The 57,671-nt window shown below is 66.6% G+C and carries 54 protein-coding genes (2 of these 54 running past the window's edge); 15 read left to right on the forward strand and 39 right to left on the reverse strand.

Annotation, left to right across the window (positions count from 1 at the left end):
- Positions 1–380, reverse strand: the 5' portion of a protein-coding gene (locus tag EXE63_RS02360) for a helix-turn-helix domain-containing protein (protein ID WP_234904148.1). The gene continues 67 nt to the left of window position 1, outside the view; only the first 380 of its 447 coding nucleotides appear in the window; its start codon is at positions 378–380; its stop codon lies off the left edge, out of view.
- Positions 381–596: 216 nt separating this feature from the next.
- On the opposite strand from EXE63_RS02360, the gene EXE63_RS02365 reads away from it, so the two are divergent.
- Positions 597–2,660, forward strand: coding sequence for a hypothetical protein (locus EXE63_RS02365; protein WP_209999715.1), 2,064 nt, complete (start codon positions 597–599; stop codon positions 2,658–2,660).
- Between the two features lie 123 nt (positions 2,661–2,783).
- Here the strand turns inward: EXE63_RS02365 and EXE63_RS02370 are convergent, their stop codons facing one another.
- The 5 genes from EXE63_RS02370 to EXE63_RS02390 all read right to left on the reverse strand — a co-directional run bounded on the left by EXE63_RS02370 (position 2,784) and on the right by EXE63_RS02390 (position 6,625).
- A complete protein-coding gene (locus EXE63_RS02370; protein ID WP_168140608.1) occupies positions 2,784–3,302 on the reverse strand; it encodes a hypothetical protein in 519 nt (172 codons plus the stop codon).
- A 265-nt stretch (positions 3,303–3,567) separates the two neighbouring features.
- The gene (locus EXE63_RS02375) at positions 3,568–4,959 is read right to left on the reverse strand and encodes an IS1182 family transposase (RefSeq protein WP_436277479.1); all 1,392 of its coding nucleotides are present in this window, start codon (positions 4,957–4,959) and stop codon (positions 3,568–3,570) included.
- A 154-nt stretch (positions 4,960–5,113) separates the two neighbouring features.
- Positions 5,114–5,662: a hypothetical protein gene (locus EXE63_RS02380; protein ID WP_168140610.1), complete on the reverse strand. Its 549-nt coding sequence runs from the start codon at positions 5,660–5,662 to the stop codon at positions 5,114–5,116.
- Entirely contained in the window at positions 5,659–5,925 is a 267-nt protein-coding gene (locus EXE63_RS02385; protein WP_234904150.1) for a type II toxin-antitoxin system RelB family anti-toxin, read from the reverse strand. Before EXE63_RS02385 ends, EXE63_RS02380 begins: the two co-directional genes overlap by 4 nt.
- A gap of 433 nt (positions 5,926–6,358) precedes the next feature.
- Positions 6,359–6,625, reverse strand: coding sequence for a hypothetical protein (locus EXE63_RS02390; protein WP_168140612.1), 267 nt, complete (start codon positions 6,623–6,625; stop codon positions 6,359–6,361).
- A 148-nt stretch (positions 6,626–6,773) separates the two neighbouring features.
- On the opposite strand from EXE63_RS02390, the gene EXE63_RS02395 reads away from it, so the two are divergent.
- From EXE63_RS02395 to EXE63_RS02435, 9 genes are all read left to right on the forward strand, one after another.
- Positions 6,774–7,307 carry a hypothetical protein gene (locus EXE63_RS02395; RefSeq protein WP_168140613.1) on the forward strand — a complete coding sequence of 178 codons (534 nt, stop codon included), beginning with the start codon at positions 6,774–6,776 and terminating at the stop codon, positions 7,305–7,307.
- A 55-nt stretch (positions 7,308–7,362) separates the two neighbouring features.
- Positions 7,363–7,740, forward strand: coding sequence for a hypothetical protein (locus tag EXE63_RS02400; protein ID WP_168140614.1), 378 nt, complete (start codon positions 7,363–7,365; stop codon positions 7,738–7,740).
- 59 nt (positions 7,741–7,799) lie between these two features.
- Positions 7,800–8,417 (forward strand): hypothetical protein, encoded by a 618-nt coding sequence (locus EXE63_RS02405; protein WP_168140615.1) that lies wholly within the window; start codon positions 7,800–7,802, stop codon positions 8,415–8,417.
- Between the two features lie 205 nt (positions 8,418–8,622).
- Positions 8,623–10,578 carry a DNA cytosine methyltransferase gene (locus EXE63_RS02410; RefSeq protein ID WP_168140616.1) on the forward strand — a complete coding sequence of 652 codons (1,956 nt, stop codon included), beginning with the start codon at positions 8,623–8,625 and terminating at the stop codon, positions 10,576–10,578.
- Positions 10,579–10,654: 76 nt separating this feature from the next.
- Complete coding sequence (locus tag EXE63_RS02415; RefSeq protein WP_168140617.1) at positions 10,655–11,392, forward strand: hypothetical protein; 738 nt, start codon at positions 10,655–10,657, stop codon at positions 11,390–11,392.
- Positions 11,393–12,060: 668 nt separating this feature from the next.
- Positions 12,061–12,300 (forward strand): redoxin NrdH, encoded by a 240-nt coding sequence (locus EXE63_RS02420; protein WP_168140618.1) that lies wholly within the window; start codon positions 12,061–12,063, stop codon positions 12,298–12,300.
- A gap of 262 nt (positions 12,301–12,562) precedes the next feature.
- On the forward strand, positions 12,563–12,937 hold the full coding sequence (locus EXE63_RS02425) for a hypothetical protein (RefSeq protein WP_168140619.1): 375 nt from the start codon (positions 12,563–12,565) through the stop codon (positions 12,935–12,937).
- A gap of 205 nt (positions 12,938–13,142) precedes the next feature.
- Positions 13,143–13,571, forward strand: a complete 429-nt coding sequence (locus EXE63_RS02430) for a hypothetical protein (RefSeq protein ID WP_168140620.1) — start codon at positions 13,143–13,145, stop codon at positions 13,569–13,571.
- Positions 13,568–13,927: a hypothetical protein gene (locus EXE63_RS02435; protein ID WP_168140621.1), complete on the forward strand. Its 360-nt coding sequence runs from the start codon at positions 13,568–13,570 to the stop codon at positions 13,925–13,927. Before EXE63_RS02430 ends, EXE63_RS02435 begins: the two co-directional genes overlap by 4 nt.
- Before the next feature lie 58 nt (positions 13,928–13,985).
- Here the strand turns inward: EXE63_RS02435 and EXE63_RS02440 are convergent, their stop codons facing one another.
- From EXE63_RS02440 to EXE63_RS02450, 3 genes are all read right to left on the reverse strand, one after another.
- Positions 13,986–14,294 carry a DUF7161 family protein gene (locus EXE63_RS02440; RefSeq protein ID WP_168140622.1) on the reverse strand — a complete coding sequence of 103 codons (309 nt, stop codon included), beginning with the start codon at positions 14,292–14,294 and terminating at the stop codon, positions 13,986–13,988.
- 16 nt (positions 14,295–14,310) lie between these two features.
- A complete protein-coding gene (locus tag EXE63_RS02445; protein WP_168140623.1) occupies positions 14,311–14,814 on the reverse strand; it encodes a hypothetical protein in 504 nt (167 codons plus the stop codon).
- 84 nt (positions 14,815–14,898) lie between these two features.
- Positions 14,899–15,357 (reverse strand): hypothetical protein, encoded by a 459-nt coding sequence (locus EXE63_RS02450; RefSeq protein WP_168140624.1) that lies wholly within the window; start codon positions 15,355–15,357, stop codon positions 14,899–14,901.
- A 378-nt stretch (positions 15,358–15,735) separates the two neighbouring features.
- On the opposite strand from EXE63_RS02450, the gene mobF reads away from it, so the two are divergent.
- Entirely contained in the window at positions 15,736–21,696 is a 5,961-nt protein-coding gene (mobF, locus tag EXE63_RS02455) for a MobF family relaxase (protein WP_168140625.1), read from the forward strand.
- A gap of 182 nt (positions 21,697–21,878) precedes the next feature.
- On the opposite strand, the gene EXE63_RS02460 is transcribed toward mobF, so the two are convergent.
- A complete protein-coding gene (locus EXE63_RS02460) occupies positions 21,879–22,928 on the reverse strand; it encodes a tetratricopeptide repeat protein (protein ID WP_168140626.1) in 1,050 nt (349 codons plus the stop codon).
- Positions 22,925–23,392 carry a hypothetical protein gene (locus tag EXE63_RS02465; RefSeq protein WP_168140627.1) on the reverse strand — a complete coding sequence of 156 codons (468 nt, stop codon included), beginning with the start codon at positions 23,390–23,392 and terminating at the stop codon, positions 22,925–22,927. The genes EXE63_RS02460 and EXE63_RS02465 overlap by 4 nt, the downstream gene beginning before the upstream one ends.
- 146 nt (positions 23,393–23,538) lie before the next feature.
- Between EXE63_RS02465 and EXE63_RS02470 the strand changes: the two genes are divergently transcribed.
- Positions 23,539–23,874, forward strand: a complete 336-nt coding sequence (locus EXE63_RS02470; protein WP_168140628.1) for a DUF732 domain-containing protein — start codon at positions 23,539–23,541, stop codon at positions 23,872–23,874.
- 135 nt (positions 23,875–24,009) lie between these two features.
- Here the strand turns inward: EXE63_RS02470 and EXE63_RS02475 are convergent, their stop codons facing one another.
- Positions 24,010–24,936, reverse strand: coding sequence for a DUF4262 domain-containing protein (locus EXE63_RS02475; RefSeq protein ID WP_168140629.1), 927 nt, complete (start codon positions 24,934–24,936; stop codon positions 24,010–24,012).
- A 753-nt stretch (positions 24,937–25,689) separates the two neighbouring features.
- On the opposite strand from EXE63_RS02475, the gene EXE63_RS02480 reads away from it, so the two are divergent.
- The gene (locus EXE63_RS02480; protein WP_168140630.1) at positions 25,690–26,679 is read left to right on the forward strand and encodes an IS481 family transposase; all 990 of its coding nucleotides are present in this window, start codon (positions 25,690–25,692) and stop codon (positions 26,677–26,679) included.
- Here the strand turns inward: EXE63_RS02480 and EXE63_RS02485 are convergent.
- From EXE63_RS02485 to EXE63_RS02535, 11 genes are all read right to left on the reverse strand, one after another.
- On the reverse strand, positions 26,676–28,196 hold the full coding sequence (locus tag EXE63_RS02485; protein WP_168140631.1) for a PPE domain-containing protein: 1,521 nt from the start codon (positions 28,194–28,196) through the stop codon (positions 26,676–26,678). The two genes, EXE63_RS02480 and EXE63_RS02485, sit on opposite strands and share 4 nt — an antisense overlap.
- 142 nt (positions 28,197–28,338) lie before the next feature.
- Complete coding sequence (locus EXE63_RS02490; RefSeq protein WP_168140632.1) at positions 28,339–29,163, reverse strand: DUF2637 domain-containing protein; 825 nt, start codon at positions 29,161–29,163, stop codon at positions 28,339–28,341.
- A gap of 68 nt (positions 29,164–29,231) precedes the next feature.
- Positions 29,232–29,681 carry a hypothetical protein gene (locus EXE63_RS02495; protein ID WP_168140633.1) on the reverse strand — a complete coding sequence of 150 codons (450 nt, stop codon included), beginning with the start codon at positions 29,679–29,681 and terminating at the stop codon, positions 29,232–29,234.
- Positions 29,678–30,484: a hypothetical protein gene (locus tag EXE63_RS02500; RefSeq protein ID WP_168140634.1), complete on the reverse strand. Its 807-nt coding sequence runs from the start codon at positions 30,482–30,484 to the stop codon at positions 29,678–29,680. Before EXE63_RS02500 ends, EXE63_RS02495 begins: the two co-directional genes overlap by 4 nt.
- Before the next feature lie 2 nt (positions 30,485–30,486).
- Positions 30,487–31,284, reverse strand: coding sequence for a DUF4326 domain-containing protein (locus tag EXE63_RS02505; protein ID WP_168140635.1), 798 nt, complete (start codon positions 31,282–31,284; stop codon positions 30,487–30,489).
- Positions 31,285–31,332: 48 nt separating this feature from the next.
- Positions 31,333–33,339, reverse strand: coding sequence for a hypothetical protein (locus EXE63_RS02510; protein ID WP_168140636.1), 2,007 nt, complete (start codon positions 33,337–33,339; stop codon positions 31,333–31,335).
- Entirely contained in the window at positions 33,336–36,152 is a 2,817-nt protein-coding gene (locus EXE63_RS02515) for an ATP-binding protein (protein WP_168140637.1), read from the reverse strand. Before EXE63_RS02515 ends, EXE63_RS02510 begins: the two co-directional genes overlap by 4 nt.
- 45 nt (positions 36,153–36,197) lie before the next feature.
- Positions 36,198–36,473, reverse strand: coding sequence for a hypothetical protein (locus tag EXE63_RS02520; protein WP_168140638.1), 276 nt, complete (start codon positions 36,471–36,473; stop codon positions 36,198–36,200).
- Between the two features lie 40 nt (positions 36,474–36,513).
- Positions 36,514–37,479, reverse strand: a complete 966-nt coding sequence (locus tag EXE63_RS02525) for a conjugal transfer protein (RefSeq protein WP_168140639.1) — start codon at positions 37,477–37,479, stop codon at positions 36,514–36,516.
- On the reverse strand, positions 37,476–38,168 hold the full coding sequence (locus EXE63_RS02530; RefSeq protein WP_168140640.1) for a hypothetical protein: 693 nt from the start codon (positions 38,166–38,168) through the stop codon (positions 37,476–37,478). Before EXE63_RS02530 ends, EXE63_RS02525 begins: the two co-directional genes overlap by 4 nt.
- 5 nt (positions 38,169–38,173) lie before the next feature.
- Positions 38,174–39,175, reverse strand: coding sequence for a hypothetical protein (locus EXE63_RS02535; RefSeq protein WP_168140641.1), 1,002 nt, complete (start codon positions 39,173–39,175; stop codon positions 38,174–38,176).
- A 469-nt stretch (positions 39,176–39,644) separates the two neighbouring features.
- On the opposite strand from EXE63_RS02535, the gene EXE63_RS02540 reads away from it, so the two are divergent.
- Positions 39,645–40,439 carry a hypothetical protein gene (locus EXE63_RS02540; RefSeq protein WP_168140642.1) on the forward strand — a complete coding sequence of 265 codons (795 nt, stop codon included), beginning with the start codon at positions 39,645–39,647 and terminating at the stop codon, positions 40,437–40,439.
- A gap of 40 nt (positions 40,440–40,479) precedes the next feature.
- Here EXE63_RS02540 and EXE63_RS02545 read toward each other — a convergent pair whose 3' ends face one another.
- From EXE63_RS02545 to EXE63_RS02565, 5 genes are all read right to left on the reverse strand, one after another.
- The gene (locus tag EXE63_RS02545) at positions 40,480–40,767 is read right to left on the reverse strand and encodes a hypothetical protein (protein ID WP_168140643.1); all 288 of its coding nucleotides are present in this window, start codon (positions 40,765–40,767) and stop codon (positions 40,480–40,482) included.
- 483 nt (positions 40,768–41,250) lie between these two features.
- Positions 41,251–42,438 carry a DUF1173 family protein gene (locus tag EXE63_RS02550; RefSeq protein ID WP_168140644.1) on the reverse strand — a complete coding sequence of 396 codons (1,188 nt, stop codon included), beginning with the start codon at positions 42,436–42,438 and terminating at the stop codon, positions 41,251–41,253.
- Positions 42,439–42,454: 16 nt separating this feature from the next.
- A complete protein-coding gene (locus tag EXE63_RS02555; RefSeq protein ID WP_234904151.1) occupies positions 42,455–43,891 on the reverse strand; it encodes a type IV secretory system conjugative DNA transfer family protein in 1,437 nt (478 codons plus the stop codon).
- Between the two features lie 88 nt (positions 43,892–43,979).
- Positions 43,980–44,798: a hypothetical protein gene (locus EXE63_RS02560; protein WP_168140646.1), complete on the reverse strand. Its 819-nt coding sequence runs from the start codon at positions 44,796–44,798 to the stop codon at positions 43,980–43,982.
- Positions 44,799–44,843: 45 nt separating this feature from the next.
- The gene (locus tag EXE63_RS02565; RefSeq protein ID WP_168140647.1) at positions 44,844–45,323 is read right to left on the reverse strand and encodes a hypothetical protein; all 480 of its coding nucleotides are present in this window, start codon (positions 45,321–45,323) and stop codon (positions 44,844–44,846) included.
- Between the two features lie 309 nt (positions 45,324–45,632).
- Here EXE63_RS02565 and EXE63_RS02570 point away from each other — a divergent pair, with 309 nt between their 5' ends.
- On the forward strand, positions 45,633–46,010 hold the full coding sequence (locus EXE63_RS02570; protein ID WP_168140648.1) for a hypothetical protein: 378 nt from the start codon (positions 45,633–45,635) through the stop codon (positions 46,008–46,010).
- A gap of 64 nt (positions 46,011–46,074) precedes the next feature.
- On the opposite strand, the gene EXE63_RS02575 is transcribed toward EXE63_RS02570, so the two are convergent.
- From EXE63_RS02575 to EXE63_RS02620, 11 genes are all read right to left on the reverse strand, one after another.
- Positions 46,075–46,632: an Imm61 family immunity protein gene (locus tag EXE63_RS02575; RefSeq protein ID WP_234904152.1), complete on the reverse strand. Its 558-nt coding sequence runs from the start codon at positions 46,630–46,632 to the stop codon at positions 46,075–46,077.
- A gap of 73 nt (positions 46,633–46,705) precedes the next feature.
- Entirely contained in the window at positions 46,706–46,945 is a 240-nt protein-coding gene (locus tag EXE63_RS32760) for a hypothetical protein (protein WP_234904153.1), read from the reverse strand.
- Positions 46,945–48,744 carry an AAA family ATPase gene (locus EXE63_RS02580; protein WP_366515276.1) on the reverse strand — a complete coding sequence of 600 codons (1,800 nt, stop codon included), beginning with the start codon at positions 48,742–48,744 and terminating at the stop codon, positions 46,945–46,947. Before EXE63_RS02580 ends, EXE63_RS32760 begins: the two co-directional genes overlap by 1 nt.
- Positions 48,741–50,438 carry a type VII secretion protein EccE gene (gene eccE / locus EXE63_RS02585; RefSeq protein WP_168140651.1) on the reverse strand — a complete coding sequence of 566 codons (1,698 nt, stop codon included), beginning with the start codon at positions 50,436–50,438 and terminating at the stop codon, positions 48,741–48,743. Before eccE ends, EXE63_RS02580 begins: the two co-directional genes overlap by 4 nt.
- Entirely contained in the window at positions 50,435–51,877 is a 1,443-nt protein-coding gene (mycP, locus tag EXE63_RS02590) for a type VII secretion-associated serine protease mycosin (RefSeq protein ID WP_168140652.1), read from the reverse strand. The genes eccE and mycP overlap by 4 nt, the downstream gene beginning before the upstream one ends.
- Positions 51,874–53,388 (reverse strand): type VII secretion integral membrane protein EccD, encoded by a 1,515-nt coding sequence (gene eccD / locus EXE63_RS02595; protein ID WP_168140653.1) that lies wholly within the window; start codon positions 53,386–53,388, stop codon positions 51,874–51,876. Before eccD ends, mycP begins: the two co-directional genes overlap by 4 nt.
- Positions 53,385–54,464: a MinD/ParA family ATP-binding protein gene (locus EXE63_RS02600; protein ID WP_234904154.1), complete on the reverse strand. Its 1,080-nt coding sequence runs from the start codon at positions 54,462–54,464 to the stop codon at positions 53,385–53,387. The genes eccD and EXE63_RS02600 overlap by 4 nt, the downstream gene beginning before the upstream one ends.
- Positions 54,465–55,199: 735 nt before the next feature.
- Positions 55,200–56,090: an ESX secretion-associated protein EspG gene (locus tag EXE63_RS02605; protein ID WP_168140654.1), complete on the reverse strand. Its 891-nt coding sequence runs from the start codon at positions 56,088–56,090 to the stop codon at positions 55,200–55,202.
- A 137-nt stretch (positions 56,091–56,227) separates the two neighbouring features.
- Positions 56,228–56,518 carry a WXG100 family type VII secretion target gene (locus EXE63_RS02610; RefSeq protein ID WP_168140655.1) on the reverse strand — a complete coding sequence of 97 codons (291 nt, stop codon included), beginning with the start codon at positions 56,516–56,518 and terminating at the stop codon, positions 56,228–56,230.
- A 48-nt stretch (positions 56,519–56,566) separates the two neighbouring features.
- Positions 56,567–56,878, reverse strand: coding sequence for a WXG100 family type VII secretion target (locus tag EXE63_RS02615; protein WP_168140656.1), 312 nt, complete (start codon positions 56,876–56,878; stop codon positions 56,567–56,569).
- Between the two features lie 85 nt (positions 56,879–56,963).
- On the reverse strand, positions 56,964–57,671 hold the 3' portion of the coding sequence (locus EXE63_RS02620; RefSeq protein WP_168140657.1) for a PPE family protein. The gene runs 510 nt beyond the window's last position; 708 of the gene's 1,218 nt are visible here — the last part of the coding sequence; its start codon lies beyond the right edge, outside the window — the gene reads right to left on this strand; its stop codon occupies positions 56,964–56,966.

The raw sequence follows: 57,671 nt of genomic DNA on the forward strand, positions 1-57,671 counted from the left end.
ACGTCGAGGGCGGCTGCGAGCGCGGCGGCGTTGGCGTCCGAGAGCGGGTATTCGCCGCGCTCTATGCGCTGGAGGATTGCGGTGGCGATGTGGACGTTGGCGGCAAGTTGGGGCTGGGTGAGTCCGCTCATGACGCGCCAGTCTCCGGGGTAGCGCTGAGCCGGGGCGATCAGGACGACGGCGTCGATTGGAGCTTTCAACACGGCCATGACCGTGGCGAGGATGTCGACTTGCGGTGTGCGGGTTCCGGCTTCCCAGTGGTGGATGGTGCTCAGTGAGGCGCCCGAGAGTCGAGCGAGGTCGCTGACGCTGATTCCCCTGCTGTGACGCAGTGCGGTGAAGGCGTGTCGGTCAAAGCCGTTCAGGACGCGGCGGGTCATGCGGCGACCGTGCGGATGGTTCTCATTGGGAAACAGAGTCATGCCCCCACGACCGTAATGTGTATTGAGAGACCTTTAGCGCCGTTGTATAGCGGAGTATCATATCGTAGACTTTCGCAGGTCGAAGGTGCTGGCCGGGGGGCTTGCACTGGCGTTTCGACGCTTTCCGTTTCGCAATCCTCACCCCCCTCCGCCCGTGTGCCCTTGGAGGCTCTTATGGACCTGTCCGCCCGCTCCTACTTCACCGCTGGCATCGCGTTGACCGCTGCCACCGCCATTGCCCTGACTCCCGTTGTCGTTTCGCCCGGCAACGGTCACCATGTCCCGGTGCCGTACGTGTCGGTCGCGGAAATCCAGCTCGCGGCCGCGATCAACCCGGCCGACGTGGTCGCCCTGGTGGGCAATCTCAACGCCGCCATGGGCTCGGTCACCTCCACCGTGTCGTCCCTGGTCGACGGTTCCGGCCAGACCCTGGCGGAGGCGTTGAATTCCGCGTCTGGGCTGAACAACTCACTGTGGGACGGCCTGATTCGCGCGGCCGGGGCCAGCCCCACACTCGCATCGGTGATGATCGCGCTCAAGGCGGCCTCTGCTGGTGGGCTGTCGCAGCTCGCGGGGTCGGTCGCCGCTTCCGGAGACACCATCGCCTTGTCCAGCGGGCAAGTGGCCGGCGTGCTGACCTCCACCGTCACCGGGTCCTTGGGTTCGGCCTTGCAGGCGGTCACCAGCATCGTCAACGATCCGCTGTCCGCGGCGAGCTATCTGGGGCTGCTGACGACACCGTTCGGCATCGCCGGTATGGCCCTGGAGGGAGGCATCAGCGCGGCGGCAGCTCTGGGCACCGGTGGCGTCGAGGTGGCCAGCACGTTGGTCACCGGCGTGACCGCGCAGATCGGCAACGCTCTGGCGCTGGTGAACGGTGTTCTCGACGCCGGCAAGTCGCTGACCGACATCGCCCTGATCGACGGGACGCTGACCGCGGTCCAGGGCATCGTGTCCGCGCCCGTCAGTGCCGCCCTGGCGGGTGTCAACGGCATCACCGGTGCCGTCGCCAAGGTCGCGAAGTTCTCGCTGGGCGCGGTGGCTGGGGGCGCCAACGGGGTGGTGTCGACGTGGCTGGGCGACGCCTCGTCCACCGGTGCCTTGGCGAAGGCTCTCGTGGCGATCGGTTCGGCGCCGCTGAGCCCGGCGAGCTACACCGAGGCGATCGGGGTTCTCGTCGGTGCTGGCTTCTCGACGGTGAAGACGGTGACGGGCACGGTCAGCTCGTTCGCGTCGCTGCCGTTCCGGGTCGGCGCGGACCTCACCAACACCGGCGCCGCGGTGATCACCTCGTTCACCTACGGGTTGGCGGACGTGGCCAGCGGCCTGCTGCACGCGGCCGGTATGTCGCCGCTGATTTCGGGTCTGCCTCGAGTGTTGGCCACCGCGGTGTCCGGAGCGGTGAAGGTGGCCGCATTCACCACCGCGGCTGCGCTGAACACGATCGCGACAGCGATCGACTTCGGTCAGGCCGTCGGCGGGATCTTCGACGCTCGGACGTCGGTACTGTCCGCGGCCGCGGCGAGCCCGGCGGCGCTTCCGACAGCAGGGCCGGGCACCGCATTGGTCAGCACCTCAACCGACGTCGGTGACGCCGAGGTCACAGCCAAGGCGGCAGCATCACCCGGCGCTACTAAGCACGCCAGCCCCACCGAGGAGGCCGTCGCGACCACCGCGACCACGTCAGCGTCAGTCGACGCCGAGCCCGTCTCCACCGCCGCCGAGCCCGCCGCCGAAGCGACGTCGCCCGAGCGGACACCCAGCACCGCCGGAGCGACCGACGTCGGTGACGAGCTGCCCGCCCTGGCCGTGAAGAACAGCGAGACCGGCAAGGCCGACGAACAGACGACTCGATCACCCGCCGGTAGCGGGGCCGCCACGTCCAAGGTCGACGACAAGGCCGCGACCGGGAAGGCCGGTGGCAGCGGCGAGGCGTCCGACACGGCCACCGACGCACCTGCCAAGGGCGCTACTGCGCCCAAGGTGGACAGGGAGGCGACCACCACGGGCACGGGGCGTCACGCGGCGAGCGGCACGCGTTCAGACGGCAACACCACCGACGGATCGGGTTCCGCGTCGTACGGTCGACACGCCTCCGGCGCGACGGCATCGGAGTCGTCGACCGCCGGCGGACGGCATCGCAGCGGCGCCACGGCATCGTCGGGGGAGAATGCACCGTCCGGGTCGACGGGCGGATCCGCGTCACAGTCGACCGGTGGGCAACGCGCGGCGGCCTAGCTGTGGCTTCGTGTTGTTGGCCTCGACGGTTAGTCGTCGCTCGCCACGATCAACGCCACCCGCCCCGTATCGCTGTTGATCGCTGATGGCGGTATGACGTTCTCGCCCATAGCCTTCAACTCGTCAGTCGTCACTGGCCACCACCAGCGCGAGCTCACCAACGGCGCGGTCGACGATGACGAATTCGTGAAAGCCGTCGCTGCCGACGATCTCGCCCCAGTCGTGCTGAGCGGTCGCACGAATGTCGGGCAGTTGGTAGATCGCCGTGGCCCGCCGGAGGCGGCTGTTGACCTCGCGGTTCACGGCCTCGCGATCGGCGTCATGCCAGCGCACATAGAACTCAGCCCAGTTGCGGATCAGTGCCTCCGCCGCCGCCGAGTCGGCGACGGTGAAGGTCTGCGGGGTGATCGCGCGCAACCAGTACGGACCGTGCTTGTCGACTACGTCCCAGGGGCCGGCGTAGCTGTCGAGGTACTGCCCGTGGGCGATCATGGCCGCCAATGCGCTCTGATCGTCGACTGCGGCGCCCAGCGTGAACACCTTGACGCTCACCCATTGCCGCGTCACCGGCGGATTGATGAAGATTTCGCCCTGGTACACCAACTGTCCCGCCGACGATGGCGTCACGGTCATCTCCCCCATAGCTGGCACCTTCCGTTATCGCTGATGTCGGGCACCGCGGCTGCTGTTCGCGCGAACAAGGCACGCCAGATGGCATCACGGCGTGACCCATGCGATGAGGTGTCACAGCTAGGAGCGTGGGTCGGTAAGGCTTCGAGCGGGTGTGTGGCGTCGAGTCTGGGTAGAGATGGTATTGCGGGGTCTGCGGCGTTCTGAGTGGATGTTCGGTGTAGACGTGCCCCGATGAGTCGTGTGTCGGCAACTGGGGCGGCCAGCGGATGCCCCGTTAGGCTGGCAGGGCGGTGAGTCCGGTAATTCCGATGTGGCCGTGCAATTTTCGCAGGTTGTGGCAGGCAGCCAGAAGTAGCCATTCCCCGCGGGCTTGGTCCAACCCGCGCAGCAGTAGCGCTTTGGCGTTCTGCAGGGTCGACATTTGACCGAACACCGGTTCGACGATCGCTTTGCGGCGGGCATAGACCGCGTGGCCTTTCTTCGTGGTGAGCTTGCGGGCCATCCGCTGCTTGCCGGTTGCGTTGTTGGGGATCCGCCCGCGCGGCGGTGCCGGGGTCGGTTCGTCGCGGCGGCGGCGGCCGGTGGCGATGAAGAACTCGGTGCCGTGGGTGGCGGTGAATTGCGTTGCCTTATCGAGGTTGTCCGCGGAGCAGTAGCCGGCATCGGCGAGCATCTGGCCGGGGACCTGCCCGGTGTTGGTGAGGGTCTGTTCGGTCATCGAGATCAAGTTCATGACGTCGGAGGCGTTGGTGCCCAACTCGGTGGCCACGATCACCTGATGGTCGGAGTCGACCACGGCCTGGGCGTTATAGCACTGGTGGAACGCCCCATCGCCGGTGAGCATGATCTTCGACTCAGGGTCGGTGAAGTTGCGTTGCGACTTGGGTTTCGGTGTCGCCTCCTCGGCGGCGGCGGTCCCTTTCTCGGCGGCGGTGTCGTCGTCATCGCCGCGCTCGCGGGCTTTGGCCTCGGCGTGTTCACGCGCCGCTTGGGCGGCTTCGGCTTCCAGTGCGGCCTTGGCTTCCCGAATCGCCGCCAGCCGGGTTTCACGGCGCCGTAGTTCCTCGGGTAGTTCATCACCGCGGCGGTTCTTGCCGAACTTCTTATCTTCGGCAGTGTCGATACGTTCGGCCTCAGCCAACAACGCCGAGACCTCCCCGGCGAGGACCTTTTCCTTCTCGGTCATCCGGGCGTAACTCATCGCTTTACGTTTAGAGGCATTGGCCCGGACTTTCGTTCCGTCGAGGGCGACTCGGCCCAGGCTGACCATGCCCGCGGCCTGGCATAACGCCAACGCTTGGACGAACAAGTGCCCCAACGCGGAGAGGTGGCGTTTACGGAACCGGGCGATCGCCCGGTAATCCGGGGCCGATCCGGCGGCCAGCCAGCGAAATGCCACCACATCAACACAGGCCGCCTCCAGCTTGCGCGAGGAGCGGACCCCGGTGGTGTAGCCGTAGAGCAGGATCCGCACCATCAACCGCGGGTCATACGGCGGCCCGCCACGGACCTCGGTATAGACGCCATGGATCCGGGACAGGTCCAGATGCTCATCAACAAGCTCGGCGACGAACCGGGCCAGATGCTCAGCCGGTAGCCAATCATCGAGCGAGGGCGGAAACAACAGGTCCTGATCCGGGGCGAACACCCGAAACGTCTTATCCACCGGCGCCTTTGACGCCACGGAATGCGGTTCAACCCTGTCCGAAGGGTCTACCTCGAACAAACCATCCGGATCGAGATCATCAGGCATACCCCATCATCGCTGATACACCACCATCAACCAGACATCCCGCCAGGCGTGTTACTGACCCACGCTCCTAGTCGTCGGTGGCCATCACCAAAGTCACCGTGCCGCCCAGGCGGTCGAGCGCCACAAATTCATGGAACCCGGTCGCCGACCCGATGCCCAACCGCCACTCGGTCTCAAAAGCCTCCTGCGGCAACGCCACCAACTGATAGAGGCTGGTCGCCGCCCTCATCCGTGGGTACACCTCGCGATCCATCCCCTGACCAGACACCTCGGGCAACGGGGCAGCGTATTCGGCCCACCTACGCACCAACGTCTCCGCATCGGTGGGGGCGACGGCGACGAAACTATCCGTGGTGATCGCCGAGGCCTGATACGGGCCGTGAATGGTGGTGTCGCCGTCTCCGGTACCGACGAAACTGCCGCGGTAGTGCGGATTCTGGATCAACATTGCCAACACATCGCCGTCGGAGGTCCCGTCATCACCGGCGGGCAGCAGGAAATGCCGCAACACCACGAACTGGTAGGTCGCATTGGCGAACACGACCACGGTCTCACCCGTGTAGACCAACTCATCCCCCGCCGTCGCCGCGGATGAGGCGCTGTTCGGGCTGCTCATGGCAGCGCTTCGAGGCCACCGTCCGGCTGTTCCTCGCTCAGGAGGCCCTTGGTGAGGGCTGATGGCGTCGTGCCCAGCGCGTCGGCCAGTCGCGACAGCACCACAACGGTCAAGTTCTTGTGGCCGTTTTCGAGCTGGTTGATGTAGGTGCGGTGCACGCCGCTGCGCTCACCAAGGGTGGTCTGAGCCAGGCCGAGCTTCTCCCGCCGTGCCTTGATGTTCGCGCCCAAGCGCGCCTGAATCGCGTTCTCGTCGATCGTCACCGTGCAGCCCCGCTCTCTCCCATACGCATGTTGCGCATAGTCTACAAGGCGGCATCGGTCAGAAGAGTCCATCTCCGGTCGCCTCCTGCCACCGCTGCTCAAATCCACTGCGCTGCTTGGACTCCGCGTCAGCCCACGCGGCAACGAAAAGACGATCCGCGCCTCGGCGCCCACGGCCTCGCAGAACGTGTCGCAGGATGCCATCGCCGCCGCGTGCCGGGACGCCAGGCTGACTGGTGAGGAGCTCGGCAGCCCCCCGCGGGGTGGTCACCAGGCCGACCCCGGGTACGCGACGCCGCGAACGCTCTCGACCAATGGTTCTGTTTTTCTTTGGTTATCCATGTGACTGTCCGATCCATGAAATGTGTTGTTACCAAGCGCTACTCGGGGACAACGACACCGATCTATGTCGATGCCCCTGGTTGGTGACCGGTCAGGACCACACGGTGATGCTGAGGTCGGCGCCGTCCTGGCGCTGCGACTGCACCTCAACCTCTTCGCCGTTGGTGGTGGTGACGGTGACATCGTTGAGGCCGGGGAACGGCACCGTGATCGTGTGGGGCTCGTAAGTGGCGTACTTCGTCACCTCGTCTACGCCCTGATCTTCGGTGTGCGCGTCCGCAGCGGCCATAGCTTCGGCCTCGGTGAGGAACACCCTGCTACCGAACTCGTCGGCGGCGTCGTCATCGACGTACGTCATTGTCCATATCACGATATCTATTGTGTCTCTTCTCTTCTGATGAGGTTTGCGTGGGCATTGCAGGCGAACCGCGGAACCTTGAGTGTTGCCTATAGTCTACACGGGCATGTAGACTATAGACAACATTCAAGCGAGGCAGGAGAATCCGTTGAGCGACCTCACCACCGACCAGCGCTGGCTGCTCTACTTCATGGGCGGCTGGTCGATTCGCGATTGCCTGATCGGGACCGCCGGGACCGATCACCTGATGCAGTCCATGAGCGGCGCGTGCGGCCACACCAGCCCTGACGGAGGGCCCGAGTGGATGACGGGCTGGGACACCCGCAACGGCAAGATCAGCTCCCCCGGTCGCGGAGAGGCCCGCGTCGTCGTCACCAAGGCTCAGATCAACGCCTACGCCCGCAGCCTGCGAGAGAGCGTCCGAGACGAACTCGTCGCCCTGCGCGCCGAGGCCAGAGCCGAATCCGACCGCACCACGGGCTGGTGCCGCTGCCCCTGGGCAGAGACCGCCCCGAATGCCCACAGCGGCCCGTGTCAGCGCTACCACCCCACCGACGAGGAGGAGAGCGCCCACTACGCCACCGTGTGGCGCATCGACGAGGCCCTGGACGAGGCACTCAGCCGTGCGCTGAACGTGCACGCCGCCGAGGCCGGACAACTGGCCCTCTTCGACGCACTCTGACCGACCGCCCCGACCGCCGAACCCTCACATCCCCTACTAGGCAAAGGAACTCGCCATGACCACCACCTACGTCGCCAGCGTGTCACCATTCACCACCGCAGCCGGCGACGACAGCCGCCCCCTCGCACGAGTGCGCTACGTCAACGACAGCTCCATCTACGTGAAGGTCACCGACGTCAGCCACGACGCCCTGCCCTCGGTGACCGGGTATCCCGTCGAATTCTGGCTGCGCATCGACCACCTCGCCCGCCAAACCCATACCTACCTCGCCGAGCTGTTCGCCACCAGAAAGGCCGTCCCGGTCACCGAGTTCCAGGAACTGCCCGCCTGGGTCGTGGCACGCATCCACGCCTCCAGCGAGGTCGCCCGGCTCGGACCCGTCGAGACGACCTACCTCCAGCTACGCATCACCGACCTGCTCCGCTTCGGCTGACCCGCCCAGCGCTCGACGCGTACGTATCCACCTCCCCCACCTCGAAAGGAACTCTCCCCGTGACACTCTCCGCATTCCAGGCCGCTGCCCGCGAACACCTCGCCAACCCACCCGGCACCTGGACGGTGCACCGCGTCGCCGCGCGCGCCTGGCAAGTACGCACCCGCGACGGCGCAGTCATCGACCGATGCGCCACAAAGACCGCCGCCGAGCAGAGCCGCCAGGACGGACCCTACGTCCGGCTCTGGCAGGAACGCACCGACTGGTACCTCGGCCGCAGCACCAACCCCCGCGACCGGCCGCTGACCGCCGAGGAACGCGCCGTCGTCGACCAGATCCTGCACCCCGCCGACACCGTCTTGGGAGATGTGCGCGCCGTGCGCTTCTGCGACCGCGACGACCACGACCACCAGGTCTGGATCGCCACCCACACACCCGAGGGCCGCTGGGCGATCGAGAGCCTGCCGTGGTGGACATTCGCCACAGACGAGTTGGAATTCCTCGACGCCGACGACCCCGAGACCAACGCGGTGATGCTCGACGGACTCCTCGAGGCCTGCCAGCGCTGGGAGCGTGACCTGGCCGACGACCTCGCCGGCCCCGACACCACCCAGGACGCCGCCGTCACGGTAATCGGGATCATCCGCCGCCTGGCCACCACACTCACAGCCCACTAAGCCCAGACCCCCGGTCGGGGTTGCGCTCGGCGAAAGCTGCTGCGCGACCCCGGCTTTGGCGTGCCACCAATCTTCCGATACGTGTAGACGATAGTCTACATTGGGTGTAGACTATAAGTAACACAGTCGGACGCGAACACACCGAAAAAGGGGACACGCCAATGCCTTTCACCACCCACGTCGACAGCCACGCGACGGTGACACGATGACCGCCACCGCCGAACACCGCCCCGCTGTCCGCAAGCGCCGCTTCGCCCACGACGACCTCATCGCCGTCGACCTGTTCTCCGGCTTCGGTGGCCTGACCAAGGGAATCGAAAATGCCGGATTCACCACGATCATGGCGGCCAACCACAACCGCTACAAGATCGAAGTTCACGAGGCCAACCACCCCGATGCCGAGCACTGGATCGCCGACCTGGTCGACGCCGAGTCCTCGGACTACCACTCAGCCAGAGACCTCCCGCCTGCCGATTTCCTGGGAGCGGGAGTCAGCTGCGTGAACCACTCCCAAGCCAACACCAAAAAGGCCTACGAACAAGGTCTCTCGCTGTTTGACCTGGAAGACCCCGACTTCGACGCCAGCGTCACCCGCTCTGAACGCGACCGTGCCACCGCCAACTGCGTGCTGCACTACGCCGCCCAACACCACCCGCGCCTGATCCTCATCGAGTGCACCACCGAACTCACCTCCTGGGGCCCGGCCATCCCCGGCAAGCGCAAAGTCGGCGACGGGTCCACCTACCGCTGGTGGCTCAAGCAATTCGACCTCCTGGGCTACAAGCACCGCGTGCTCTACCTCAACTCGATGTTCTTCGGCGTCCCCCAGTCCCGCGACCGGCTCTACATCGCGTTCTGGGACCGCCGACTGCCCACCCCCGACCTCGACCACCGCCCACCCACTTGGTGCGACCACTGCGACGGCATCGTCGAGGCCGTCTGGACCTGGCGCACCGGTGTTCCTCCGACTGGGTCGGTCCGCTACGGCAAGCAGTACGAGTACCGCTGCCCGTCCTGCCGCCACACCGTCGTCCCGCGCACCACGCCGTCGCTGTCCGCGCTGGACCTCTCCGATCTGGGCACCCGCATCGGAGACCGAATCAAGCCCCTGGCCCCGGCTACGATGGCGCGCGCCGAACGGTGCCGCCAGCGCTTCGCCGATTTCCCCGCCGTGCTAATGCCGGTCAAGTCGGTCTACGGCTCCGAACGGCACCCCTGGCAGCCGATGGCCACCCAGACCAGTCAGCAGGAGACCGCGCTGCTGTCCACTGGCGCATTGATGGTCGCGGCCGGAAACACCTACGAGCGTCCCGGATCAGACTGCCGCAGCCGCGATCTGAGCCAGCCGCTCTGGGCGCAGACCGCCACCAACACCACCGGCATGCTCACCCCGCCGATCGCCCTCACCGGGCAGACGATCGCCGCGCACCGCCACAACGGCGACGGCAAGCACCTCACCCTGCCGATGGACACGGTGACCAGCACCCACGAAAAGGCCGTCCTGCTCGCCGTGGCCAACTACCAGGGCAGCCCCCGCAGCGGCGCCGAGCCGCTTCCCACCCAGGTCGGATCAGAGACCATGGGCATCGTCTCCAGCGGAGTGATCCCCTTCCGGCGCAACACCGTACCCACGTCCCACGCCGAGGCCATGCCCACCGTGACCGCCGAACAGATCCCCGGCGTGCTCACCGCCGCCGGAATGATCAAGAACAACGGTGCCATCGACGAGGCCAAGTACCGCAGCTACCCGGTCGACAAGCCGCTGGGAACCGTCGTCGGATCAGCCGTGACCCAAGGAGTCCTCTTCTCGGGTTGGTACAAGCAAAACGGCAGCACCGGAACCGAAACCGCCCCACACCCCCTGAGTGAGCCGCTGGGCACCCTCACCGCCAAGGACACCACCGCGGTGCTGTCCGCCCACTGGCGCGCTGCGCTGGCCGACCTGTCCCTGGACGACTGCTACTTCCGCATGATGAAACCGGCCGAGATCGGCCGGGGGTGCGGGTTTGACGTCGACTTCGCCGGTCACAACGGGACATTCATCGTCTGGGGCAGCGCACGCAACCAGGTCGACGGATACGGCAACGCCGTCTCGCCCGCCGTCGGCGAATGGATCGGACTCCGACTGCGCGCCGCCCTGCACCGCGACCTCGCGGCCTGACCCGCCCGGCGGGTGGGCTGGCCACACCAGCCCACCCGCCCCCACCCCCGCCAAACCTCACGCAAGGAACCCCGACATGACTCACACCCGGCCCACCCCCGCCGGTAGCGCGTTCGCTCCCCTGCACGTCACCCGCAGCGCGACGACATTCCAGACCTGGTGGTCGGCCGTGACCGTGGGCACCGACGCCACCGACATCGCCGACGGCATCCTCGCGTTGCGCACTCCGCACACCAGCGACGTCGAATCCAGCCTGCACTGGCTCATGCTCGCCGTCTTCCAAGGCCCGGTTCCCGTCACCTGGCTTGAGGTCGACGGGCTACACCCCACCGCCCAGGTGTCCCACGTCGTCCTGGACGCCGACGTGGCCCACGACAGCGACGGGGACGTCGTCGGTGTCGACGTCGTGCTGTCCCTGCACGTGAGCGCAGCAGACGGCTCAGTCGTTGCGACCACACCGTCGGCCTACGTCCAGTCGCCGGCCACGGTGTTCGCGACCACCAGCACCCAGCCTGCCGATGCCCTCGCCGAGATCATCGACACCGCCCTGGACCTCGTCAACGACACCATCACCGCCGCAGACCACTTCGCCGCACTCGCACGCGCACCACGTACGGAACCCACCCACGCTGCTGCGCTCGAGGAGCCTGACGAGCCTGAGGAGCCCGAGATCGAGCACTGCCGCGACTGCGGGCGCGTCACTCGAATTGACGACGACCCCGTCGACACCGACGCCGCCGACGGATGGAACGGCTACTGCGGCGGCTGCGCAGACCGCCGCGAAGACCAGGACCGCGACGACACCGACGCTTGAGGCCCCGCACGCCGAGTGTCGGCCGAACTATCAGATTTGCGGTGAAGGGTCGGAGACGTTCCAGGAATGCAGGCTTATCGGGAGCGCAATTGCCTTTGGGCGAGTTAGCGAAGGCGTCAGAGAAAATCCATTTGGTGTTGTCTGGTTTCATTTTAACGGGTACGCGAGGCGGGCACGACTAACGTGAATTATCGAATCGAAATAATCACTCGTCTGCCGCACGCTTCCCGGCTCCGCGCACCCGTGCCGTGCGCTGTCGAGGTCCCCGTTCCCATCCTGGCGCCGGCCTCCTGCGAAGCATCCCGCCGGTCGGAGATCTGAACGCCACGCTATGCCCTGCGACTAGGAGAATAGTCCGTCTTGCAGTCTGGACCGCGGCCTCCGGGAATGTTCGATCGTGGGCTGCAAGTGTCATCCCGCAGCGCCGATCGGAAGCCGTCACCGCACGTCGCCCTCACCATTTTAAAAGACGGCATGGAAGACGGAAATGCACTCCACGGGCATTCGTCTAAACGCCGACTCGATCGGCTGCTAAATGACAAAAAAACACGCGGGTCGAGTGTCTAAAATAACCATAAGAATAGACGTAGAATTGCCCCCAATTGCCGCGTCATGCATTACAATTGAAGTAGACAAACACCAATTGCTACAGCCATTCGGAGGCGATTATGAGCACCAATGTCACCGTGTACACCAAGCCCGCCTGCGTTCAGTGCAACGCGACCTACAAGGCGCTCGACAAGCAAGGCATCGCCTACAACGTCGTGGATATCACCGCCACCCCCGAAGCCCGTGACTACGTGATGGCCCTCGGCTACCTCCAGGCTCCCGTCGTGGTGGCCGGCGACGATCACTGGGCAGGATTCCGGCCCGACCGGATCAAGACCCTCGCGAATCAAGCGGCCTGAAAGGACGTCCAGAAATGAGCTACAGCGCAGTCATCACCGACCCACGCGAAGCGGACGCGATGCCGATGTGGGAGTCATTCGGGCACACGGACGTCGCTGACGCCCTTCAAGCCGCACACACGCACATCCACGCCACGCAACCCGGTGACCGGACTGTCGACGAAGGACGGGGCGTCTACGCAGTCTGGAGCGGCCCTGTGCCCTCGACGCGAGTCGCCACCCTCGTCATCACGCCAACTGACGATCACCACCAGGTGTCGTCATGAGATCACGGCTGTTCGGGCAGACCCGCCAACTGCCCGACCTCGCCCCATCGCAAAGCGACGCACACCCCAACACCATGGCGAGCGCCGTGGCGTCGCGGGAGCTTGACGGTGAGTGGGACTACCCGCGCAGCGCCCTCCAGCCCGGCGACTGCACGCCCGGGAAGCTCTACCGCGTGAAGTTCGTAGACGACGACTGGGATTTCACGATCCCAGGCGACTCGCCGGATCAGCCGGTGCCCGAACACCAAGCCCGACGTGAGTCAACGCCGTTCGGAAGCGAGTGGTTCGTGGTCGGGGTCAACCGGTGGACGTATCGCGACGACGACCTTGTGATCCTCGGCGACGACGACACCCCAGCGGCACGTCCATGACGTCTACCGCCACCATCGAGCACCCAGCGACCGCCACCACGACCGACACCGGCCGGGTCTGCGAAGCTGAACGCGATCGACTCGACGCCGGTGCGTCCGTGTGTTTGGAAGTGCGACCCGGGACCCTGGGTTTCCAACTCTGCTGGCGCGAGGACCGCCACCACGGCGCCCACAAATCTCAGGACGGCCACACCTGGAGCGACCAGTGACCGCCTCCGCCCGTCCCCACACCGTCGATCTCGAGCCGTTCCGCGTCGACCCCGACGCGTTCGACGACTGGCTCGACCTCAGAGCCGACACGATCGACAGTGAGCTCCCCACACCCACAACGCTTCCTGGCCCGGCCGCTGCGCTCAGCTCGCTCGTCGAGGAAGCGATCTTCCTCGGTCCGATCACCGGCGACGATCGCGTCGAGCTCGACATCATCGCCGCCGACGACCCCCCAGCGCCCGGCTATGTACTCATCGTGCGCCCGCGCGGCGAACCGACATCGCCAGGCCTGACCAACGGTTGGACAGATCTGACCTATCCCACGCCCAGCGACGATCCGCGCGCCGTCGCCTGGAGGTACCTGACGACAATCTGCGAGCAGGCCAACACGCTACTCACCGACACCGGAAAGGTTCTCCGATGAACTTCAACCGCCCGTACACCTTCGAGCTGGCCCGCCAATTCCTCATTGCCCAACATGAGGACCCCGCCGCCCAACACCTCGATGTCGTCGTCCTCACCGAAGAGGACCATGCCGCCATCGCCGGGCACTACGCCAACGCCGAACGCAACGGAGTCGACCGCGCCACCTTGGACCGGGCAGCCCACACCCTGCTGCGCCTGGCGCCCGCCGACGTCGACGAGTGGATCAGGCAGGAATACATCGTCGACGGCTGGCTGCACGGCTACCTCGCCCTGACCGCCGATCCCGCCGACCCCAGCCTGACCACCTGGCAGCTCGGCCAACTCGCCTACGCGCACTATCTCAACGCCTCGTAACCCGACCCGTCTCTGCGACAAACACTCTCGTCTCGATCAGCCAGGTCATCGGGGACTGTCATGGCTGCTGTTCGTCGTAGAGGGCAAGTTGATCGACCCGGATGTAGGCAATGGTGTGCGGATCGCCGACGGGATGTACACGCACGGTCAGGTTGGGGCTCACTGTGTCGCGGACGGAGATGACGTCGGTGATCCCGGAGGGAAGTTGGTCTTGAGAATCGCCGGCGTCGTCGGTGGGCTCATCGGTGAGTAGGCGGAGCATGCGGCCCTTCAATCCGGTCATCTCAACTTCCAGCGGATGCCAGCTGTCCATCACGAACTCCTGATCTCCCCGCGCAGCAGCTGTTCTCAACTGACTGCTGTCCACCGTGTGAGGCTCATGGTCACCACAACGTCGGCTGCACCGACCCCAGCAATGCAGCGGCGACCAGGTCCGCATCCCAGCCATTGACAACCGCGGCGCGAATCGCGCGTGAGCGTTCCGCCCGTGCCGCCGCGCCCGCACCGCGTGCCAGGATGGCTCGCCGGCCACCGCCGCGCCGCATCAGCGCCATCCGCCTCATGTTGTCGCGCAGATCCCCGCCCACCAGATGCGTCCCGAGGCCCCGTACGACCTCCTCTGCTGTCGTTACGCGAACGCAAATGGGATCGTCGCATGAGTGGAGTGAATACACGTCTGGTTCGAGCACAGACCCTTTGAGCGACAACGCAAGCGCGTAGCGCGACGTCCGCACCACACGGCGCACACCGTCGCGGGTAACACGAAAGACGCCGTATCCGTCGTCGCTGAGACCACCGGACCACACGAAGCAGTCGCTGTCGAGCGGGCCCATCACCACACGCTGTTGGAACCGCAGAATCTCGGCGGCATGCTCGACCGGATCCACTCGAAGCGGTAGCGGTCGCGAACCCCCGTGGGTGCGCCCGCTACCGGTGATCCTACTGACGCCCAACATAATCCGCTGCGCGCTCTAGTGGGCGCCCATCGCAGCATCCTGCGGTGCGTTGTCAGCACCCTCGGGTACCGCGCGGTTGGGCAACGGCACCACCTCGGCATCTGGCCCGTCCGCACCCGAGGCCTCGTCGGTCTGATCATCGGAGGCGAACTTCATCAGTTCGCGCAACCTGCTGACGCTCAGGCCGGTGCTGCTGCTGATGCTCGCCATCGTCTCACCGCGCAAACGCATTGCGTGCAAAGCCTTCCCGGCGGCACTGCGGTGCCCGAGCCGCTTGCGCTCAGCCTCTTCCTTCAACTTTTCCACGCGCCCCGCCAGCCAGGCGTCGACCTCGTCGACCTGCGCCATCCGCACCGTAAATTCGGTCAGATCAGTGAGATTCGCGCGCTCACGCTTCTCGCGTGCAACCGCCGCGTCCTGCTGCGCCTCCAACAGACGCTTACGGGCCAACTTGCGACTCGTCGTCTTCTCCATGGTGCCCAATCGTAGGGGCGACAGGGGACACTTCCGCCGGATCTCGCAACCACCACCGACCGACTACGAATTCAACAGTCGGCCGGCCGCGATCCTCTCTCCGATTTCAGTGCTCATCCCTTCACGTCAACCGTTTGCTGTTGACCACTTTTCTCACATCTCCCCCTGCCCCCTCGTCCTCACCATCTGCTTCCAGCTTTCCTCACCCATCCCGCCTCACATGCCCTCTACCTGCACCCTCTGTTTTCAGCCCCTCGCCGCACCACACACCTCTTGCACTAAGGTCACGAAACGGTAACGGCCCGTTCGGCGGTAGCCGGATACGAGATTCCCCAGAAGTGTCGAGAGGCCCCCTTACCGTTTGATTGTGATGCGGTCATGATGGGCATTCACAAGCTCACAGCGGGTGACGGGTACCTCTACCTGATCCGCCAAACCGCCGCGCACGACGCCGAACAACGGGGCCGCTCCTCGTTGGGCGACTACTACTCGGAAAAGGGTGAGTCCCCGGGCCGATGGATGGGCCGAGGGCTGCCCGGTTTGTCCGACCCGCCGTCGCGCACCTGGGTCACCGACGTCGAAGAAGCCATGTGGCGCATCGACTCTGGTTCGGCGGTCATCGAGGACCAGATGAAGGCCATCTACGGCCTGGGCTTGCACCCCAACGCCGGCAAGATCGCGGAGCATCTGATCGCGAATATGGGCACCCCCAAGGCGGCGGCCAAAGAGGCTGTGAGCCTTGGCCGTCCGTTCGTCATCAACGACGCTTCCACTGAACTACAACGCCGTCTCGCGGTGGCCTACCGGGACCACAACCTCAGTGAGAGCCTGTCGTGGAACGCCCCGATCGACGACACGCTGCGCGCCAAGATGCGCACGACCATCGCCCGCGAACTGTTCGCCGAGACCTATGACCGTCCGCCGCTGGATGACCGGGAACTGACCGGTTTCATCGCCACCCAGACCCGCGACCAGACCACCTCCACCGCCGGATACGACTTCACGTTCAGCCCCGTCAAGAGCTTCTCGGTGCTGTGGGCACTGGCCCCCAAAGACTTGGCGAAAACCCTGGAAGACATCCACGATCAGGCCGTCGCCGACACGCTGGACTACATCGAAAACAACATGGCGTTCACCCGCATGGGCGCCCAAGGAGTGGCCCAACTCGACGTAGACGGAGTCATCGCGGCGGGCTTCACTCACCGCGACAGCCGCGCCGGGGACCCCGATCTTCACACCCACCTCGCGGTGAGCAACAAGGTGCGCGCCCGCGGGCACGACGGCATTTACCGCTGGCTTGCTCTCGACGGCCGGCCACTGTTCAAGGGCACCGTCGCGGCCTCGGAGTTCTACAACTCCCGCATCGAAGCGCTGTCCGTCGAACGCGCCGGGCTGCACTTCGCCGAGACACCGCCCGCCGAACGGGGCAAGCGTCCGGTCCGCGAGATCGTCGGAGTGCCCACCGAATTGAACGAGGGTTTCTCCTCGCGGCGGGTGATGATCAAGGCGCGCTACACCGAGTTGGCCAAGTCATTTCAAGCCGACCACGGCCGCGAACCGACGACCGTTGAAGCCATCGCCTTGCATCAGCGCGCCACCCTGGACACCCGAACCGCCAAGCACGAACCGCGCTCCTTGGCCGAGCAACGCCAGCAGTGGCGCACCCAAGCCGTCGAGATCTTGGGCAGCCCCCAAGCCCTGTCGCACATGCTCGTCGATGTTCGCGCACCACGGCGGCGCGACGTCGCCGACATCACCGACGAATGGATCGCCGAACAGGCGGCGACGGTCGTGGAGACCGTCTCCGAGGCCCGGTCGAGCTGGCAGCGCAACCACGTCTACGCCGAAGCCCTGCGCGCGGTGCGGGCGGCGGGCTGGGCCACCGAGCACGACGTCGTCGAGGCGATTACCGCCGCCGCACTCGGTGACCCGAACAGCGTCGGGCACGCGCGGGTCACCGACACCGACCTCGCCGAACCGGCCGCGCTGCGCCGCCGTGACGGCGCCAGTGTCTACAGCACCCACGGTACCCAATTGTTCACCAGCCAGGCCATCCTCTCGGCGGAGAAGCGGGTGTTGCACGCGGCCGGGCAGACCGACGGCCGCCGCCTGGACGGCGACCTGGTCGAGATGGCGCTGCTGGCCGAAAAGGCCGAACGCGGACGGACGTTGAACACCGGTCAAGAGACCCTGGTCCGCGAAATTGCGACCTCCGGGGCACGGTTCCAGCTTGCGTTGGCGCCCGCCGGAACGGGCAAGACCACCGCCATGTCCGTGCTGGCGCGGGCGTGGGAGGAGTCCGGGGGCAGCGTGCTGGGCCTGTCCCCCAGCGCCAACGCCGCCCAGGTGCTTCGCGACGACATCAAGGCCACCACCGACACCATCGACAAGTTCATTTGGCTGCGCCGCAACCCCGACGCCACCGACGATCCGGCCCGCACGTGGTTCGACAAGATCGACGAAAACACCCTCATCATCATCGACGAAGTAGGCAAAGCAGGCACCCTGCAGATCGACGAGGCGATCACCATCGCCTTGGCGCGCGGTGCCCGTATTGCGGGAATCGGCGACGACCAACAGCTGGCGTCCATCTCTGCCGGCGGCATCTTGCGCGACATCGAAAGAACCTACGGCGCCCTGAATTTGACCGAGGTCGTGCGGTTCAAGTCCCGCGCCGAAGCCCAAGCCGGGTTGGCGCTGCGGGAGGGCGATCCGTCCGGGCTGGCGTTCTACGCCGACGCCGGGCGCATCCATGTCGGATCCGGGGACACCATCATCGACGCGGCCTACAGCCGGTGGGCGGCCGACACCGCGGCGGGCCACGACTCGGCGATGCTGGCGCCGACCAACGAGATCGTCGCGCAGCTCAACGAACGCGCCCGCGCGGATCGTCTCGACGCCCTGGCCGCCGACCCCAACCACACCTCCACCGCGGCGGCGATGCGCGAAACCACCCTGGCCGACGGGCTGCGCGCATCAGCCGGTGACATCGTCGCCACCCGCCGCAACAAACGCGCTCTGCGGCTGGCCGGGGGCCGCGACTTCGTCCGCAACGGCCAACGCTGGCGCGTCGACACCGTCAGAAACGACGGCTCGCTGGCAGTCTCGCGCACCGACACCGGACAGAAAGCCACCCTGCCCGCGTGGTACGTCAACGCCTACACCGCCTTGGGCTACGCCTCCACCATCGACGCCTCCCAGGGCATGACCATCGGATCGCGCACCAGCACCGGAACGTGCCACGTCATCGGCTCGGAAAGCCTCACCCGCCAACAGCTCTACGTCGCGATGACCCGCGCCACCGACGAAAGCCACGTCTACCTCGAAACCGCCGAAACCGACGCCCACAACGTCCTCACCCCCAGAGCCACCCACCCCAACACCGCCATCGACGTCCTCGAACGCGTCCTGGCCCATGACGGCGCTCAAGTGTCGGCCACCACCGAAGCCGATACCGCCGTCGACCCGTTCACCCGCCTGGGCATGGCCGCGCGCATGTACACCCATTCGGTGGGGGCGCTGGCAGAAAACGCCCTCGGCCCCGACCGCATGGCCGCCATCGACGCCACCGCGGACCAGACCTACACCGGACTTACCCGCATGCCCGCCTGGCCCGTGCTGCGGATGCACCTGGCCACCATCGCCGTGTCCGGGGACAACCCCATCACCTGCCTACGCGACGCCGTCGCCCAACGCGAGCTCACCACCGCCGCGGATCCGGCCGCCGTCCTGGACTGGCGGCTGGACAGCACCAGTGCGCATTCCGCCCGGACCGGACCGCTGCGCTGGCTGCCCGACCTGCCGACCGGACTTCTCGACGACGACACCGACCACGCGGCCTACCTGCACGCCCGCCACGACCTGGTCACCTCCCTCGCCGGCGCGATCCGCGAGACCGCAATCCACTGGGACGCCAGCACCGCCCCGCCGTGGGCGCGCCCACTGCTGGACGCCAGCCCGCAGCTGCGCGCCGAAATCGCGGTGTTCCGCGCCGCACACGACGTGTCGCCGGCCGACACCCGCCTCACCGGCCCGGACCAGTACGCGGTCCGCGATCGCAGCATCCAGAAGATGTTGGAAGACACCGCCGCCCAGGCAATCGGTGTCACCACGCCAAACACCGCCCGCTTCGACGGCCTCGTCGACGCGGTCGACCCCCGGGTCCGCCGCGACCCCTACTGGCCCCAGCTGGCCGCCCATCTGGCCCACGTTGCCCGTACCGACGTCAACCTGCCGCAGTTGCTTGGTGACGTCGCCGCCGAGGGGCCACTGCCCGATCTGATGCCCGGCGCCGCGTTGTGGTGGCGCCTGGCCGGGCGTCTGCAACCCGCCGTCCTGGAAGCAACCAACCAACATCTGCGACCGGGATGGCTGTCCGATCTGACCGCCGAGTTCGGCAGTGCCGTCGCCGAAACGATTGCCGCAGATCCCGCGTTCGCTCGTCTGGTCGCCGCGATCGACAACGCCGACCCCACCCGCTGGCAGCCCCGCGAGCTGCTCCAGGTCGCCCACGAACATCTGCGCGACGTCGACCCCGACGAGGACCACGGCGTCGCGATCCGACCCGACGAATACGCCCGCCTGCTCACCTATTCGGTGGATCTGTTCACCGGCGATCACCCGTACGACCACGACGACATCCCCATCCCGGACGAGGCGCCGCTCACCGCCGAAGAGCACGAACAACTGCTTCTGCACTACCCCGACCCCGAGCACTTCACCGGCGAGGACCAGGACCATCTGCATGTCGTCGGCCTGTCCGACGACGCCCTGTTGGCCAAACTGGGGCTGGGATACGGCGGCAACCTCATCGAGCCGACGGAGCTCTACGACGAGCTCCCGCCGGACCCCTACGACCTCTCCCTCGACACCGACGACCGGTTGGCGTTCGAGGATCTCCTGATCGAGCGTCCCCTTCCGCGACCCGTCGCCGACGTGGTGGCCGACGTCGTCGCGTTGCGCGGCCAGTATCACGCCGCCGCCGAAGCGGTCCGCCGCCAGCGTGCCCTGGTGATGGCCGATCAGGGGCCGGCCGTGCGCGCCGCCGATGCCGAACTGCTGGCGCTGCGCGCCCGCGCCGAACAGGACCGCCCCCACCTGCTGGCCGTCCAGAACGTCATGGCGCGGTGGGCCGAAGCCGAGGAACACTACGACGCCCTCACCGCATACGTGCAACACGAGCGCGATCGGCTCACCGAACTTCACAACGACCCCAGCGCAGACGAACTCGACGTCAGCAGCGCCCGCGCTGCACTCAAGCTCGCCCTGATGGCACTACCGGACACCACCCCAGCCGCCCAGTTCCACGCCGAACTCACCGACGCCCTGACCCGCCGGGCGGAAGCCGCGGGCGGCACCGACCGCATCGTCACCGCCGACGACGTCGACGCCGCCCGCGGTCGAGCACAAGACGAGGACATCGCCGCGCTCAACGCCGCCCGCGCCGACCGGGACCGCCTCGCCGCGGCGCTCGAGCGCGCCGAAACCGCCACCGCCATCGCGTTCGCCGAAGCCGAGACCCGCAGCGCGGAGCACATTCGCGAGAACATCGCGGCGCTGCGCACCGAAATCGACATGCTCAGTGCCGCCGGTGACTACAAGATCGAGCGCGGATTCACTGTTCCGTCCGAACTGGCCACCACCCTGTCTGAGCAGACCATCCGCGGCTTGAATGCCATGGCGCGCAGCGGATTCACCGTCACCGCCGTGCACGCCGGTGACGCCGACGCGGCGCTCGACGCCCTGCGCGTGCTGCACGAAGCGGCCCTGGCCAGTGAACGCCGGATCTTGTGGTGCAGCACCGATGCCGACCGCGCAGCCCGCATCGCCGGACCCGACTCGGCCGACACCGCCCACACCGTCACCGACCTGCATCGATTGATCGCGACCCAGCAAGAGGAGCTGGACGGACAGACCACCATCGTCGTCGACCGCGCGAGTCACGCTGCTCCGGAGGTCCTGGCCGACCTGGCTGAACACGCCGCCGACACCGGCGCCCGCCTGCTTCTCGTTGACGGCGATGACCGCGGGTGGCCGCCGGCACCGTCTGCACCCCTGCTGGGACTGCTCCACCAGGATCTGCCGTGGTCGGTGACCTTGACCGTCGACATGGCGACCCCGGCACGACGGGCGGCCCAGCCCGACCGCGACGCGATCCTCGATCAGGCCGACCGCTGCGACCCGACACTGCTCGACACCGAGGTCACCGACGCCCTCCAGCGGCGCCGGCAGTTGCGTCAACAGCACACCAGCGGCCACCGGGTACACAGCCAGCTGTGGGACCGCATCGACGCATCTGAACACGACAGCGACCGAGCCAATGAGAGCCGCGAACTCTAGATCGCTCAGCCGCGACGATGGGGGTTGCGGCGATGGCGCGGACGCGTCGTCGCTGTGCAGAATTTCCGCAGGGACGAATCGGTCGCCCGCCAACCTCTCGAGAAATCGGGCAACCCCACCTCGGCGATGCGAGCGGTCAGCTGTGTCGAGGTCGGCTCAACGTCGAGTATGACGTTCTGCTGTCACCGCGGATCGGGAGGCCGTCGTTCCCGGGTGACGGTGGCCACCACCAGGACGACGGGCACGGCAAGGATCAACAGCAACGCCAGGATCGTCGGAAGCAGCATGGCCCCAAGTAGTGCGGTTTGAGCGCCCACGACCACGCCGACATAGAGCATCAGGGAACGAAGGGCGAGCAACTTCCGTTGCCGCATAATGGTTTTGCGGGTCTGGCGTGGCAGTCGGTGATGCCTCAGCCGCGTGTGGGTGAGCAGCAGGTGAGCCGCTCCCAGCCCCGCCACCGTTCGCGCGAAGGTCGTGGAGTGGCCGTCGGTGTGCTGCACCCGCGCGGCGACCACGGCGATGGCGACGACCAGGACCACCCAGCTCGACTTGCGCAGGACGCTGGTCAGGACGACACCGACGTTGTAGCGGACCAACTCGGCTTCCTCGGGTTCCAGCCGTCCCACGTCGAGGAAGCCGTAAATGGCCCGCCAGTTCTGGCGCCGTACCGCGAAGACGGTAGCCAGACCGTGCAGGGCTCCGGCGTGATCGGGCTGCACCCGCAGCGCGTCCCGATACCCGGCCACCGCCTGGTCGCTCTCGATGTCGAAGTTGGCGAGCAGCACGCCGGCGCGCAGCACCATCGTGTCCACGTCGTGCGGATCGAGCCGCAGCGCCTCCTCCACGGCCGTCAGCGCCTCGTCGAGGCGGCCTGCGGCGCGCAGAAGTTCGGCATGCCAGTGGTGCGCCGACGAGCTGTGCGGGCGCAGGGTGACCGCCTCCCGCGTCACCTCCAGCCCCTCGCCGATACGGTGTTGACCGTGCAGGGCTCGGGCGTAGGTGAGCATCGCACCCTCGTCCTGCGGCGCGATCGACAGCGCAGCACGCGCGGTCTGCTCGGCGGCGGCGAACTTGCCTTGGTTGACCTCGCTTAGGCCGAGGGCGGCGAGGAGGCGCGGGTGATGCGGGTCGGTAGACAGGGCGGACCTGAGCACCTCCTCGGCGCGCTGGTACCTGTTGGCCTCCATGTACGCCCAGGCCAGCGGCACCGCGGCATCGGCTTCGGTCATCGCGGGGTGGTCGCCTGCGGCGCATCCTCGCTGCGGTCGCGTTCCTTGCTTTCCTGCTCGTCACGGAGGCGGGCGGCCGCGGACATGGTGAACAGCCGCCCACCGACCTTGAGGTAACCAGTGCGCACGAATGCGTCACCGACGCTCGCCAACGCGACCAGTGCCACCGCCCATACGCTGAGCTCCCACCCCCGCGGGAACATCGCCACACCGCACAGGGCCGCGACGCCGCCATAGCCCGTCCAGTAGAACCGCCGCTGGATCCGCAGCGTGCGGAAGCAGAGGGCGCCCACGAGGCAGCCGAACCACCACAGGCCGGCTGCGACGAGGAGCGCCGTCGACCATGTAGGCATAGGCGGCAATGTGTTCGAGGCCTCGCTGGCCGCCAGGACGTCCATCACCGCTCCATTGTCCCAGCGCTGGTTGGCGGTGGGATGCACCAAAAAGCTGACACTGCAACACATGCCCCAAGGCTGGGCGTCACGGGATCCCCGGTGGCCGCGTGGGCGAGGCGGCCGAATTGGTGCGCTGGCAGGGTCGGGATCGGCTTTACGGTGGTGAGAGAGGTCAGAGCACACCGGTGCCTTGACGCGAGACAGGAGACACACCCATGGGTGCATTCGGCGGAAAGACCATTCGAGCATTGGCCGTCACTCTCGGTGCCGGAGCGCTGCTGTCGACGGCGGTGGGCACCGCCTCGGCGTGGCCGATCCCGATCACCGGTCAACAGCAGAGTTTCATCAATCAAGCGCGTGGCGCCGGGTTCCCTGGCGACGACGATCAGGTCTTGACCGCCGGACTTCAGGCGTGCCGCCTGCTGTACACGGGGCAGGGCACCCAGGGCGCGGCCGGATCGCTGGCCGGCCAGTACGGGACGTCGCCGGAGCAGGCCGCGTCATTGGTCAACGCCGCGCACGGGATCATGTGCACCCAAGCACCCGGCTGATTGCAGCTCAGCGGCATGTCGCGCGCTGTGCCTCCCATGACAGCCGAACGACTACCGCGCGGGCCCATGGTGATCTCCGGCGCACCGCGCAACCTGGTTGACGCCCTTCGTCTTTCAGATCGCGGTCGCTCGCGCTTACTGGGGCTCAGTCCCGCCAAGGTCCAGGGCAACCCGACCGGCGTGGTGCAACCGCTCGCCGAGTGCACCGTCCGATTCGGCTGGTGATCTCTGATCCCACGCCACGAACGCTTTGGCCAACGCGTACACGACATCTGGGGGAATCACGTCGCCGCGTCCGCGCTCCATGTCGTAGATCCAGTTCAGCGTCGAGCCCACGCTGCGAGCCAGACGTGCCAACGCGGTGGCGGTGGCGTCGGGCTGTAGTGGCCGCGCCTCCCAGCTCGCCATGGAGTCGGCCAAGTCCCGGCGCAGACCGGAGGGGATGACCCCGCGGACCTCGGCGGTGAGCCACACGCTGGGTGGATGTTCGTGCACCGGGAGCCACAGCAGCGGTTGTCGATCGGCGAGCGCTTCGTCGAAGCCCGGTTCACCGGGGTAGCGGCCTTCGGCGTCCGGCCACACCACTTGCAGGAAGTCCACTTGATTTCCGGCGTTGAACTCCAGCGAGATTCCGAATTGTGACCCCAGCCAGCTGGGGTGCACTTGGGCCAGCATCAGCCAGTAGCCACCCACGGCCACACCGGGCATGTTCAGCACCCCGGAGAACCGGTCGTCGTGTTCGGCCTGCCGCCCCAGCGCCACCGTGCGGTCGGCGACGGTGTTGAGGGTGTGGGTCATGACTTCGTGGCCACCGATGCCGTAGATCGCCAGCTCGGGTTGCCGGTAGGAGTGCCACATTCCGGAGGTGAAACCGTAGGGCGGCGCCAGCCCGTCGGGTTGGGAGGCGCCCACGGTGGTGCACTGGTGGCCGTACCGCTCGACGGTGGCGACGGTCCGACGCTTCCGCGGCTCGACGGTGTCGGTTGCCCCGCCGGCGCAGATCAGACAGCGGCACCCGCCGCGGTCATGCGGTGTCGTGGTTTCGGAACGTTCGTCGCCCACCGGTCTACCCCGCCATCGGTGCACTAGCTCTGCCGCAACGGTCTTGGCGCCATCGGCCCGACGTTACCGTCACCCCGCGGCGATCTGACCGGGTGGAGGAGCCGGGCAATTGACGCGACCGACGGTGCTGCTGAAGGTTTCTCACACTCCGTGGCGGTACGGCGGGAGCATCTAGCTACTCCCGCCGGGACGTCGGTGCTACCCAGCCCGGGGGTGGTGTCACACAGAACTGCTCAGGTGAAAGCCAGAGCTGCATCACCAATTCCGACTGGCTGTTTGCACTCGCCACGGGTACGTCGACCAAGGCCAGCCAGCCGCCATCGAAATCGACGCAGCCACGCCACCTGCCTACCAGGCATCCACGGTTCTAACCTCGCGGCCGAACCGCGGACCCACATGGGGACACCGGTCATCGGCCGCCCAAGGTCCGGGAACACCTTCTCGATGTGAACCCAAACCGGCCTGTCGACGCGGCGCAAGGTGGGGTACTGCTCACCGTCCGACCACCGCACAAAAGGATCGCACATGTGTTCGAACTATAGCCGCTCAACCGGGTGGTGACTATGACGAGTGGTGGCCGCCCGTCGGTCTCCGTGGTGGCCGTCGCCGAAGGATCAGCTCGTGGCCCGAGTGCGTCGCGCTAGATGTATTGACCACGGACGTTGGTAACGGCGTGGTGAGGTGACAAGACGAAGACCTCCGAGTGAAGTGCGAACTGTCTAGGAAACGCACCAACTCACTGCGGAGGTCTTCGTGGTTCACCGTAATGCCCCTTTGTCTGAAACCGGTCGTCTGCGGCTGGCTCGTTGCATCGTCGATGACGGTTGGTCGCTGCGCCGCGCGGCCGAACGCTTCCAGGTGTCGGTCCCTACTGCGGTCCGCTGGCGAGATCGCTACCTCGAGCTGGGCCAGGCCGGGATGGCCGACCGCAGCTCACGGCCGCATCAGAGCCCGAACCGCACCCCGACACGGACCGAGCGGCGCATCATCGGCGTGCGCGTCACCCGCCGGTGGGGGCCGGCCCGGATCGCCTACCTGCTGGGATTGAACGTCTCCACGGTGCACAACGTGCTGCGCCGCTACGGCATCGCCAGGCTGCGCTGGCTCGACCGGGCCACCGGCCGCGTCGTGCGCCGGATGGAATCAGCGGCATGCGGCGATCTGGTGCACGTCGATGTCAAGAAGCTGGGCAGGATCCCCGCCGGCGGCGGCTGGCGCATGCTCGGACGCACGAAGGGTCGGCGCAATTCTCAGGCGGACAAGACTGGGACGACCAACAAGTACCGTCAGCCATTGCGGGGCTATCACTTCCTGCATACAGCCCTCGACGCGCACTCGCGGTTGGTCTACTCCGAGATGCTGGCCGACGAACGCAAGGACACCGCCGCAGAGTTCTGGAAACGGGCCAACACCTGGTTCCTCAAACAAGGTATCACCGTGCGAAAAGTGTTGACCGACAACGGATCATGCTATCGGTCACACACCTTCCGTGAGGCGCTCGGCGACGGCATCGAGCATCGCCGCACCAGGCCGTATCGGCCGCAGACCAATGGCAAGGTCGAGCGTTTTCACCGGACCCTCGCCGATGAGTGGGCCTACGCCCGGCTCTACGCCAGCGACGAACAACGCTGCCAGGAGTACCCCCGCTGGCTGCACACCTACAATCACCACCGCGGTCACACAGCACTCGGCGGTCAACCACCAGCCAGCCGTGTAACTAACCTCTCAGGTCAATACAGCTAGATCGGCGCTCGTCCCCCGCCGCCGCCGCCCATCGCACCGCCGGGCGTGATCACCGGAGGTGACCAGTTGCCGTGATAATCCTGGCTCCACCCCGGGGGCGCGATCTGTTCGGCCTCTGTCACGGGGTCGTCATCCCACCCGTCGCCCAGACTCGTGGCGAAACCCGTCGACTGAGTGAAGCCGGCGGGTACGGTCTGCCCGTAATTGGGCGGGGTGGGGTCACGGGGATCCGGAATCAGATCCTCGCGAGGCATCCAAATGCCCGATCCCGGTAGATATTCCTCGGAGCCGTATGGTCCCAGCGCGCCGGGGGCTTTGATCTGGGCGTCGGAAAGCGTGGTGTCGGGCACCCACGCGCCGCTGCCCGGGACGAGCTCGACGTAGCGATGTTCGCCGCCGCTACGGTCGTAGAACGGTGCAGGCCCCAGGTCGCCCGGATTCAGGATTTTCAGACCAGGCAGTTCATCGGGCCGCACGAAGTTCCCTGAGCGCGGCCCGATTTCGACCCAACCGGGACCGTCGGGCGGTTGCGCCGGTCCCAGTCCACCTGGGCCGCGAACGATCGGGTAGTGCCGCTTGTCGCCTGGCTTCCACCCCGCACTTTGAACCTCACCGTCGCCGTCTCCACCCCCGGCGATCGGTGGTGCGGTCTTGATCGTGTCCCCCATCGCTGAGAGCGTGCTGCTGCTGACCGAGCAGTGATAGTCCGCGGCGGCGGCGGTGGCCTCGGCCTGTTTGCGTGCCAAGTTCTCCGTCTTCTGCTGTACCTCAACGGCATTGACTCCGCCAGAGGCTTGGAAGCGCCGCATTGCCTGTGCGAGATCTTGGCGGGCCTGGGTGAATTCCTGCGGACTTGGCGTGCTCTGCTTTGCGGTCTCGAAGTTCTGCGCCACCGAGCGCGCATGGTTCGCCAGCGTGTCCGCCTGCTCGCTCATGTGAGACAACCACTCGCCGTGTCGGCGAGTGTTCGCGCCGGCCCGCTGCTTGCTGTCCTCCCAATTGGCGTCGATCTCGTCACCGGCCTGGGTGGTGGATGCTGCCGTTTGACGCAGAAGGGCCGCCGACCGCTCCCATTGCTCGGCGAAGGAGTGCAAGCTCGACGATCCAGGACCGCCGTAGAGGGCGTGCGAATGCGCCTCGCCCGGCAGCGGAGCCAATGCCGCCGGAACCGTCGGGATGGACGGGACGCTCGGTGCCGGAATGCTCGGAAGCGGCGCGGGCGCGGAGACTGAGCTCGGACCCGTGCTGCTACTGATCCCTGCGGCGTTGGCCTCATCCTGGCCGCTGAGAGTGGCCGCGGTGCCCGAGAGGGCAAGGGCGCCGACTTCACGTACCGCCGAACCGTGCGTCAACAGTGCCGCCAGGGCGGCGGACGCACCGTTGAGCTGGGAGACCGCCGAGACAGAGGTCATGTCGACCCCCGGCGGTTCAGCGACTGCGGGGGCGTGAGGCTGTGCATCGCCGGACAGTCGTCCGGCCGCTGTGATCAGCGCGGCGGCATCGAAAGTGATGGCCATCGGTTACCGCTCCAAACTGGCTCGTCATTGTGGGGCGAGCCCACCAGTGGACCCGCCCTTTGATATCTGATGATAAACGCCGCGTGGGTGGTGTCGGCGCACCAAAATTGTTAGCTGTGGGCTGTCGCCCACGCGCTGTTCTCTAGGAGACTTTGGCCAACGGTTCATCTCGCAGAACTTGTGCGCTCGCGTCGATGATCTTGCCGACCGTGTGGTGGCGTAGAGCCAGACGGCGACCGATATCCCGATTCGGCAGGTTGTGCTCGTAGCTCATCCGCAGAACCTCTGAGACCTGTGCGGGCTCAATGTCTTTGACGGTGATGATGCCCAGCACTTTGTCCGCGAGGTCTGTGTAGGGCAACGCCGCGGACCCGGTGTCGGTGCGGTCGTGGCCCGCTGCGACGGTCGGGGTGGGGGCCTCGTCGCGAGTAGGCAGGTCCGGTCCGGTGGTCGCCGTGTGCGACGACGCGGGCACGGACACCTCCTGCGGGTGCACCGCGTGCTGAGGTGTGACGATGACGCGTTGATCAGCAATCCTCCGGGGGCGGCTCCTGCCCAGGAGGATCGTGAGGCCGTGGATGCTGAGTACGGCCGCGATCGGGGCGACAGCCCCGACGACGGCGCGCAGTGTCCAGTGCAGTTCTTGGTCAGGCGGTAGGACCGCATGTAGGTCGTTTCCGCCGATGCTGACCAGTAGCCCGCCGATGAGAACGGCCCAGAAGAACCGTCGTGCGCTGGGATCGGACCTGCAGACCACGGCGCCGAGGGTCGCCAGGATGATGGCTCCGTCCACCGAGCACGGCCACAGCCAGGCGTTCTCGGGCGGGACGTGGGACCGTACCGCGATGTCGGCCAACGTCGTAAAGCTCAAGCGGATACTGGCCGCGCCGATCGACACGGCGAGTACCACGGCGGCCGCCCGAATGGCTAGCTCCTCCCACGGGTGCCGCTGGATGGTCTCTTCCATCGCGATCTTGTCCTCTCGCAGAATCGTGGGTGGTGGCGTCGGTGGGGCTGGCGCTGCCGTGGGTCGGCTTAGCACGCCACCCTTTCTGTGGTGCTGGCGTCGGGTTCCTCATCGGGACGCTCATCGGCGTGGTCGTCGTCGTCGAGGATGACCGCATCGACGGCTGAGGCGGTCAGACCGGGCGGTTCGACAAGCGTCCAGCACACCCGTTTGCGGCCGTCTCGGATTGTCCTGCGGAGGAGGCCGTGGCCTTCCAGGCTGCGTAGGTGCCGGTAGACACCGGTGTAGCCGTGGGTCGTGCGGCGGTACGCGACGAGGTGCCAGTCAACGTGGCATTCAACGATCCTGATTCCCGGACCGAGCCGCTTGAGGTGACACAGCTGCGCGCAAGGAACGTGGCTTCGTTCAACCTTCCAGGGCATCCGTTGTGCCAGTTCGGCTGTGGACAACGGGATGGAACTGCGACGAAGTTCTTCCAGCAGGGTTTCGCGCAGCGAGATGGTGTCGGCTGTGGTCACCGCCGCCGCCCTCTCCGCGCCATCACCGTCACCCCGCCGGGCTCAGCTGACCGCGGGTCGCGGCCGGGGCGACGCCGGCGCTCATAGAGCGCCGACCGGAGGGGGATCAATTGCGCCAATCCCTCGGCGACACGTCCCTGCCGTCCCCCAATCTTGCGGAGGAAAGACCCTGTGCCCGGAACATCGTCGGGCACCAGTGCCGCCAGCGCGACGGTCAGCGCTTGCAGTTCATAGCGCGGCATCTCCTGAAATCGGCGCCAGACGGCCACCGGGGACGACTCTCCGTGCACGTCCTCAACCACCGCCATCGCGTGGGCGAACACTTTCTCGCACTGTGCGATTCGGTAGTCCCTGCTGGAGAACGACACCGGAAGCGCGGCGACGTTGAGCAGATACCGAATCTCGGCGGCAGGAGCCGAGTCGATCTCATCGAGCAGCAGGGCCGCCCGGATGACTGCCCGGTCGGTCCAGCGGTCCTGTGCGCTATTGGACCGCGCAGCGGTCCAACCGTCCCGGGCGAATTCGTCGGGGAACGCGCGCAGCAGCCGGTTCACGGTACTGGCGCCGACGTCGAAGAAGGCGGCGACGTCGGCGATCGACGGCGCTCCGGCCAGGAACGACACCTGCCCTTCGCGAAGCTCGTCGAGGACGTCAACCCGGGCCACCAGCTTGTCTCGCCGTTCACTCTCGCGCTTCTGAGCTTTCTGCTCCGCCTTGGCCCGCAGCACTTGCGCTTCGCGCTCTTGTGCTTCGCGGTCGGCGTTGTCGCGGTCGTAGAGGTCGTGATCGAGCAGGGCAGTCATCGCTAGTGCCCTCCTTTCTTGGTGGTGGGGGTGAGCAGGCTTCGTCGGACCAGAACTGACCAGGACGTGGGTCGCAAGCCGATGAAGCCGCGGCCCCAGGTGGGGTTGGCGAGTCTCTGCGGATGAGTGAAAACCCAGTGGTAGACGGGGATTTCAGCGCGGACCTTGGGTTGGCCCCACGGTCGGCAGCATCCGCGTGAACGGTGCACGTCGGTCAGGACCGCCGCGCCCAGCCACCCTTGCTGGCGGGTGTGCCACCGTGCGTCCATGCCGGCGCGGCTGGCTGCGGCGACCCCGGCGTCGTCGATGCGGGTGCCGCCGTAGATCAGCACTGGTCCGCGGTAGTCGGTGGACCACGTTCGGTTCTCGATCGTCTTGCCGCTCAGTGTTTCTGGAACCAGCAGCAGTGAGGCCCACGGCCGTCGCAGGGTGAGGCCCATTGCGCGTCCGGTCGCCGCGTACAGCGAATCTGGCGGGTTGGCCAGGTCCAGCAGAACGTCGCGATGACACCCGACATCACCCAGCGCGCAGGTGCAGGACAGGTCCTGCCCACGTAGGGCGGCGACGGCGGCGAGTTGGTCAGGTTGGCCAGCGAGGGTGGCCGCATAGCGCACCGTCAACCCGAGGCGCTGATCGTCGCTCATCGCCGGGTCCTCATGCGGGTTGGCGAACATCGTTCCGGCCGCGACCGACACCGTCCCGCGCGGCGCGGGCATGCCCGCGCGATGCACGCGCGGTTGCGGATCGCCCGCGGCGGGTGTCCAGAGTTCGGTGTGCTGGTCAGAGACGGCCAGTGTCATGGTGGGAGTCCTCCTCGTAATGGGACAAGACGGGCGTGGTGTGCGTTGCTACGGGTTGGGCGTGGAGCGCCCAGGCGGTGGTGGTCGGTGACCGCCGTCTGGATCCGTCCTCGAGGTTCGCGTCGTCGGTGCGTTGTCGTGCCCACTGCGGTCGCGGTACGGGTACGCGCTGGCGGTGTCGTCCCGCGGTGGGGGCGCCCCACCCTGTGATCGGCCGGGGGCGTTCTGACCACCCGTGTCGTGGTGGTGGCTGCGGGAACCGCCGTTGTGGTGGGCCAGTGATGCGGCGGCCGCCACGGGGATCGCGACCTCGGGGGCCACGACCTCGGCAGCGCCGCGCCCGGCGGCCCGTCCCGCGGCGGTACGCCCGGCTGCCTCACCTCCGCTGGATGCGCCCGTGGTGGACCGACCAGCTGGGCCGAGGCCGCCGCCGCCGCTTCCCGGACCGCCCCCGGGGCGCGACGTGGTTGGGGCGGTGCCGAAGCGCGAGTCCGGACCGTGGCGTCCGGGCCCGGTGGTCGGCGGATGTGCTTTGCGGCCTGGAGGCTGCGCGCCGGGGCCGCCGTGCTCCCCTTGCCCCTGTCCCGATGCGGACTGCTTGCGGTCCTTGAGCCGCCCGCGCCAGGTGTTGACGACCCGTCCGCTGTACTCGACCTCGTTGACGGTTCGGGCGGTTCCGGTGACGGCGCGGTATCCGCCACGGGCCGCCCGAACGGGGCCGGGGATGCCGTGGTCGCCGAATGCCCGCAGCAATGCGAAGCGGAAGGCCAGCGAGCCCACGACCGCCAGGAGCACCATCACCAGCACCTTGGCCAGCGGCGAGGTCATTCCGATGGTGCCGGGCAGCGTTCCGCGGGTGACGCTGGCCATGACCAGCACCAGGATGCCCAGCCCGGCGGTAGCGGCCATCATCTCAAAGCCGTGCAAGAGCATCCGCCCGGCGGCTTTCTTCGCGAATTGTCTCGGCGGACCGGGGAATGCGGCGATGGCCACGGCCGGGACGACGATGAACAGATTCCAGAAGGCCTTGAAACCAACCCGGAACGCTTCGATCCCCATGTAGTCCAGCGCCCAAAGAATGACTAGCACAAGGCAATTGATGACGAAGAAAAGCCCGGCGGTGGTGGCGTCGAGGTGCAGGGCATGGGCGTAGGCGCTCGGTGCGCACGCCTTCACGGCTTGAGCGGCGCCGATGCCGCGGAGGAGGGCGTCGTTGTAGGTGCCCGCGCACCCGGGGATGTCGTCGATGAGTTGGCCGAAATTGACCAGTTGCACCATGTCGCGGACCAGCACGTCGACCATCCAGGAGGTCAGGGTGTCCAGTTGGTTGCTGGTGCCCCCGGCGGCGACAGGCCCGTTGTGGACGACGCCTTGGGCCAGGGAGAAGCCCAGTGACCGACCGATGCCGAGCAGGCCGTTGTCGCTGATCAGTTCGCCGGCGGGGTCTTGGAGCAGCAGCCAGAACAGCAGCATGGCGACGAACGCGCCCAAGATGATGCCGATTCCCGTGCTGAAACCGGTGGTGAGGCAGAGGATCCCACCGGCCACGATGGAGATCAGAAGGCCACCCTCGAAGAGGTGCATTCGCTCGACCATCGCCTTCAAGGTGTCGACGATCGGTGCGGCGATCGCACCGAGCCAGGCCAGCCACAGCACCCCGAGTGCGAACTTGATCAGCCAGATGCCGACCGAGCACACGCAGATCAGAAACGCTGTCTCCCAGGCGAGCAACATGTTGAGCTGGGCGTAGGTCAGCGACGTGTTCAGCGAGGACATGATGGCTGGCGCCCAAGTGGTCGGGTCGACGCCGAACTCCGGCCCGTTGACGCCGATCATCTCCATCAGCGGTGGAACCGACACGAAGTGCTGGCCGATGGGAACGCCGTAGCTGTCGTGCAGGCCGGTGAACGACCAGGCGGCGCCCAGGGTGTCGGCGGTGGCCGTAGGGGCGGTCGCCACCGCCAGAAGGGAACCGCCCCAGATGGCTTGCACCATGAACCAGACGCGGCGGACCCGGGGCCGTGTGTAGAGCCAGGCGGCCAACAGTTCACTCATGCTGCCCACTCCTGCCCCTGGACTTCCATGTCGCGGGTGTCGAAGGCCGCCATCAGGTTTGGCTGAACCGGTGGCAGCATGTCCACCAGCCCGACCCGTCCGAGATCATCGAAGAGATAGGCCAGCCCGCGACCGGGCTGCACTTGCGTGTGCAGCACTTGGGGGTATTCGTCGGGGTCGATGCCCAGCCGCTTGAACGTCGACTTCGCGTAGTCGAGGTCGGTCGGCTTGAACGGCGTGACCACCCGCATCGGCAGGTTCTGGATGCCGATTCCGTCGAAATGTTCGAGGTACTGGGAGATTCCGAGCAGGCCGTAGCGTTCCTTGCGGCCCTGATTGCCCATCCGCTCGGCGTCCTTGCGGCCGACCGGAGACGCGAAGTACTCGCGGGCTTCCTCGGTCACCAGGAACCCGAACGCGCCCGGTCGACGAGATGGCCCGGTGTAGGACAGCCGCGTCAAGGAGGCGATCATGCCGTAGATCGCCAAGCCTGCACGTGCGCGCGGCGACTGGCGCTTGTAGAGGTGGACCTCGTCGGTCTCGGAGGTCGTCGGCAACTCCTGACCGGCCATCTGCCAGATCACCGCGTCCTTCTCCGCGATCGGCGGCACCGGCAGCGATTCGTCGAACATCGCACGCAGGTAATCCTTTTCGGAGAAATAGATCAGACTGTCGGCCAGCTCCTCGTACTCGGCATAGGCCAACCGGTCCAGGCTCTTGAAGTATCGGACCAACCCACCGAGGGACTCAGCCACCCGGTCATCCGGGCGAAGGAGCCGCCCTAGTTGACGAGCAGGCGCCGACACGGCGTCCATGCCCATCATCGGCAACAGGTGATCGAGGGTGTGCTCGACAGCGTGTTCGCGGGGGAAGATCCGCAGGCCGTCCAGCGACCAGCAGCTGGTGTAGGGGTTGATGGTCATGACGCGGTCGCCGTGGTGCGCCAGCGCCGGAATCCACTCCCCCAGCGTGCCGGGGTCGATGATGGACACTTGATGGCCACGCTTGATCAGCCCGTCGGTGACGCGCTTGCAGGACAGCGACTTTCCGCCGCCAGGTGGGCCGATCCACAACATGCCTGGGGCGCCGCGGCGTTCCTTGAAGCCTTCGAAGTCCAGCAGGACCGGGCGTGGCCGTTTGGTGGCCAGGTTGTCCGCGAACAGGATGCCGTTGTCGTGGCCGAGCGGGGAGCCGACCAGCGGTGCGTACCGGGCCCACTGCTCAGTGGTGGTCGGCTGCTTGAACTGGCTCCGTGGAGCGTTGCCTTCACTTCCTGGCTGTCCGAGTTGCCATAGTGAGGCCTGCGCGCCGTGACGCGCGGACAACACGGTGCCCAGTTCCTCGGCGAAGTGAGTCTTGAGCTGCTGTACGGCGTCGCTGAGGTCGGCGGCAGTGGCGGCGCCGACGGCCAGCACGGTCGTCGCATGCACGCCGCGCTCGAGTTGGCTGGAGTTGAGTTCGTTCTCGTACTCCTCGCCGGCGGCGTAACGCCGCGCCAGGTCCATGTCGCGCGTGCCCGACATCTGGAAGGACTGGTCATCGAGGTTGCGCTGTGCGCGGTCCACGGTGCTCAGTTCCTGCTCGCGGGTGGTGATGCTGACGTGCTGGTACCAGTCGACGTCGGCGCTGATGTCGACGTCGTAGGCCGCTTGCAGGATCTCCGCACCCGGGAAGCGCAGGCCGCCGCGGGGCAGCTCGGCGACGGCGAGCATGCTCTGGTGGCTCTCTCCGGATGGTCCGCGCAGCACCAGCAGCGGGGCGAAGGACGGGAACACCCGCCGCCACCAGGAGCGGTGCTGCTTGCGCCGTTGTTGGTCGCCTTCGTCGAATTCGACCGGCGTCATCCACTCAAAGTCTTTGCTGGACAGGCGGCGTGGCCCGCCAGGATCGTGCGGAAACGGCCGGTTGAGTGCGCCCAGCGTCCAGCGTCGTTCGTAGAGCCACATGATCTGCTGCGGGGTGGCCGGGCGCGGGGCGAAGCCCGCCGGGATCTTCTGCTGAATTTGCGCGACGACATCGCGCAACGCTTCGAGGCTGTCCGGGGCATCTTCGTCACGTCCGATGACCGTGCTGGCGAGTTTGGCCACGGACCCGGCCGCCGATCGGCCCGCCATCCCGGCGTCTACGGGAACCCGTACACCGAACACTTGCTCATAGAAGGGGGTTTCGGCGAGGAAGCCCTCCCACTCGCGCACCTCGCGGATCCACCGCGGCTGATTTTCGCGGCCGGCGAGCATGCGCTGCTGCAACCGCCTCGGGTCGATTCGCGGTGACATTCCCCAGAACGTGATCCCCGACGGCAGCTGGCGGACCAACGGCCGGTGGTCGGCGGCAATGGCGCGCCGCGCGGCGAATCGCTGCATGCCGCTGGGCTGCTCAGCAAGGATGAAGTCGGCGTAGACGCCGCCCTTGGTGAACACCAGGTTGTCGATGACGGCTTTGGGGGGTGACTTCCAGGGGTCGCGCTTGCCCGACACCGCGGCGCGGGACTGGGTGCCGATGAAGCAGTTCAACGCCCACAACATGCGGTACCGGGGTGAGGGACGCGAGATGGGGATCTGGCGGGCCGCGTAGGTCGCGAAGGCGGTGAACATCAACCCGAAGACGCAGATCCAGCGGGCGTAGCCGTCGTCGAACCAGATGTACATTCCGCCGCCGGTGAGGGTCAGGCCAACGAGGAATGCGGCACCGTCCCATGGGCCCCACGGTCCGAGCCACAGCCTGGTGTGTTCGTCCAGGTACCCCAACCGTTTCGGGAAGTTCAGCACGTCGGCGAACGACTTCGCCGTCTGGTGCTCCCGGTCTTCTGCCATCTTCGTGTGCCCTTCTACAGGTGTGCGGAGGTGCGGCTGGAGGGTCTACTGGCCGTATTCGCCGTTGAGAACGCCGTTGCCATGCCGGTTGACGGTCTCCTGGAACGACACGGCCAGCCCGACCCCTCCCAATGCGAGGGCAGCCAGCGCGATGCCGCCGATCATCTTCCCGGCCGCGGCGCCAAACCCCTTGTGAATGCTGACGATTGCACCAACGATGCCGGCAATGATCAGGCAGATGGCCAGTGGAAACCGCATGTCGTTCCACATGCTCGGGATTGCGGTGAGGAGGTCGCCAGCGGCGAGTGTGGTGGTGATCATGGTGGTGAGCTTCTTTCTCTCAGAGGGGTTGGTGCACGGGTCAATTCGCCGGTGGTGCACTCATCGGTGCCACCGGAGTGATGTTGTCCTCACTGGAGAGCACGGGGGCGCGGTCGATCCCGGCCACCGACCAGTGCCCGCCCACGCCTCGCAACGTCAACGGATATGTCATGGCGACGTTGGCGTACTGCGAGGTCAGTGCGGTCACTTGGGCCAGCACCCGGACGGTTTGACCGTCGGCCGGTTGGGCGGGCACCGGACCGGTAGCGGCCACTGAGGTGACCAGCGGCAACGGGTTACCCTTGTCGTCCTTGCGCGCCAGGTAGGGTGCGCCGATGCCGGCCAGCAGAGAATCGGTGGTCACGTACCGGGCGACGTCCCCGGTGCCGGTGAGATACGCGGTGATGAACCCGGACACCACCTCATAGGCGCTGTCCGTCCTGCCCAGCGTGCTCGGATAGGCCACCCGAAGATCAGCACCCGGCCCGGGTCCGCTGACCTGAAACGGCAAGCCGGTCGCCCGCGGCCCAAAGCGCGACCACAGCACCGGCACCCGGTACAGATAACGGGTGGGCGAGGCTGATTCATAGGGCCGCTCGTTGACCCCCACCACGACCGAAAAGACCTCGGCCTCACTGTCTTTACCGGCAGTTCCCTCATAGGTCACGGCCACCACCGAGGGTGACCCCAGGACGACGGCCGGAGTGGTGGGCAGGTTCAAGTCAGGGGTGTTCAGCGAGACGAACTGATTCAGTGAGCCCGCGGTGGCCGCGGTGGAGGTGAGCCAGGTCGTCACGTAATCCTCGGCAAATGAGGACACCACCGCGGACTTGTTGACCACCGACCGGGCTGGGGTGACGACGTCGGTGGGCTCGCCAAGCACGAAGTCCCACACGGTATGTAGACCACTGAGGGCAGCCAGCACGATCAGCGCGATGGTCCCGTAGCGCCGCACAGCCGAAGTCGTCGTCGATGCGCGACCGGTCCATGTTCGATTCAGTTTCATCGCTGGACCGCCACGTCCGTGCCGAGGATGGCCTCACGCATCACCAGTGCGACACTGTCGCGTTGGCGGTGCTCCATGTTCATGGTGTGGAAGAACGACGAGTTCACCGTGGGTGCCGTCGTCGAGGCGACGGCGTGTGCGGCCTCCCGCCAGGCGTCGTCGGAGTCGGCCGACGCCAGGCCGGTGACGATGTGCTCCAGCCATTCCCGAGAGGTCCCGTTCTCGGGCTGCGACGCGGCGTACGCCAGTGCGGCCAACGGCAGTACCGCACAGGACCGCCACATCAGCGACGGGCCATCGCTCGACCCCGCGGCGCTGCGAAGGCCGACGTAGTCGCCGCGTCCTGGTGGCCGCGCGCTGAGACCCAAGGCGTCCTCGGCGAAGTGGAATGCCTGCGCCATCGAGTCCACCGGGACGGTCACCGGCGTACTCGATCCGCGGCGCCGCAGCAGCAGCGCCCGCACATCCCAGATGAGCACACCAAATATCAGGCCCAGCATCAGATTCCACGGCCAGCTGAACCACGTGGCCGCGCTGGTGAACATGACCTGTGGACTTGCGGTGAGGAGAAGGCACATCGCCGCAGCGGGGGTGATGACGTGCAGGAGTTGGCTGACCTGACGTCGCCGAACATCGGCGTCCAACCGACTGCCAAAATCGTTGAGGTATCCGTACGACATGTCGCTCATGGGTCTCACACCGCCTCGTGTCCGATGATTTTCAATGCGCTGATGGCGAAGGTTGCGTCGACCGGGTCGGAACCATCGCCGCCGCTGGCGCCGGGCACCGGATCCAGCAGGACCGGCGGCGGTGCGGCGACGGTGGGAGCCGAGTCGCCGAACACACTGGTCAACCCGCCACCACCGGCCGGTGTCGGCGGTGTCGCGACGGGATCAGCCGGGGGGCGTGAGGTGTAGCGGATCAGCATCTGAATGCGTGAGGCGAGAACGCGTTTGATCGGTTGCACCGCTTCGCCGTGGACGTTCTGGGTGTTCTGCATCAACGGTGGGATGCTCGGATCGTCAGGAAAGGTCCACTGCACGATGGTCACCACCCGGTGTTGCGACCACTGGGACACCCCACTGGCGTCTTGCCCCACCCATCCGGGCGTCAACGAGAAGGCCGTCAGGACGTAGGTCCGCCCCAGGTCGATGGTGATGACCTGGCCGTCACCGCCACCGCGCACGCACACGAACGCGTTGTGGGGATCCATCCCCGACATCGTCTGCGCCGGCGTCGACCCTTCGGCACAGCTGTTCTGCGCATCCGCGGTGTAAGGCAACGGACGGTCAACACCCGGACCGGCTGCCGGTGCAGGCGACGACGGTGCCGTCGCGACCGCTACCGCCTGCGGCTCGCTCAACGACCCGCCAGGGCTCGTAGGGGCAGGCGCGTCATCGGAGTAGAACGCCACGGCACAGACCAGCGCGGCGACTACTGCCGCGGCCACCACGCCGCCGAACCCCCACAGCAGCTTGTGGTCGAACCGGGCAGGAGTCTCGTCGACCTCAGCCTCGTCGACCTCGGGATCGAGATTCATCGGGCCGGTTGCGGGCTCACCGTCGTCGGCCAGCAGCGCGGCGACGTCGACCTCGCCGATTTCGTCTGGCTCGACCTCGGTGCCGTATGCCTCGCCGCCGGACTGGTGCAGGTTGCGGACCCACTCCTCATCGGAAACCACGCCATCGGCATTCATCGCAGTACCCCGTGCGAGGTCACCCGCGACGCGATTCCACTTGGGCGGCGGCGCTGCACCGGCGCGGTTCCGGGCACAACCGCGGGATGGGTCTGAACGGCGGGGGACGGACCAACCCACACGCCCGGCCAGCACCCCGCCGAGGACGCCACCTGGTGAACACCCATCGCCGAAGCGCGGGTGTTCGCGTCCTGCTTGTTTCCCGCCTGCGCCGGTGCGCCGAAAGGCGGCCTCGCGATCGGCGCCGGACGGCCGCCGCAGCAACCGGCAACCAGGCACAGTATCGACACAAAGAGCGCGGTGAGCAGCAGCGATATGCCGCCCAATGCGAGCTGAGCCATGGTGTGGGCCTCTCCCCTCAACTGACTGGCGACGTTTTGTGCACCAGCGGCCACGTTCGGCCTATGATTGCCGAGTCTGTCAGATAAAAGCACAATCAACAACAGGTGAACACACAATGGGCCACGTAATGCCTGATCGGTACGACGACCTTCGTCGCGAATGGATCTCCGAGCACGCCGGCATCTGGAACGTTCAGAAGCGCCGCGCCGAGCTGCTCAACCGACAGATCCGCAAGCGCATCCGCACGGCAGCGGGCGCGCGACCAAGCCCCTACGACGACAACGTGATGCACCCGCACTGGGCCCGTCGCGGGTCGACGGTGGAGATCATCATCGAGCGCATCGTCATCGGACTGTGCGCCGTGCTCGCCCCCCTCGGCTGGCTCGCCGGCCGGGTGCTCTACGAGTACGCCGTGCGGTTCATTCCTGAGCGCCTGCGGGCGTACCCGGTTCCGGCATTGCTGTTCAGCGCGTTCGGAATTGGAACCCTCACCGCATTGCTCTACAGCCCTGACGGCTCACTCGCGGGAACGGTGATCGCGCCCTACGTGCTGGCCCAGATCCCGGCAACATTCGCGGCCGCCGGCATCTACGGAATCCTCAACGGCTGGTTGGCCGTTGACGGTTCGGCTAGCTGGTGGCCATTGACCCCACCCCCACTACCGGTGGACCTCACCCTGCCTCTAGGCCCCGACGACCTCACCGCACCGTCGGTATTCGAGACGTTCGAACCCTCAGAAGTGGTCGACATGACCCCGACGAGCCAGATTTCGCAGTCCCAACAGGCCCTGCACCTCGTGCGCATCGGTGTGGCGCTCTGTCTGATAGGTACTGCCTGGATGACCGGTGCTGTGGCAGTGGGCATTCGCGACGCGGTCCTCGACGTCGTCACCGCTCCTGTGCCGACGACCTACTACCCCTGAAACACAACAGGTTTCATGGGGCACAATGACCTAGTCGTCGTCAGGACCAGTCGGAGATACCGTTGACGAGCCAGCTGTCGACTCGTGGCCAGAAGTCGGGTAGTCGATCCATGGAACCCTCGTACCAGTCCCAGCCAGCCGTGCTGTCCGGATCGTCGGTGAGGTTGGCGCATACGCGACTGGAGGCAGCGTCGTTGAACATCAGCACGACGCGGCTGAGATCCGGGTAGTCGACGTCGGAGTCGAACTGAGGGTCGCGACCGTCGATGGTCATCGGCCATCGTGGATCGTCATAGGTGCTGACCAACTCCATGTCGGCGAACGCCATCATCCCACCGTTCAACCATGAGTCGGTCTCGTCGTGTAGCTGCGTGTGGAAGGCGCGGAGCGCGGTGGGTAGCCGCGTGATGTATTCGACAGATGCTGGTTCGGGTTGTGGTGCTGTGCATGTCAGATATGAGTAGGGCTTGCCACCAAAGGTGCCCGAGAGGGCGTAGACCAGAACAAGTTCGTCGCCGCGACGCCCGAGGTACAACGCAAATGTTGCCTCGCGGAGCCGCTGCGTGGTCAGTGGCAAACGCCCTGGGGCAACGCGTTCCCACTGGTCGACCATGTGTCGAACGGCTTGTGCCGCGGGCAGTGTCAATGCCGTCAGCCAGACATGCGGGACTCTGGCGGTTTCCTCTGGCGTCAGAGCATCCGGTGACGTGAACTCGACTGGGCGGTGCCACGTGCTGCGCAGAGATTCGACGAGCTCGGCGGGAGGAGGGACCTGTTCCATCACAACATTGTCCGCCAGGGCCCCGGCACGTCAGAACGACGGCGAGGGCAAGTCCGGCATGTCCTCGTCGGTACGCCAGTTCCACACCGGCAGACCGGCTATCGAGATATCGCCATCGGCTTCGCCAGTAGGGCGGTCGATGAAGGCAGCGATCGCAGGAGTGGTGTCCGTAAAGATGAGAGATGCCAACGCCGTGTTACTACCGTTGTACGACAGCACTTTCCGAAACGGGCGTTCCTCGGCGATGACGGTGTCCAGCAGGGCGCGGTCGGCGTCGCCGGTGAACGGTAGCCAGTTACGATCGGTTGTCATCAGGGAAATCTGCTCGACGTTGGCATATCCAGCCCTGGACACCGAGAAGGTTGAGATTGCCACCAGACGCACGTCCCCAGCTTCGGCCATCTGCCAGAGCTCAAGTTCGATCGCGAACCGCTTGGCGAGCTTGCGGTAGAGGTCCTCGTCGAGGAACCAGGGGTGCCCCGGCTGGTGGCGCACTTGCAACTTGAAACCATGGCTGGCTGGTTCGATCGCCTTGATCTCCCCTACCCCAATCAACAGCTTGGTGGCCTTGCCTGGCTCACGTCGCGCCGCGGACCAGGCCTTGATCCGCCGCTGCTCGATCTCGGCCTTGTGGTCAGCTGAGAAGGGTTCGGGGACATAGAAACACGGGGCCAGTGGGTTCTTGCGGACGAGTTTGCCGTCCACCGCTGCCCGCAGGCGGCGGTGCACGACTGCCCAGGATCGGTGTCCGGCGAACCCCGGATGCCAGCTGGTCAGTTCCGCCTCGTCCCATAGGTAGTGCAGCACCGCTCGCAGCGACAGCTTGTTGCCGTCCGATTGAACCGTGTCCGACGGAGATCCTGAGGGTTCGGGAGCGGCCCTGTTGCCGGCCTTCGACAGCGAGAAGCCCAGGCGTAGGGCCGTTGTTCCGTCAGCAGGGTTGTCGACGATGGACTGTTCGGCCACGGCGCCGTAGCCGGAGAGTTCGCCCGGAGGCAGCCAGGATCGACACCGATGGTCGTGGTCGGCGGCGGTCCCGGGCATCCGTTTGACGATGAGATCGGCTCCAGCGGAGGCGATGTACATCTCCACCCCCGGCGACTGGCAGAGGCACAGCGGGCGCACTCGCGCAGCCTTGGCCCGGCCGAGTACTTCTTGGGCGGCCGGTTCGTGTACGTCGTCCACGATGTCGCCAGCGACTTCAAACGGTGTCGTCATAGTCCCTCGCTTATGGTCAAGTGCCGAGCAGGCGCCGGCGCCAGCTGGTGCGTGTCGAATCTGGCAGGGTTGGTGGGCTTGCCTGGGTCAGCTGCGGGTAGCCGGCGCGGGCCACCATTGCCCGGCTGGCCTGGTCGTAGTAGGCCTTGAAGCGTGTCCAGTCCGGGATCTCGACGCAGTGCCCGAGTCCTCCGCGAAGGAGAAGGCGTGCATGTTCACGGTCAGGCGGCAGCAGCTCCTGCCATCGCAGGACGGGTCCGAAATCGGAGCTGAGCGACTTGTGTCCGTCGGCCTGCCCATAGCTTTCGGTGCGCCGGAACGTCAGGCCTGACCAGTCCTCGGCTGGCGCGAGCAACGACTCTTCGTGCGCGCCGTACATGATGATGTTCGCCGGGAAGATCGCACGAAGCTCTTGAGCGTAGGTCTGCCCGTAGACGGTGTCGTTCTGCTCTGAGGCTTGGACGACGGCGAGCAGGTTGATTCCCAGACCGCGGCCCTCCCCGACGATGCGGCGAAGGCCGGGAAGGGGTGCGGTGTTGGGCAATTCGTCGATCGCCAGGAGCAGGCGATGCATCTGTTCGCACCGCGACGTCTTCGCACGCCAGCGCCGAATCAGTGAGTCGATCAAGGTCACCGCAGCCCCGGCCACCGTGCCGTCAGCCGGTGCGAGCACAAACAGAGTGGCGCTGGGATCATCGAGGAACGACGCGTCGAACACCCTGATGACATCGGCCCCGCCCGCCATCATCAACGAGGTCCGCAACCACGGGGTGATCGCCTTGCGCATCGTGATGGCCACCGAGTCGCGCTGCCGCGGTTCCATTCCCAAAATTCTGGTCATGCCGATCGCCAACACCTCATAGGCGCTGCACAAGGCGGCTGCCTGGACCCAACTTGGTTGGCGCGCTGCCTCTTCGGTCACTTCGAGATTGTCGACTGCTTTGAGTACCCACTCCATCCCCATCCCGTTGCCACGGGGGGACGCCGCATACAGGAACGCCGCCAGTGGACCGGCGGCTTGGGACTCCCACACCCCACCGTCAGACACTTGATCGGCGCCAGAGCCCATCCCGACGGTGGCCATCTGCATGATGGTCTCGGCTACGGTCAAGGCCTCGTACGGGGTCTCGATGGTGGTGGTGGGGTCGTACGCCATCGGCTCGACACCGAGCGGGTAGACCGGATCGGCGATCGGTCGAAAGTCGATCAGCGCCATGGGGCCGAAACGGCGTTCCATGGTCAGCTGCATGACGTCGTCCTTGGACGACACCTGCACGACCGGACCGCCCCACAACGCACTCGCCGGAGCCAACAACCGGCGTGACTTACCGGATTCTGTGGGTGCGGTGATCAGACAATGCGGCGCGGTGCGCGGAACGAACAGCCGCTCACGGCCTTTCACCACACGACGCATGAAACCGCAGTACGGCGTCTCTGGCGGTACGAAGCTCATGGCTGGTCCTTCCATGTGTGCCGATGGCTCGGCGTGCAGGACACCTCGCGCGCTCGAGGAATCGGCAGCCGCTGTCGACGCGAGGTACTCACCGCAGATCCCCGAACATCGCCCACACCGTGGAAGGACCAGCAGCGTCGAGGCGTTCGTGCACGAGCATGGGGTGCCAGCACGCCCGGCACGTGCCGATCGACCAGTCGCCGTCGGAAAGGTGCGCGGCGACCATGTGCCGCGCACCCGGGCGGGCAGTACAGCCCGAAGGGTCGAGAAGCCTGACGGCTTCGGTGACGGTGGCTGGACCGGCCACCCACCCGGCAGCGACCCGCATCGCTGTGAGGGCCGCAGGAGCGTCGTCGCTGGCCAGCCATCGCCGCATCGCGAAGGGTTCGAAGACCGCAGGCCGCCGGAACATTCGGAACCGCGGCAGCTCGTCCACGGCGCCGACCACCTCGAGTTCGCCGCCAGATGTGGACACTGCGTCCAGCACCGCGTCGAGCAGGTTTCCCCAGTGCGGGAGGATTGGCCCGTCGGGTCTGGGATTCGGTCCGCTCGGTCGTGGCGGCAACCCGGTCCAGGGGTCAGAGGTGAGCAGCGTGTGAAACAGGGCGCCGCCCTCGTCTGCGACCACGTGGAACCCGTCGTCGACGAGGCGTGACCGAATGTGCGGCTCGATGATGAACGCCGCCAACGCTGACGGTGCGTCACGCCAGTCCCGGTCGTCGGTGTCGACCGGGTGCCAGCCCCACACACGGCCGCGGGCGTCGACCAGCGCCCACCCACTGGCGTCGCGGCGCGTGCGCCCGCTCGCACCGACGCCGGTCAGCGTGAGAAGTTCCTCGCCCGACAGCGGCACGGTGAAGCGGAAGACGGCTCGGTCTAAGTCGATTGGGGCGGTGAGCGCGGTCATTGGATGTCCTTTGAACTCTGACGACCGCAGGGCGGTCGCAAATGGTTAGTCAGGCTCACCGCAGCCACCTGCGGTGAAGTCTCTCCACGGGATGAAGCGCCAACGTCCGTCTGGTCGCGGGCAGAAGAACCCCCAACCCTGTTGGTGCGCACCGGTGATGACGACACTCAGACAGGGCCGTTCGCGGCCCGCGTCGTCCCGCAGCAGTTCCACACGGTGACGGTGATAGGCCGACCGGTAGGCCAGGCTGCCCGGACCGCGCCACTGTGCGCCGCGCTCGGTGACGTCGAAGTAAGCACCCGACAGGACGAGGCTAAGAAATCGCCACGGATGATTGTGAAGCGCCGGTGGGTCATCTGAGCCGATGAAGCGATGCAAATAGACGTTCACCCAACGGTTTTGGGGAACCAGAAACCAGCGATGCAGGTAGTCGCCGCGTTCGCAGCGGATCACTTGATGCGGACGTCTGCTGCGCAGTGTCTGTAGCCATGAGCCCCGCTCGGGGGTGCTTATTTCTGCGCTCACGGCGACACCGTCCCGCCTGGTGCGCCGACACCGCGAAGCCGAACCTGTTCACGTCCTTGTCTCGCCGGGAAGGTCGGCGCGATGCCCTCCACTGCGTCGCGGGCAGCGGTGTGGGCACGCACGACCCGGCGCGGAGACCCTGTCGGGCAAGGCGGCAACCACTGGACGGCCGCGCCGAGACGGACGCTGCCCATGCCCCGATCGCCAGTGGTACGCGTTTGTCCCATGTCCACAGCTTTGCAGACAAAGGCAGGTGCAGCAAGACGTAAACGTGTTAGTGTGCACGTATTGAGTTATTAGGAGGCTGACATGAGTACCGACCCCACAGCCCGTGACGCTCTCGACGAAGCCCGCCGCGAGATAATCGCCGCCCGCGAAGCCGCTGAGCACGGTGACGAACACCGTCGTACTCAGTACGCGCGCTCGGCGATCGACAGCGCCGCGACCACTCTGCTCGACCCATCGGCCAGCAAGCCTGAAGTGGTCGCCGCGCGCTTCTTTCTTCAAGAGGGACTTGCCCTGGACGGGCGCGCCAACAGCTGTGGCGCAGACAGCATCCACACCGACGAGGAAGTCAGCGCACTCTCCGAAGACCAGCAGACCTGGCTGCGCAACTACCTCCACACCCAACGTGACCGGCAACCTGTCCAAGCTGGCCAGGACGCCGGCATCGGCATCAGTCGCTGACTCGCGGATTACCGCGCCGGCCGTCAAACGGAAAGCCCCCTTCTCCGAGGGGGCTTCCTTGTTGTCAGCGGGCGGTTCCCTTGGCCCGCGGTGTGGCGTAGCCGCCCGCATCCAGGAGCGGGGCGCCGCCCTCGTCGAGGAACGCTGACGTGAGGTCAGACACGCTCCACCGGAGGAACTGCGACAGCGGCACCAGTGCGGCGACGCTGAGGATCGCATCAGGAGCCGCGGCGACCGGACCGGCGTCCACACGGCTCAACGTGCGGTATCCGCCCGACATCTCCCCGAGGCTGTAGCCGGGGGCCAGCCATCGGCGCGACGTCGGCAGCTCCAAGAACGGCAATCCCCCGTCGTCACGTATCTCATCGGCCATCACGGCGAGCAGATGGCGTTCCAGAACTGCCACGTCGGCGACGAACAGGAGCGGGCGCTCACCGCCGGTCTCCGGGTCGGACTCGGTCAATTCGAGGCGGTCGGCGCCGCGCCTGCGGATGAAGTATCTGCTCTGATGGGCGGCCGCGGACCGCAGCATCATCTCGCCGCTGTCGGAGGTGATCAGGCTGTAGTTGGCGGCCTGAGCCCAACGTTGGCAGGCCTCGCTCAGTGGGGGTGGTGCCGGCACACCTGCATTGTGGGCCAGCAGCGTCGGTACGGTTACGCCAAAGCGCTGGTGCGGGAATGTCGGGGTGTTGCGGTCATGTCGCGGCCTCGGCAGCGAGGCGGGAGCGCCTGCCCATCTCGGCGTCGACCACGGCCGCCCGGCTCGGCGAGGTGTCGCGGAGCATTTTCGCCCGCAGTTCGTCGAGCCCTCTCGGCGCCCAATCCTCGCGCCAATCATCAGGTCCGTAGTCCACGAGCAGGATGGTGCCGTCGTCGTTGGTCACGACCTGCCCCGGCTCCCGCTCTGGCTGCGGCTTCGCTGGTGCATGTTCCATCAGCGGGTCACGCTGGTGCGGAAAGCCGGTGGCGTCGCCTGCTCGAGCCCGTTGTACAGGTCTTCTCGGGTGATCAGGAGGAGGTCGTCTTCGGAGATGGAGTCTCCCAGGGTGGTGTCGCTGAGGTCCAGGTCGTCGAGTCCCAAGCTGTCCAAGACGCGGACGTCGCGCACGATTTGAGCCTTCTCCAGGATGTTGCGCACGAATCGGCCATTGTTGAGCTCGTCGATGGCCCGAACGGTGTCCCCGTCCGCGTTGACCTTGGTCTGGTTGTAGAACCGTGTGAAGGGTTGCAGCAGAACCGATTCCATAGCGCCCGGCTCTACGATGCTGCTGTCGCGGGCCAAGATTGCGTGTGCGATGGCGATGAGTTTGTCTGGCGGGTAGGAGCTGAACTGGATGGTGGTGGCGAAGCGACCTTGCAGGCCCGCGTTGGAGTCGATCACCTTCTGACATCCTCGCGGATAGCCCGCGGCGATGAACACGGCCTTGTCCCTGTTGTTCTCCATCCACGGGACGATGGCGGCGACAATGGCCTGGCCGATCGGGTCGCCGCCGGCATACCCTCCGTGCAAGAGTTCACCGAACTCGTCGAAGAAGACGGTCTTTCCGATGGCTCCGGCGAGGAATTCGCGCGTCTGGGTTTCTACGGAGCCCACGAACTGCCCGGCCAGCGCTTCCTTGCTGGTTTCGAGCACGTCGCGGTCGGGCAGGATCCCCAACCCGCAGAACGTCCTCGCGATGACGCGGGCGACCTCGGTCTTTCCAACTCCAGGAGGGCCCATCATCAGCAGATGGTTGGTGACCGCCGAGCTGGCGTGGCCCTTGCGTTCCCGCAGGATTCGGGCCACCGTGGTGGCCTTGAGTGAGCGCACCTGCTGCTTGACCTCGTCAAGGCCGATCATCGCTTTGAGGGTGGCCTCGGCCTCGGCGAGATCCTGGCGGGCGTCGGAGGCATGCTGATCGCCTTGACGTTGTTCCGGGGTGCGCCCAGTCGTCGGGTCCCACGGGTCGACGCGCGTGTCGATGGTGGCGTTGTCGACGACCTTGATTCCGAACGTGGGATCCGATATCGCCTTTCGCGCCAGCTCGAAATCGGGCCAGCGCATGGCGACGTCGCCAAGAATCTGCCGCGCGGTGTCTTCGTCACCCTGTGCTCGGGCAATCAGCGCTCGCTGAAAGGTGGCGTCACGGGTGATCAGGTCGGGGCCATAGGTGTTGTCGCAGGCGACGTCCACCGCTGCCGCAGCCCGGTCCCACATCCCCAGGTGCGCAGCAGCCTTGGCTTCCAGCAGTGCACCTGCCCGGCTCAAGAGTGCATCGGCGAACCACCCGTCTCGTCCCGCGACACTGGCCAGCACATCGGGCCACCGTTCGGTCATCTGCATCAGCACACCGCGCGTGTACTGGACCTTGCCATCGGTGCCCAGCCCGGCCAGCCGCGTGTTGGCCTCGGCGAACTTGTTGTCGGCCAGCAGAATTCCGACGTAGGCCAATTGGGCGGTGATGGCGTCCTCGATCCGCCAGCGCAGATACTCCACCTCGAAGGTGACGTCCAAATCGGCCACGCGCACGTCAGCTCCAGAGGTGCGCAAGTCCATGCCAAGCCGCTCGCGCGCGTCGGCGAGTCGGGCGACCGTGGCCGCCGCGCGGTCACCCGCAGCCATGCGACCGAGCCACGCGTCGGCCATGCCAGGATCGTCGTCGGTGGCCAGCTTCAAGACCTCCAGAGCGCGCTTCGGGTTGGTTCGCAGGGTCTTCATGCCCGCTCGCAGGGCGTCTGTGCTGCGCTGACTCATCGTCGTGTGCTCCTGGACGGTTGGAGGAGGTGGGACAGAGTGTGAGCTTCGTTGCGTGGTCGGATGATTCCCAGCGTCATGGGCCTCGGCCGTGCGGGGGTCTCCACGGCGATGTGATTGGGGCCGACTTGTCGAATGCGGATGTCGGCGTCCTCGGGTAGCGCTTCGTCGGGCAGCATCACAGAGACCAACGCATGACCGCGCTCTCCGCTCTCGCGTAAGACCTGCTGGGGTTGAGGACCGTCGGCCACGATCAGCGTGGCCGCCATGGAGCGTTCCTGATTGCGGGCCATGCTGATGCGAATGTTGTCGCAGATCGGCTGCCACGGGGCGGGGCGTCCGGTGTGGATCTCGGCGGTCGCCCCGGCGGAGGTAGCGCGTAGCACCAAGGCTTCCACGACGTCGAGATCCGCGGCGATGGCCACGCGTACGAATTTAAGTGGGTCGGTCCAGTTCAGCAGCAGCGGAACGCCGGACAGTTCGGCCATGCCGTGCAGGAAGCCGGTGGGCCCGACCTGGACGGGAAGCGGTGCACTCTTGAGTGGACGCATCGACAGCGGCACGGTCACCGAGCGATCACCCAACGGCAGGGTGGCCGCCAGGGCGTCGAACGCCTGGCCGGGCACGGTTTGCAGCGTCGACAACGGTGGATGAGTCAGATGCGTCGGCGTGTGTACGCGCACCAGCGCCCCGATCATCAGTTCCCCAGTCTCGGAGTGTCGTGTCATACGCACCAGCACAACGGCTTTCGTGGCGCGGATGGTCCATACGTCGTTGAGCATCCGAGTGCTCAAGTCGGCTCCAGACATCCGGTAGGGAGTCACGTAGTCGTCGCCGATGCGTAGATCGTTCCATCGTTCTTGGTAGTCGGCCAGGTCGTGACCGGCCGCCAGGCTGGTCATGGCCTGGCGGATCTGCTCGGTGCTGCAGGTGACCGCGCGGCATCCGGCGCGGACCGCGGCTTGGCGGATTCGTTCGGTGGCCGCTGCGATGGCTTCGCCGACGCTGTGGCGGTAGAGCATGGCGTCCAGGCATGCGGTCGGCCGCAGTCGCAGCACCAGCCAGGTGAAACGCTCACCGACTGCTGCCCGGTCGGCGACGGTTTCCTCGTAGCGGCCGGTGAACTGGCCGTCCTGGGCGGTACGTGTGCCACTGCTGATGGTGTCGATGGAGTGCAGTTCCAGGCCGCCGAACTGCTCGAGCAGCGCCCCGCACACACTGAGCGGCACGGTGTCGATCGACTCCGCTCCGTCGGAGACCAGCACCGTGGGTGCGTACTGCCGTCCGTGCAGCGCGATCATGGTGATCGCGTACTCGCCGTCCCACATCAGACCCCCGGGGCCCACTCCGGGTAATTCGGCCTCGAACGGGGTGGGAACACCGGCCCGCGCGCGCCGGGTCTTGTCGCTGCGGCGAGCTCGTCGCACCCGCCATGCGCGGGTGAGCCACGTCCAGCCGGTCGCGCCGCGATACATCAGGCCTACGACGAGGAACACCAGGGCTGCGATCGGGATCAGCGCCCACCAGGGCAACCGCGAGACGAACGGCGCCACGACCAGCGCCGCGGTGACTTCGGCGATGACTGCCCGGCGTAGCGGCAGCCGGAATTGCCAGCGTGGCAATCGCTCCCCCGGCGTGCCCTGCGGCGCGGTCTCCGCGTGGGCCGTCGGGTTGGTCAACTCAATCAGTGTCATGCCTGCCGCCGTTTCCGAGTGACTGTGGCAATGAAGAACAGCGTGACGAGTACCCCGACTGCCGTGCCGGCGCCAACAAGGGCGACGATCATCGGCCGATGGTCGGGTGGCGGTGGCGGTGGCGGTGGGTGCAGGGGCCGGGTGAGATGTTCGACCGGTTGAGCCGGACCCAGTGGCACGTCATAGTTGAGCGCGGCCACCGGGTCGATGGCCCCGTACCCCATGCGGTTGTCCACCACCGCGCCCCCGGCGACGTCCTGCGGGGAGGCCGCCGGTGAGTGGGCGGTTGCCTCGATGCGGCGGATCACCTGCGCAGCAGTCAGGTTGGGGTACTTCGAGCGGATCAGCGCGGCGAGACCGCTGACGTACGGCGCGGCGAACGAGGTGCCGTTGATGGGCCGCAGCACTCCGGCGCGTGCATCGAAGGTCGCGTTCATCACCCCGCCTTTGTCGTCAAGACCCTCGATGAACACCCCGGGGGCGGCGGCCCCGATCCAGGGCCCGGACAGACTGATCTCGCGGTTGTTGGTGTCTACGGCGGGCTGGCCGCTGCCGTCGGTTGCGCTCACCGAGAGCACGTAGTCGGAGAACCACGCCGGGGTGGATATGGTCACCACGCCGTTCCAGTTCCGGGGGTCTTTGGCGCTGGTGGCGTCGATGTCGGGATTCTGCGCGCACCCGGCACCGCCCAGGTTGCCACCGGCGGCGACGACGACCATGTCCTTGTCCACCGCGGCGTAGCGAATGGCCGCCCCCAGGGTGGTCTGGTCAACGGGTTTGAGGACCGGGATGCAGCTGACGATGGAGATGTTCATTACTTTGGCGCCCGTATTGGCGGCCAGGACAACGGCTTTGGCCAGCGAGGAGACCGTTCCGGCACGCCGGTCGGCTTCGACGTCGGCCGAGGACGGGTTCACCGGCACCCATGCTTCTGAGGACTGGCGGATGGAAATGATGTCGGCGTCGGGGACCACGCCCACCAGACCGTCGGTTTGGCTCGGTTGTGCGCCAAGGATGCTGGCGACCACAGTGCCGTGAGCATCGCAGTCCTGCAACCCATTTGCCGCTTCGTCCACGTAATCGCCGCCTCCATGGACGTGAGGTAGCCGCGGTGAGACGTTGACCCCGGTGTCGACCATCGCGATCGTCTGACCGGCCCCCCGCCCTGCGGATTGCCATAGGGCGGGAATGTCCATGAACGCTTGTGACGCGGTGGGCGCCCCCAGATCGGTGTCGGGCATCAGGCCCGAGGGAGTGCACACATGTTCTTGACGCAGCGGCAATTCCGGTCCCAACGGCAGCGGGTCGGGGACCGCACCCGGATCGATTACCGGGGGTGGGATGGCCCCGGCAACACCCGAGCTGACCGGGATGATCATCACCAACGAGCTGATCGCGGCAGCGCACAACGCTCTCCGGCTCCACGACGGCCCGGTCATGACAGCGCCGTCCGGGCCAAGAAGTACAGGTTGAGTAGCCATACGGTGACCGGAAACACCAGGAACAACAAGAGGTACTCGAACCATTCCAGCAACTTGCGGAACGGTGCGGAAAACGGCCGCTGCGGCACGATGGCCGCGATTGCCAGCGCCGACAGTCCCACGGCGATGATGATCCCGCCGATGATCAGGCTGACCGTCGGATTGTCGCTCGACAGAGCATATTTGAGGCCGAGGGCGGCCGTCATAGCCAGTGCGGTGCCCACGACGGTGACCGCCGCAGCGCGGTCGTCCAGGGCGCGCCCGCCCAGGACGAGGATCGTGGCGATGCCGAGCACGAACACTGTGCCCAAGATCCAGCGCCCTTGCCCGGGGATGACTACTCCCGCGGCGCCGAGGACGAAGAAGGGCGCCACCGCCGCGACGATGGACTGGAGATAGCCGTTGGCCGCCTCAGAAGCTCGATACAGATCCTTCGTGCTGGGGGTGCCTTCGGTTTCGGCGGCCACCAACGCTTCGGTCGCGATGCCCTCGGCGTCGTCGAAGACCAACTTGCCGGTCACCGTCGGAAAGTTCGGCATCGGAACCCGGGCGAGCAGACCCGACAGCGACTCGACCTTCTTGAGCAGAATCAAGGCCACGACCAAGGCGCCAACCCACAGGTAGTGCATCTCGATACCGATCGCGTGCAGGACGCCCAGCAGCGCCGCACCCAGGCACACCAACGTCAGCCAGGCCAGCACCGCAGCCGGTGCCGGGGACAGTGCCCACAAGGCGATCGCAGCCACCATGGTCAGCGTCGCCGCGAGGACGACGTGCCACGCCCCCGCCGGTCCGGGCACGGCGGTGTAGCCCGCCACTGCGATCGCGGTCAACGCTCCCGCCCACAGGCCGTAGGCCATGACTGCCACATGCTGGCGCCACCACGCCGCGGCGCCACCGAACAGCAGCACCACCGCCAGCCCCGCGGCTGCCGCCGGGGGGACCAGCGGCCAATAGGCACCGGCACGCTGTTCGAGGATCCACACCCAGAACAACAGCCCGGACACGATTACTGCCGCGGTCGCGGCAGTCACCGAGGCCACGGTCAGTGCCGTGCGGGCGGTGACCGATTTGAAGCGTTGAGCGTTGAAGTGGGCAATGGCCGAGGAGGCGTTCTCGATCACTTCGGTGAAGGACACCTCGGCGTCGTCGACCTCCAAGATCAACAGGCTGCCGTCGGTGATGCCTTGTTCGCGCAACGATTGACCGCGAGTCAAGACAGCGCCACCGACCCGCTTGAGCGACACCGTGCCGGGGGTGATCAGGTCGTTTTCGTCCGGGCTGCGGACCTCGTCGCCGGCACTCGCCACCTGGGCCAGCACCTCGTTGACCACCGTGGCCACCGCTTCGGTGGCTGGCAGGACCAGATCGGTCTGCCGATCTCCGAACAGCACCGCCACACGGACCTGCTCCCGTAGCCGCACCTGCGCGGCCGGCCGAATGCCGGTGCGCTCCGATACCGCGCTCACTGCCGCGTACCCCATTGGCCGTTGTTGGGCTCACCCCACGAACCGGGGTAGCCGCCGCCTTGTGTGGGCGGGCGCGGTGGCTGTCCCGCCGGCGGCCCGATGACACGTTGCTGGCGTGCGGCGGGATCGCGGTCGGTGGCGCGGGCAAATCCGTCGGCCAACGACGCGGCGGCTTCGATGTAATGCAACGCGGTTTCGGGCTGCAACCGGTCAAACTCGATGGGGACCGCATCACTGAGATGCGGATCGAAGTCGATCGTGTGTACCGACCGCACCGTGCGCTCGAAGTCGGCGTGCAGTTGCTTGACTTGCGCGCTGGCGTTGACCTTGTTGATGTTGCTGACGATCACGACCGCCTCGCGCACCAGATGCGGATAGCCGCTCTCCAACAGCCAGTTCAAGGTGTCGGCCGCGCCCTGGGCTCCGTCGAGGCGCGTTGTGGACGGCACGACGATCGAGTCGACCCGGACGTGCTCGAGCAGCGCATGGGTGAGGTCGTCGTCAAGCTGGTTGCCGCAGTCGACGATGGCGATGGGGTACTGGACCTGCAATTTGGACCACGCCGTGATCAGATCGGCTCCGGTCATCGGTTTGCGGCCCTTGTCGCTGCCCAGTACTTCCAGACCCGAATGATTGTCCTTGCCGAGATATTCGCGAAAATCGCTGTAATCACGCAAGTTTTGGTCGCTGTTGAGTCCGCGCCACGACATGGTGGACGGCTCGTCGATACGGCGTGCCAAGTTGCCGTTGGCCGGGTTGGCGTCGATCGCCACGATCTTCTCGTCGCGGTACTTCGCCAGCGCCGCGCCCAGTAGCACCGTGGTGCTGGTCTTGTTGACCCCGCCCTTGGACTGCATCACGGCGATGACGTACTTGCCCCGCAAGTTGACCTTGAGCCGACGGCGCAGATCGTTCCAATGCGCTTCCTTCTTCGACAAGCCGACGTTGATCCGGGTGACCGCGTATAGGCCGTGCCGCCAACCGGTTTCGGGCACCGGCTTGTACGGTCCGGCGATCTGGCCCTCGTGAATCTGGGCGCGCATCGCACCGACCGAGGCGAACGGGTCGTTCTCCACGCGCGCACCGTGGCGAGCCTCGTCGGCAGCTGACGGACCGTAGCCGGGCGGAGCTGCGGGTGGGGTCCGGGCTGGCGCAGCATCCCGGCCTGGGGCCGCCAAACGGCCCTTCTTGGCGCGGTGGCCCGCCGTAAGACGGCGGCGGGGGCGGGGGCGGCGGATTGTTGAACGTTCGGGGTGGCGGCGCGGTGTGGCGTCCACCCTCGGGGTCCTGAGCGCCCCCCTGCCGTGGCCGGGGAGCGGCGGCGCCGTAGTAGCTCGTCGTGGCCTCCGACGCCTGCCCCCCAGACGGTTGCTCGGCGTTGCGCGACGACGGTGGCTCGACGTTGCGCAAGGCCTCCATGTCGCGGCGCATCTGCTCACGACTGACGACCTGTGTGTGTCCTTCGGCGTCAAGGGGCACAACGGGTTCCGCTGAAGACTGAGCTGGTACGTAGGACTGTGGTTCGGGTGATCGTGGGGCCACGGGGGCACCCTCGCGCGGCCCGTCGGGCGGGTCGAACGGCGATACGGCCACAGTTGGATCCTCGGCACCGTCGCTGCGCGGTGGCGGTGGAGGCGGGGTCGATCCGTCGCCGACGTACTGGTCGTAGAAGTCGTTCTCTTTGTTGCTCTCGCTCATCTGTTCTCCCAAACATCGTGTCGAGGCTGAGCCCGACTCCCCCAACAATCCCTACACTGAAAATAACACAACTGCGGCAATCGACGCAGTACGTGAACACATGAATTGTGTTTTTATTTGGATCGGGAGTGTCCCTCCCAGGTGGTGCCCACGGTGGCCACCAAAGCCCGCAAGGCGTTCCCGCCCGCGTCCGGAGTGCCCGGGACGATCTGGGTCCACCACGTACGGTCCTCACCGAGGATCGGGCCGGTGACGATGCGACCCTCAGCGGTGTCGGTGACCGCCGCCGACGCCATCGCGACGTGCTCTCCGCGGGAATCATGGATGGTCAACGCAAAGCTGACCTCCATCAGCGGCTGATCGGCCGCCAAGGTCAGAATGCGACGTTGGTCAGTGTTGAGGTTGAGTGCGGCCAGCGCAGCAGCCGGGGTGTGGTCGCCGACGACGATCTTGGCGAAGCTGTCGACCAGGTCGGCGGTGCGCACCGTCACCGGCGGCAGCGACGCCGGCTCGACCGGGCCTCGCCCCCGGTCGCAGAGCACCATGATCCGTTCGAACAGCGCGCGAAGAGACGGCACGGTAGCCACCTCCTCGATGGTGACGTCTTCGGCCACCTCGGGACCGCTGCGCGAAATGGCAGCGTGGGACTTGCCGCGGCGGGCGATCACCATCCGCATGAACTCCACACCGGGGCGCTTCACGTCCACGGTGAGCGCAATATCGGGGGAAGAGAGAGTTTCAAGCCAGCGCGCCACCGTCGGGTGCACAGTGTCCTCGTCGAGGATGGCGCCCGCTTCACGCAGAACCTCAATTCCAGGATGGCCGGTGGGTCGGCCGCTGGCGGACACGTAAGGCCGCAGCAGCATCGCCGGGGGCAACAACTCGATGCCGCACAGCGCTTGCAGCAGCCAGGCGCCCTCGCGCGTGGTGTCGATCGCGGTGATGGCCCGAGGCCCGGGAACGGGCGGCGGGGGGCGCTTGATGAACGACGGTGGTCGGGTCACGGGTGGGCCAGCCTCTGCTCGGGTATTAGACAGTCTCTTTTTCGCCACAGCGGCCCGGCGTCAGGCTGGTCCACGCCGTTGTCGGCGCGTCCAGCCCTTCGCCGGGCCGCAGAGTTAGCTCGGTTCAGCAGCGCAGCTCAGTACTGCGCTGCCGACTTACCGTCAGCGTCGGTCATGCCGTCATTGGCCTGCATCAGCACCATGCCGGCCTTCTCGATGGTCTGCTTGCTCTGGTCGTACTTCTGGTTGAGCGAGGTGATGACCTCCTGGAACGCGTCCGAGCCCCTACCGCCGAAGTTGTCGGCGTTGGCGTTCACCGTCTGCAGGGAATGCTGGTGGTTGGATTCGGTCTGACTTGCGGCTTGGCCGATCTGCTGAGCCGCATCCGCGATCGCAGCGGTGTTGTAGTGAATGACTCCGTCTGACATGAGGGTCCTTTCGGTGACCTGAGGATTGTGGGGTGGAAGTGCGAGCGCTTAAACGATCAGGTTGCCGACACCGCTGATCATCGCGCTGCCATGCTCGTCGGCGCTGGACAGGATCTGGGCGTTGTTGCCCATCTTGTGCGAGTGGTCGGCGAAGGCGGTAGCGAACTGCTGACCCTGGTGTTGTAGCTGCTCGCCGACGTTCTGCATCGCCGTGCCTGCTCCACCTCGCAGCGCCGGGGCGAGCCCCTCCAACGTGCTGCCGAGCGACTTCATGATGGCGGCCTGCTGATCGGAGATCTCCTGCAGGCTGCCGGCGTCGCGGCCGATGGCCTCAATGTCGCCATGGATGGGTCCAGTCATGGAATGTCCTTTCAAATAAGGGATTTGGTGAAACTGTTATGAGCCCAGGTGTGCGGATGTTCCGCATTGGGTGTGGACGTCGGTGTCACGTTGTTCGCTCGCCGACCCCCTCCCCCGGTCGGAAGACCGCCCCCCCGCCCCCGGTGATCACCGGAACCGCCGCGGGTGCCCGGTAGAGGGCCGCCAGCGAAGTCAGCGGTGTGTTCTTGCGCTTGGCTTCCTCTTTGTTCTGGTCCCCAGCGGCGGCGTGCCCCATCGGACCCATCATGGCTCCGCTGCTGCCCATCCCGGCGCCGCTGACTTGAGCGCCGGAAGCCAAGCGTGCTTCGTTGACGCGCGACAACGCGGACTCGGGCGTGGAGGACGCCGCGTTGATTGCCGGCGAGGAGCCAAAGCTGGCCGGTCCACGCAGAGCGCCGATGCCGCCGCCGAGCCCGCCGCCGCCACCACCGGCGCCTCCTCCACCGACGAGGTTGGCCGCCACCGGCCCGCCAGCCGCGGGGGTGGCCGTGAGCCAGTCCGCGGTGGTGGCCGACGCCAGCGCATCGGCGGGATTGCCGCCCATGCCCCCTTGCAGAAGCGACATCAACGGCTGCATGGCCTGCTGAGGGAACTGGGACAAGCTACTGAGCGGTCCTCCCTGCCCCAGCTGGCCGGCCATGCCGCCGATCTGCCCCAGCGGACCCATGAACGCGTTCATCGCCCCTTCGCCGCCGCCACCAAGCAGGTCTGATGCCTTCTCTTGCGGTGCAGGCATCGACGGTGTGGCGCCGCCGGTGGCGGTAGCCGGGGG

It is taken from the genome of Mycolicibacterium frederiksbergense, from assembly GCF_012223425.1.
GTDB lineage: Bacteria > Actinomycetota > Actinomycetes > Mycobacteriales > Mycobacteriaceae > Mycobacterium > Mycobacterium frederiksbergense.

Bases quoted from the DNA above. Each gene is read 5' to 3' on its own strand.
- EXE63_RS02470 (WP_168140628.1), top strand. From the start codon at position 23,539: ATGGGTGCATTCGGCGGAAAGACCATTCGAGCATTGGCCGTCACTCTC.
- mycP (WP_168140652.1), bottom strand. From the start codon at position 51,877: ATGACCGGGCCGTCGTGGAGCCGGAGAGCGTTGTGCGCTGCCGCGATC.
- EXE63_RS02425 (WP_168140619.1), top strand. From the start codon at position 12,563: ATGAGATCACGGCTGTTCGGGCAGACCCGCCAACTGCCCGACCTCGCC.
- EXE63_RS02520 (WP_168140638.1), bottom strand. From the start codon at position 36,473: ATGATCACCACCACACTCGCCGCTGGCGACCTCCTCACCGCAATCCCG.
- EXE63_RS02580 (WP_366515276.1), bottom strand. From the start codon at position 48,744: ATGAGTCAGCGCAGCACAGACGCCCTGCGAGCGGGCATGAAGACCCTG.
- EXE63_RS02530 (WP_168140640.1), bottom strand. From the start codon at position 38,168: ATGAGCGACATGTCGTACGGATACCTCAACGATTTTGGCAGTCGGTTG.
- EXE63_RS02485 (WP_168140631.1), bottom strand. From the start codon at position 28,196: ATGGCCATCACTTTCGATGCCGCCGCGCTGATCACAGCGGCCGGACGA.
- EXE63_RS02555 (WP_234904151.1), bottom strand. From the start codon at position 43,891: ATGAGCTTCGTACCGCCAGAGACGCCGTACTGCGGTTTCATGCGTCGT.
- EXE63_RS02365 (WP_209999715.1), top strand. From the start codon at position 597: ATGGACCTGTCCGCCCGCTCCTACTTCACCGCTGGCATCGCGTTGACC.
- EXE63_RS02510 (WP_168140636.1), bottom strand. From the start codon at position 33,339: ATGAGTGAACTGTTGGCCGCCTGGCTCTACACACGGCCCCGGGTCCGC.
- eccE (WP_168140651.1), bottom strand. From the start codon at position 50,438: ATGACACTGATTGAGTTGACCAACCCGACGGCCCACGCGGAGACCGCG.
- EXE63_RS02535 (WP_168140641.1), bottom strand. From the start codon at position 39,175: ATGAATGCCGATGGCGTGGTTTCCGATGAGGAGTGGGTCCGCAACCTG.
- EXE63_RS02390 (WP_168140612.1), bottom strand. From the start codon at position 6,625: ATGACGTACGTCGATGACGACGCCGCCGACGAGTTCGGTAGCAGGGTG.
- EXE63_RS02465 (WP_168140627.1), bottom strand. From the start codon at position 23,392: ATGTGTTGCAGTGTCAGCTTTTTGGTGCATCCCACCGCCAACCAGCGC.
- EXE63_RS02410 (WP_168140616.1), top strand. From the start codon at position 8,623: ATGACCGCCACCGCCGAACACCGCCCCGCTGTCCGCAAGCGCCGCTTC.
- EXE63_RS02490 (WP_168140632.1), bottom strand. From the start codon at position 29,163: ATGGAAGAGACCATCCAGCGGCACCCGTGGGAGGAGCTAGCCATTCGG.
- EXE63_RS02570 (WP_168140648.1), top strand. From the start codon at position 45,633: ATGAGTACCGACCCCACAGCCCGTGACGCTCTCGACGAAGCCCGCCGC.
- EXE63_RS02525 (WP_168140639.1), bottom strand. From the start codon at position 37,479: ATGAAACTGAATCGAACATGGACCGGTCGCGCATCGACGACGACTTCG.
- EXE63_RS32760 (WP_234904153.1), bottom strand. From the start codon at position 46,945: ATGGAACATGCACCAGCGAAGCCGCAGCCAGAGCGGGAGCCGGGGCAG.
- EXE63_RS02500 (WP_168140634.1), bottom strand. From the start codon at position 30,484: ATGACTGCCCTGCTCGATCACGACCTCTACGACCGCGACAACGCCGAC.
- EXE63_RS02515 (WP_168140637.1), bottom strand. From the start codon at position 36,152: ATGGCAGAAGACCGGGAGCACCAGACGGCGAAGTCGTTCGCCGACGTG.
- EXE63_RS02435 (WP_168140621.1), top strand. From the start codon at position 13,568: ATGAACTTCAACCGCCCGTACACCTTCGAGCTGGCCCGCCAATTCCTC.
- EXE63_RS02415 (WP_168140617.1), top strand. From the start codon at position 10,655: ATGACTCACACCCGGCCCACCCCCGCCGGTAGCGCGTTCGCTCCCCTG.
- EXE63_RS02400 (WP_168140614.1), top strand. From the start codon at position 7,363: ATGACCACCACCTACGTCGCCAGCGTGTCACCATTCACCACCGCAGCC.
- mobF (WP_168140625.1), top strand. From the start codon at position 15,736: ATGATGGGCATTCACAAGCTCACAGCGGGTGACGGGTACCTCTACCTG.
- EXE63_RS02615 (WP_168140656.1), bottom strand. From the start codon at position 56,878: ATGACTGGACCCATCCATGGCGACATTGAGGCCATCGGCCGCGACGCC.
- EXE63_RS02550 (WP_168140644.1), bottom strand. From the start codon at position 42,438: ATGACGACACCGTTTGAAGTCGCTGGCGACATCGTGGACGACGTACAC.
- EXE63_RS02505 (WP_168140635.1), bottom strand. From the start codon at position 31,284: ATGACACTGGCCGTCTCTGACCAGCACACCGAACTCTGGACACCCGCC.
- EXE63_RS02450 (WP_168140624.1), bottom strand. From the start codon at position 15,357: ATGGAGAAGACGACGAGTCGCAAGTTGGCCCGTAAGCGTCTGTTGGAG.
- EXE63_RS02420 (WP_168140618.1), top strand. From the start codon at position 12,061: ATGAGCACCAATGTCACCGTGTACACCAAGCCCGCCTGCGTTCAGTGC.
- EXE63_RS02460 (WP_168140626.1), bottom strand. From the start codon at position 22,928: ATGACCGAAGCCGATGCCGCGGTGCCGCTGGCCTGGGCGTACATGGAG.
- EXE63_RS02610 (WP_168140655.1), bottom strand. From the start codon at position 56,518: ATGTCAGACGGAGTCATTCACTACAACACCGCTGCGATCGCGGATGCG.
- EXE63_RS02560 (WP_168140646.1), bottom strand. From the start codon at position 44,798: ATGACCGCGCTCACCGCCCCAATCGACTTAGACCGAGCCGTCTTCCGC.
- EXE63_RS02540 (WP_168140642.1), top strand. From the start codon at position 39,645: ATGCCTGATCGGTACGACGACCTTCGTCGCGAATGGATCTCCGAGCAC.
- EXE63_RS02370 (WP_168140608.1), bottom strand. From the start codon at position 3,302: ATGGGGGAGATGACCGTGACGCCATCGTCGGCGGGACAGTTGGTGTAC.
- EXE63_RS02545 (WP_168140643.1), bottom strand. From the start codon at position 40,767: ATGGCGTTCGCCGACATGGAGTTGGTCAGCACCTATGACGATCCACGA.
- EXE63_RS02380 (WP_168140610.1), bottom strand. From the start codon at position 5,662: ATGAGCAGCCCGAACAGCGCCTCATCCGCGGCGACGGCGGGGGATGAG.